The sequence below is a fragment of the Planococcus sp. APC 3906 genome, assembly GCF_030407685.1.
Classification (GTDB): Bacteria; Bacillota; Bacilli; order Bacillales_A; family Planococcaceae; genus Planococcus; species Planococcus koreensis.
On sequence record NZ_JASDCW010000023.1, the window covers coordinates 1 to 57,671 of the forward strand.

Genomic DNA, 57,671 nt, shown 5'->3' on the forward strand with positions numbered 1-57,671 from the left:
ATAAGGCTCACCGTAACGTTGGATAGGGTAAACTAATTATTATTGAAAGCCACCCCAAGAGTACAGGGGGACATTTCCTTCTGTACTTCTACTACTTGTACCTTTAGCTCATTTACCTTTTTTCAATAATGTCTTAGCGGCTAATGCCCCAACAGCACCTACACCTGTAAGAGCAACTGCACCACCATTTTTCATTCCTTTTCCAACACACTCTTTACAAATCAACCCTATTTTTGTCATATTATCGCATTCTTTATTTTTACACCTTTTAAATGCAGTCTGACATGAATCGCACTTATATTTATTTTCCTTGGTTGCGTTAAACTTTCTTCTACGATTACAAATAGGACAATTTGATTCAATCATCATTATCACTTCCCCAAATAATTTTCGGATCAACTAGATAAGAAACTTTCACATTTTTAAATTGAGTATCTGACAGTCTGTTATGCATTTTATTGGCACTTTCAATAATGGCTTCATTTTCCTTAACGCTATCTATTAAAGTTAATTTTCTTGTTTCTAATTTTTCATGTATATCAGATATTGTTATTTTTTCATCTATGCTTATGTCCTTGATATTAAATATATATACCAGCTTGTTCGCTAATTCCAAGGAATATAAGTCCACTTTCTCACTTAGCCTGATATAATATTTTTTTGAATTTTGATATTCACCAATTACTTGATAACATGTTCCGATTAATCCCAAAGTTTGAAAATAAATTTCTATTAAAAACCCATATTCATCAATTAGTTCTTTTGACTTTTTAATATAATTGCTATTATATTCCGTTCTATTTTTATTGAATATATCCCATATTTTCAGTCCTTCGATAAAATCCGCTTTAAAGCTGTGTTGAATTTTACGTTTTAAAATATCTTCAATAGTCGTTTCGAAAAAATTTGATAAAATTATTAGTTCTGCAATACAAGTATTAACTCTTTCAATAGCTCTCTGATTAGGGAGTGAATCTATCGCTTCTTCAATTACAGATTTTATTCCATTTAAAGTTGAAACCTTTTCTCGCCATAAAAACTCACTTATATGCTCTACCTTTTCATCAATAGCTTCTAGTCTCTTTGAAATTTCTGCAGCCTGCATTTGACCTGATAAAGTGCATATACTTCTAGAAATGTTTGAAAGAGCGGTTGTTTGTCTAGCTTTTTCTATATGTCTTTCAGCTTCTTGAAGCTTTGCTTTCCCTACAAATCTGCCTGTTGCAGCGTTTTTTATTTCAATTGATCCTTTTTTTATTATCAAATCTCCATTTTCAATACCTTCTTGAAATTCGGGTGTTACTATTACTTCCCACAAACTCTGAGCTGTTTCTCCAGTTGATTGGATTTCTTGTTTGAATTTTGGTTGGCTTTGCATTGCCTTCGCTACAGCATCCATTATTTCTGGTGGTAATTCAAGATCATGCTTATATTTCTTTTCTGTAGTATCATTTCTAAGGCTTATTTCCCCATTTTTATATTCGACTATGTCTTTTTTCTCCTCCCTCAAAATGCACTCCTCCTCTTTTATTCTATACACACAATATGATAGTAAATAAAAGAGCAGCCAAAACTAAGCTGTTTACTGGCTGCCCTTTTGTTGAAGTTAATTTAAATATAATTCTTCATTCAAATATTCTTCTATTTTCTTTTTCACTTTCGCTCGCAGTTTCTCATTGCCCTACTCTACTTTGAATAAGGTTTCTATACCAATCCTCATTTACCGAGCCAACTCTTTCTGTCTTAGCCCTTCGGCTTTCTGCTTGCAGTAAAGGTTCATCGCGAGCCAGGAAGATGATTCGTGATCAATGCTGGCATTACCCAAACCTAATTTCCAATCATCATTCCCTTTATCAAATTCCATTTTCAAGTATTTCTTAATATCCACTAACTCCCTTAGTTCTTTACTATTTCATACAAGAAACCATCGCATACATTTGTTTTCGTAGCAATCCGCACTTTTTTATCTAGTTACAAACAGAAAGGTTTAGTTCACATTCCATTTGTTATTTTGATTTCTCCCATGAGGGGCTGAAAAGCAGGAGGAAATTATTAATTTATTATACTTCTGATTTAAACTTTTCATAACTGTTAGCAAGTTTATACGTAACACCGTTCTCCAACGCAGCAAAATGTTTCCGTCCACAAGTGATTTTTCCGTCTTCCTTTAGACGAAGATCTTCTTCATCCGTACTGCCTTTTGTTTCCACTATGAAGAATAAGGTCTCGACTCCATCCTTGTCGATTAATACAGCCCAGTCAGGATTATAGTTCCCAAGTGGTGTATCGATAACAAAGGCTGAAGGGAGCTTTACAAACAACTTTACATCTTCGTCATTATTAAGCTTCTCTGCGAATGTCCGCTCAACGTCGGAATCATAACGAATGTAGTTGTAGACGGATTTATCATTGGATACTTCCACTGCATTCGCTTTCATATAGCCGACAAGTTCTTGCTGCTCAAATAACGATTGCTGATAAAAGGCATGGTCCCCAATACGTTCATACTTAATGCCATCTATAATCAGCTTTTTCTTCTCACGGTTAATAACTTTCATTACCGCTTCCATGAATGCTTGTGGATTCTTCTCAAAATCACTTAAACGTTTGGAGCCGATCAAAATATCAACAAGCGTCCGTCTTTTAAGGTTGGTTTGTTCTTGTAAATAGCGAAGGATATCTGGCAGACGTCGTTTCTCTTCCAGTGCTTCATATACACGCATAGTTTGGCCTTCACCTGACACACCAGATTGATCCACTTTCAGTAAGGCATTTTCTCTTTTGATTTTTCTGGCCTTAAATGCATCCAGCTTTTGGATCGCATGTATACAACGGTTCTTAAGTGTGTCCGAGTCCAAGTCTACTGAATAAGTTGTTTTGTATTTTATCTGGCTCCACATCTGATTAAACTCATCACTTAATAATACTTCCTTATTCATAGTAATATTTACTTCGTCTTTTTTATTGAATATCGGTAGCTTCTTAATAGAACGTTTTATAACTTGTTCAATATCGTACTTTATCGCTTTGAACTCTTCTGGAACATCAAATGTTTCCTCTGCAATTGCTTCCTTCAGCTTGTTTTCAACTTTACCTTTTTTATCAAGGAAGTTTTCTTTTACTAAGAAGGAATACACTTTTGCAGAATACTCAGGACCAATTTCCTTGGACTCCCCAGTGATTTCATCCGTCAGAGTAATAGGAGAGAAGGACTGTTCTTCAAGGTATCCAAACTTAACGCCTGTCTCGTCTTCCATCTCCTTCTGAAGCGACTCGGCAAACTGTTGGTAGGATTCATTTGCTATTACTGTCAGGACATTTATATTTTCATCATACTGCCTTTGTCCATCTTGGTTCACGGACAGGCGCAATCCACGACCAATTTTTTGCCGCTTCGTAAAAGGATCTTTCGTTTCTACAAGAGTACATATTTGGAATACGTTTGGATTATCCCAGCCTTCTTTTAAGGCAGAGTGGGAAAAGATAAACCGCAGCGGCGTACCGAAACTTAATAATTTTTCCTTTTCCTTCATGATAAGTTCAAATGCCGACTCATCATCTTTATTTGAACGAAGGCTGCCATCTTTCGCAAGTGTACTATTTTTGAAGTTTCCGCTCTTATCCTGTGAAAAATATCCATTATGAACTTCTTCAGCACTCTGGTTTGAAATATATTGGTCTTCTTCAAACAGTGATCGATATTTAGGTAATTTGATAAGGGAAGCATACTCTTCTTCAAACATCTTGGCATACTTACCTTTTTGCCATGGTTGGCCTTTGGGATATATTCGATAATTCTCTACTTTGTCTATGAAAAAAAGAGTAAGTACCTTAATTCCTTGATGAACAAGTCTCTTTTCTTTGTCTAAATGCGTGCGGATTGTCTCTCTTATCTGGTATCTCTTGAGCAGGTCGTCATCGACTCCACCCATCGATTCGCCTAATCTCAGTACTTTTCCATTTTCGAATTCAATCATTTCGTTTCCTGGATAGCAGTCAATACCTTCAGCGACGTAGCCCTGATACAGGTCCCGCTCTCCTGATAATAAATATAAATTATTCTTATTGTTAGGATTGATTTCTTTTTTCACTCTGGAAACTGTACCATTTTTCTTCTTCTCATCTAGTTCAACGGTAGCCTTATACCCGTTCTTATTGGAAACACTCACAAGCTTAATGTAGGGGTCGTTAAAATCATCATCAGAATTGACGGATAGTACTTCAATTTTCTTTACTAATTTTTGCTCATAGGCATCGACAGAGTCTAACCTGTACATAAGATTATATGTGTCTCTATGTGTAGCAGAGTATCGTAATTTACAAAGTGGATTTAACGAAGCAATGGCTTCTTTTGCTTTATCCGTGTTATCAACACTTTGCGGCTCGTCGATAATAACAATAGGATTTGTTTCTTGTATAAATTGAATAGGCTTTTTGCCGTTCATTGTGTCTCTTTCACGGTGAATAAGATTCGCCTTGTTTTCCTTTTCTGGATCGTCGAAGCTTTTCTTAAAGGCATCAACGTTAATAATCATTACTTCAATATTGGTGCTTGTTGCATATTCTCGAACTTGTTCCAGTTTTGAAGAGTCATATTTAAAGTAATGACAATGCTGCCCAGGATACTCGTTTGCAAAATGCTCTTCAGTCATCTGAAACGATTTGAATACTCCTTCACGAATGGCAACGCTTGGTACAACTATAATAAACTTAGAAAAACCATACCTTTTGTTCAATTCAAATATGCTTCTTGTATAAACATATGTTTTTCCAGTACCTGTTTCCATTTCGACAGTGAAATTCCAGTCTTGAATACTTTGACTCTTTTTGAGATGATTTTTCATCTGTACATTTTGTACATTTTCAAGAACTTCTGCTTCGGATAACTCCAACTTATTACCGATTCCTAGCTCCGTTATTTCTTGCCCTACAATATCTCCCATACTTACTGTAAAGTTAGATACTTTTACTGTCTGGCCTTCAAAGATGCCTGTGATGGATTGGATAGCGTCAAGTTGATATTGTTGTTTATCAAATTTTATGATCATTTTTGAACAACTCCATTTAATACATTTTGCCTTCAATAAGATTCTTTAACTTATAAAAATCTTTATTTAAAGCTCCCCATTGAAATTCGTGGTTAGGAGTTAAATATCCATATTTTGCAAAACTATTCTCTTTCACTACTGAAAAACTAGATATTTGATTTCCTCTAATCCACCCATAAAATCCAACTTCTTCATTGTAAAAATCTACCCATCCTACAACAACGAAATCCTTTTTACTAGGATTTTGTTGTTCAGGATAACCATACGTCCATCTATCAGAGGGCAAATTAGGCGTGCTTTTTTTAGCAACTTTTATATCAACTTTCTTTCCGTTAATTAGAAAGTCGAATTCATCTGAGTTTCTTTCACTAAAATCACCTTCATCAACTTGATAAGGAATGCCACAATCTTGTAATATTCTTTGGAAAGCAATTTCACCAAGACATCCTATTCTCGCTTTATCTATTCTCTTTTCTTTGCTTAAATTAAATCGCGAATACAATCCATCTTCAACCATTTGTTTAGCACGTTCTGTTGCCGAGATGTACATTTCTTTAAATTCAGTTTTCACAAATAACATTTAAGTCCCCCCTAATTAATTTAATTTCAAAAACTATAGAACTCTTATATCAGAGACTGCATAACGATTTAAGATTTGCTGTGCATTAGTTCTCACCGTATCATTTCCAAAACTTTCATCTAGAAAAACTACACGGGTCGGAGAAATTTTAGCTATTTCTTCCACAGCTTCTAACGAAACATCAAATTCTAAACAAACTATTAAATACCCCATTCCGACACTGTAAAATGTAGTGTCTTCAATTACTTTCTTCTCGATAGAAATATTTAAATCTATGCCATACTTTAATAACACTTCATAAAGGATGTCCTCTTGTATACGATCATCCTTTATCGGATTTATCATATTTATTAAATCCTGTTCTAATTGTTGAGTTTTCTCATCCCAAGTTGTAAGATTCGTATCATCCAATTTAAATACTTTAAACCCAAGGTCGATTTCATTTATAGGCTTTAAAGATTTACTGTTATGAATCTTATTAATAACTCTCCGTATTCTCTCTTTACCGATATCTGTCATTAGAGTATAACCCTGCTCATAAACTTGAGATTTTAGGTTAGTTGGTTCGGGTAACTGAATCATTATATAATTTCTCTGTTCATTTTCTTCATTATTTAATTCTAAGACTGCGTGAGCCGTAGTACCTGAGCCCGAGAAGAAGTCTACTATTAAATCCCCATCTTCTGTAGCCATTTTTATTAAATATTTAATCAAGGAAACTGGCTTTGGATATAATCCGTCTGAAAAGTTAGCACCCATTAACTGATCAAGTTCACTTGATGCATTTTCGTTTGTTCCTACTCCAAATGTCGTATCAATAATATTCCAAGGTTTTTCTGGGTTATACTCTTCTTTTTCATATGAAGGAGAAAAAGCTTTGGACTTTATATAAATCTTAACTTTATTTCGAATTTGATCATCCAAGTATTCTTGGCTCCATTTAAATTTACCATTTAATATCACATCTTCTGTAAAGACACCATTTGTAACATAGGTGTCTTCTAGTAGCTCTATTCGATACGCCTCAGTCCCATAGATACCTTTTTCGTATCTTCCGTCCACTAAAGAAGTCTCAGTTAAGTTTTTGGGAAAGGTAAGTGTTTTTGCAGAATTAGTTTGGTTCATTAAACCATTTGTACTTTTACTAAATTTTCTTAAGCCTTTTAAATCAGGAGTCTTCGATTTTGTATACAATAAAATATATTCAACTGATTTTTTTGTCATTTTCGATAAGTTTGCAGGAGTTCCAGTCTTCTTCCAACTAAACATATCAATAAAGTTAGTCTCTCCAAAAACTTCGTCGCATATTTTCTTAAGATTAAAAACTTCGTTGTCATCAATACTTATAAATATTACACCATCATCTTTTAATAAATTCTTTGCTAGTTTTAACCTCGGATACATCATATTTAGCCAATTAGTATGATATCTTCCTTCTGTCTCAAAATTTGATTTTTGATTTTCTTTTAGATTTTCCTTATAATTTTTTACATTATCGTGAAAGTTGTCTTTATAAACAAAATCTTTCCCAGTATTGTAAGGCGGATCGATATAAATCATCTTCACTTTGTTTCGATATGAATTTTGAAGAATACGAAGCACCTCTAAATTATCACCTTCAATGTAAAGATTTTGAGTTTTATCCCAATTTATACTTTCCTCTTTACTCGGACGCAAAGTACCTGTAGTTTGCTTCTGCGAAATTTGAATTGCTTCTGTTTTACCATGCCAGTTAAATTCATATCTTTCATTTTCTTGTTCGATATTTTCACCAAGAACCAAACGTAATTTATTAATATCAATCTTATTTTCCGTCAGCACTTCAGGAAATAATTCCTTTAGCTTTTCAATATTATCTTGCACTACATTGAATGTTTTTCCTTCTAACTTCTGCAATTAACACAACTCCCTTATTTTCTGTAATTCAGTACTAATTTGCTGTTCTAGTCGCTTTAACTTTATATGCAGATCCATCTTTGCACCAAAATCAATTTGCCCTTTTTGTTCCAGCTTCAATTGTTCAACTTCCTTAAGCTGTATCTGAACATCACTTAATATACTTATCGTTTCATTTCGCTTATCTTTAGCAGAAGGTAATGTTCCTATCATTTGAATTACTTCTCCGCTCTTTATCCATTGATGAATATCTTCATAAGTACTATGAAGGTTTTCAAAAGATAAATTTGAAACCGCCAATGAGTTCAGTAATTTGAAGTATTCAATATCATCTTCCGCAGGATTAAACCATTCAGTAACAGTGGGTTGATCAGCCACAACTTTGGTCTTGTCATTTTTATTGAGCCTTTTGTGGCTGGTGCTCAACAGAATCTGACCATCTGAAGAACCCATAATTAACACAACTGGATTAGGTATCGACTTATGAACAGCACCAATAATCTTTTTTAGATCTTTCGCCGTTCGAAGTTCGACATATACCCAAACCACTTCTGCATAGTGGAATTCGTCATCTTTGTAGATTGGAATATTTGTGCTTTGCTGATTCATAACACTTAATAAATAAATCCCTTCTACCTGTGCAGCGAACAATTCTTTTTCAGATGGGGAGAGATCCGCTTGTGTAAAAAAAGCTTTCTTAGGTATTTTACGATTCAATACAGTACGGGGAGGCATCTCCAACCGATTAATCAACCATTCCCTCATTCCATCACCTACTTTATCACTAAAAATGAAATCAATTCAAAGTCATCTGAGGTTGTAGCTGTGTCCTTTAAAAGACTAGAGTTTCCGAGACTGAACAATGATTCCATGCCTTGCTCTTCAACAATCCCGAGTACAAATTCAACGGCCTTGTCCAACAGATTCTTGTAAGAAGACATGTCTGCCATATTTTCTGTTTCCAAGTTGAACTGTTGAATCAATTCATTGAACACGTTTATTTGGCCATTAGCAACTTTACGGAAGAGATCCAGTATTTGCTTCGTCTTTAAATGCCCTAATCGAACCTCTCCATCCATACTCATATATACAAGGTAATAGGGATACAAGGCACTTGTTTCTTTTACTTTTGCTTCTGCATTGCGTTGTTTGACGCAGAATATCACCCCTGGTTCCGTGTTAAAAGAAGCAGCAAGCTGTACCGAGGTCACTGCGTGCAATCCTAGTGGAGCGGTCTCGATTTTCTTCTTATTGGTTTCCATATAATTAAGCAAATCCATCCTAAAATCATTCAAGGTTAAGTCTGTAATCGAAATACTCCCAGAGATATCCTCTAAATCGACCACTTCTTCTTGTAGCTGCTTCAATTGCTTTTTCCGATATTCCAAATCGTTCATTTGCTTCTTCTCGTCGTATTCGATTACGTTCTCTTCTCCTGTTGCTGAAATATCAAGCAGCACCATCCTGCCACTAACACGAGCTTCCAAGTTAATATACTCATCCAGGTCCATATTTGGCCAAAAGTTCACCAGTTGGATCACATCATTATTAGAACCTAAACGATCGATTCGACCAAAACGTTGTATGATTCGAACTGGATTCCAATGGATATCGTAGTTAATTAAATAATCGCAGTCCTGCAGGTTCTGACCTTCAGAAATGCAATCGGTCGCGATCAATATATCAATTTCATCCCGTGTAATCGAATCAATTTTACTTCTCTCTTTGGCTACTGGTGAAAAGTTGGTCAAAATGGAATTTAAATCTTTTTGAATTCCCTTTAATGTAGTCTGATTTCCTCCAGAGCCTGTGACTAGCGCTGAATGGATACCATGCTTTTTCGACACCCATTGTGATATTTCTTTATATAAATAGTTTGCTGTGTCTGCAAATGCGGTAAAGATAATGATTTTCTTATTTTCACCATTAATTGGATTAAGGAGCTTATGATCAATTTTAGATTTAATTATATTCAACTTGGCATCACGTGGAGCTTGAACTTTCCCCGCTTCTATTAATAACTGCTCAAGTTTTTCTCGATCATCCTGTAAATCCTGCTTCCACTTGATACGGTCGATATCTTGAAGAAGCACTTTTACTTTCGAGCCTATCAGCATGATTTCAACATCTTCATCGTCAATATCGATTTCATTGATACTAATATCGGCATTGGAATATTGCTGAATATTGTCAAGCCTAACTAACAAGTCATCAATTTTTCCCAAGAGAGAGGCCAGTGTCATACCAAACGAATAAATAGAACTTTCCAGCCGTTTTAGCAAATTAACTCTCATTAAGTGAACAAGGCTGCGTTCGCGGTCAATTTGTTTAAATACGGAACCGCCCTTTACTTTCATATCATATTTACGACTATACTCTTCCTGTTTTTCAGGCATTACATACGTCAATGGAGAATAAGCGCTTAAATTCAATCGATTGATGAGCTTGTTGACTTCCTTTATCTCAGGAAAATCATTGAATTCATCAATATCAGCATACACATTACTTGGCTTTAAGCGCTGCGGGAACTTACCGATTTCAGACATATCGTAGTATTTTTCAATATGTTTTCTGGAACGAGCGATGGTCACTGCATCGAGTAATTTAAAATAGTCAAAGTTCAACATTTCAAGGAGATTATCTGACTTCCGCTCTTCCTCATCTAATTTGAGCCATTTATTGAATGAAAGCTGGGCTTTCCGCAGCGTTTGTTCGATACTTTCAATGCCAGCTGATTCCAGCGCTTCATCTTTGCCTTCCGTAATAAAAGCAACCTGGTTTTTCAAATCATTCATTTTATTATTTACAGGCGTCGCTGATAGCATCAGAACTTTTGTCTTAACACCAGCCTTAATAATTTGATTCATTAATCGGGAATAGCGCGTTTCTCTGTCATTTCGAGCCTGGTTATTTCTGAAATTATGTGATTCATCAATAACAATCAAATCGTAGTTACCCCAGTTCACAGTAGATAAATTAATATCTCCTGACACCCCACCTGTACGACTCAAGTCGGTATGATTTAACACGTCATAGTTGAACCGATCGGCAGAGAGGACATTTCGCTTATCATTTTGAGTGTAAATCAACCAGTTCTCTCTTAATTTTTTCGGGGACAAAACCAGTACTCGGTCGTTTCTTAACTCGTAATATTTAATAACTGCAAGAGCTTCGAACGTTTTCCCCAAACCTACACTATCAGCAATAATGCATCCATTGTGTTTTTCCAGCTTATCGATAGCACCGAGCACGCCATCTTTTTGGAATTTATAAAGCTTATTCCATATGGCCGTATCTTTAAAACCAGTTTTGGATTTTACTATCGCATCTTCATCGAATTCTTCCAGATAGTCACTGAAAATATTATATAGCGTGACATAGTAGAGAAACTCTGGAGAATGGTTTTCGTAAATTGCCGCGATTCTTTCCAACACCTCATCCTGCACTTCTTCAACGATAGCCTCGTTTTTCCAAACATCATTGAACCACTGAATATACTGTCTTGTTAATAGAGGCTCATCCATTAGCGAATTCATATGAAGACTTGGTGAATATGTATAGCCTAAACCGCTGCTAGTAAAATCGGAACTTCCTTGAATAGCCACTGATGAACCGTCTTTATTTTCAATATGGAACAGACGATTCTGTGTTAATGGTGACGTTAAAGACTTCATCTTTACCTTTGAACTAATCCATTCAGCACATTCTTTGGCTATTTTCACCTGCGTAAGTTCATTCCGCATCTTAATCTCAAGCTCTGATCCAGATAACCTTCTCTCTCGACTTGACTTATCAATTTCGGTAGTACCTTTTGTAAGTTTTTCTGAAGTGAAAGTAGGATCAATAAATAAAAATCGTACCTCATCCACCTTCATTAATTCCTTTTTTAAGGCCTCGAACGCATATATCGTAAAGTAGGATGACATGATCGCCACCTTAGCATTTTTTTTAAAATATGGCTTTAATGCATCCCCTACCATTCCAGATTTTTTATTGTCTAACATTTTACCTATCATCCTTACACCTCCAAAAGAGAAACTCTAACTATCCAGTTGCCTTTATTCTACAAGACTTCACTTCTTTATTAAATCTATTTTACAAAAATAGTAAGGTCCTATGTCTATATATTATGTGTAAAAATATGTAAATCCTCTACAACTGAAAATATTGCTATTTTATGAACCCACATAATGTTTACATCAAAAACCTTTTTTGTTCTTTTGGTGCCCACCCGTTCCCCCTATTAATGAAAGGAGGTGACTCTTATGAAAGAAGAAAAGCTATCTGAAGGCATGGAAAAGCTTGTGCGCCAGCTCGTCTGTAACGGCTCTGTAACGATGGCTGGAAGAGTGTTGCAGCTTTACGCCTGTCGATGCCTAAAACTGGACAGGGAGAGTGCTAGCGCTTTTGTGCTGCAGTATTTTGAAGATGTATTTCCGAAAGAACTAAAGCACCACCGCAACAAACAAAAACGGCCAAAGAGACAGTTCAACCAGTAATGGGAGAGCTGTTTTTTTAATGTTCATTGAATCGAAAGGAGGTGATAAACATGCAAAAACGAGAAGAGCGGGAACAGAGCAGATTGTCCATCCTGCAAACAGGATTGCAGGAATTTGTGCTTACGGAGTTAATAGAAGGAACTGATTATGGAAAGATCAGTGGCTACAGCAAACCAACGCTTCTGAAGCCTGGAGCCGAAAAGATTTGCCGCTACCTGGAGCTGTCGATTGAGTATACGGTCGAACACCGATATGAAGATTGGGAAAAAGGTTTTTTCCTGTATGAAGTGAAAGTAAGTCTGCGTCAGCTGGATAACGGAACAGTCGCTGCGGCAGGAATCGGATCTGCAAATACAAAAGAGGCTGCCTTTGCCCAGCCTAGTGGATATTCGCACCTCAATACAATCATCAAAATGGCGAAAAAGCGGGCACTTGTCGATGCTGCATTGAATGTGTCAGCGACGAGCGGACATTTCACGCAGGACGTGGAAGACTTTCCGACAACAGCCAAGGCCTATACAGAACATCCTGTCACCAAAAAGCAGCTGACAAAGATCTATCAGTTAGTGCACGAGCTACAGATTGATTATGAAGTAGCCAGAACTATGATCCACACCACTTTCCAAGTCAATCACAGCACAAAGCTGAGCAAATCCCAGGCATCCCGTTTTATTCAACAGCTTCAGCGAATACTCGAAGGCCAGACACATCAAACTTTATAAAAGATACACACCGAACTCATCCGCCTTATGGATGGGTTATTTTTTTGCCTATGGAGCGGAACAACTCGTTCCGAATACTTTCTATTTATTACTTAGGAATACATTTATCGATTACAGGAGGGGCTGCGGCCTCTCCTCATTCTATTTTGAGGAGGAAATTATATGACTACAGCAATGAACAAAAACGAATTCAAGGGGTTACTTGCAGGCAGCATCAAAGAGAAAGAAGACGGGTATGTGGTAAGCGAACTGTTTTCCCGCTATCCATCTGTGCAGGAAATGCTGGATGTGACAGAGGACGAGTTGCTGTCGATCAAAGGCATTGGACAAGTAAAAGCCAAGCAAATCATTTCAGCGCTTATGCTGGCACGCATGAATCTAAGTTTTGTCCAAGAGCGTTTTACGATACGCAGTCCGAAAGATGCTTATGATTATTTGCGCGATATGGAATATCTAACCCAAGAACACTTCGTGGTGCTTGGCCTTAATATAAAGAATCAAGTCCTTTTCAGACAAACTGTATTTATTGGTTCTTTGAATGCTTGTATCGTTCACCCCTCACCGATTTTCCAGCTGTTAATTAAGCGTAATTGTGCTTCTGCGATAGTAGCTCACAATCACCCGTCGGGAAATCCTGCTCCGTCCCAGGAAGATATACAAGTCACCAAGCGGCTTATGGAAGCAGGCAACTTGATGGGGGTGGAAATACTCGACCATATAATAGTAGGAACCGACACATACATCAGTTTGAATGAGAAGGGCTATATGTAAGTCATTAAGGGGGATTTGAAATGAGAGTCCCCTTTCTTTTCATACAACCGAGTTCTCTCACTATTACACCTCATAGTACGAAATTTCTTTAAAAAAAGTAAAAAACCCCTGTTTAAAGGGGTTTCTTTCTTGTTCGTGCTTTATTCTCAGAGTTGTTCTTTTATGCTGGCTGGGAGAGAGTGGCTATATAACAAATGTAAAACGAAGAGTTTAGCAGCATTAATCGTCCTCGTCAAAGGGTAATGCCATTTCTACTGCCTTCCTTAATCGTTCCTTCTGTTCTTCTGTAGATGGTCTCCATTGCGTTTCCCTTCGCAACGCTAGAACTTTCATTGCTTGACGTTCAGTCTCAATATCTTCCTTCGAGAGCTTCTCCACGTCATCAGTCATTTCTTGGACTTTCTTATTTAGCTCTTTTTTTGTTTTATGTGATACTTGGCGACCAGCTAGTTCTTTTTTCACCAGAGTAAGATTCTGAGTTTCCAAGAATAAATGACGAACAAAAGCAATATCACTAGTTAGCTCCCCAGAGATGTGGGTCTTTCTTGCAACACGGTAATAAGCTACTCCTAACTGCTCCTTCATTCCAAAACTATACAGCTCTCTTAACTCTTTGCCAATTATACGTAGCGGTATAGCGGTAGCAGTAGAGTTGATTTCTTGATACATAGAAAGCTTTTCTCGAAAAAAGTTGTACCATATTGAACGTGCACGTTCGTCATACTCAATCGCAACTTGTCCCACGGCCCAACCATCGTCTTGATGCTGTTTTACCCTATGGGTTTTATCGTAGTGAGGTTGATCAGTTTGGATATACCCGTATTCAATCAAATAAGCACGAATTCTCTTACACGTAGCTTTTACTGCTTCTAACTTAGCCTCATAGTCTCTAGCCAGTTCTTCATAAATTTCAGTGGCGAACCTTACAATCGCAGCATCATCCATATGCAGTTTGTCTTTACCCTTAACTAGAATGTCGATGTATGCAGCACCAATGTCGGAATACCTCACAGTAGGAATTAACAGCATACTCCAAAACTCAGAGGGAATTTCGATTTCATAACTAGCTTTTTTTCCTCTTCCTGTAGCTGTAACTACGTGCACACCCATGCTAACCAGTTTAGCTTTTCTCTCATTTTGTGTCCGCTTTTCACAGTGCCTCTCACTCCATTCAACAAATGAAAGGTAGCTTTTATAATCCAAAGTCACCTTATCCATATACCAACCTCCTTAACTATTAAATTCCCCCTCCGATTGCACCTTACTAGTAATCTATCAAACAGCAGTCAGTACATATAATAAAGTGCAAATTGAGGGGGATATATTATTGTAAGTCTTTGTTTTCATATGCTGCTTTTTTTGGATCACAATACTAAATCACGTCTGGCTTTCTAACACTACGCCGTTCACGTAAGCTTCAGCAAAACTGCCGACCCGATAAACAAACAATATCACGAAAAATCCCACACTGCAATTAATAATCACTATAATTGCATTTTCGCTTTTACGTTGGTATTCTTATATAAAATCACAATTGGAAGGAAGATGATGGTGGAAATGAACATGTATACAGTTGAGAATAATGATTTAAAAATTCTTCAAAACAAAGATTTGGGTGGGCGTATCAAGTGGATTAGAGAAAAAGCAAATGAATATAATAGCCCCTTATTTACAGCATATCGACTTGCAGAAAATATTTCGGTCGCTCAATCCACAATCTCTCGTATTGAAACTGGAACGCAACCAAGAGTCGATCTTCTTGAAAAAGTGGCCGAACAATTTGGTGTCTCCATAGCTGTTTTCACTGATGCTTATTACCAGGATGGGGGCAAACCTTTTACGATCTGTAAAAGTAGTGGAACTACCTCACCAAATTCGCAGGAAAAGATATTTAACCTGATTGACACACAATATGAAGCAACTCTTTCCTTATCAATAAAAACGCATGAGGGAATTGACTATACAAGTATTGAAGAAACCGTTTTTTTGTCACCCTTGGAGCATGAGGAGTTTGTGGATGAGGTAAATGCACTTGTTTCAAAAGTGAGAAGCAGACGTAAGAATTGGAAGATCCAACAGGCCTCCTTGAATAAATTGACTGGCAGAAAGGAGAATGAAGTATGATCGGTATTCAATCATCCAACCAACATAGTGAGCTGGATTCCAGCAATCTTGAACCTGATCGTTTTCAAGAAGAAGTCTTCCTGAACGCATTCCTAGAGATTGCCAAAAAAGGCATTATGGACTGGGAGAAAACAAAGGACTTGAAGACAATGGATAGTTAGCTATTCGTTTGAATTATTTTGATTGTTCTATTAGAAGAGGTGGACAAAATTCTATTAAATTTGGATTGGAGGAATGAGATATGACACAAACGCTGAGAGCAGCAATGTACACGCGTGTCAGTACAGAAGAACAAGTTAATGAAGGTTTTAGTTTAAGAGACCAAAAAGAGTCAATCGATGCATATGCTGAGAGGCATGGATTAACAATCGTATCAGAGTATACAGATGCTGGAAAAAGTGGAAAAAGTATAGATGGTCGTCCTCAAATGATCCGTTTACTGGAGGATGCCAGACGAAAAAAGTTTGACGTAGTTATTGTCACAAGGCTGGATCGGTTAGGCAGGAACACAGGTGATTCTATTAAAATTAGTGAACTTTTCGACAAAAACAATGTAAAACTAATCAGCTTATCAGAAAGCATCGATACCACAACTCCGACAGGAAAAGCTTTCTTTAATTTTCTTAGCACTATGAATCAATTGGAAAGAGACACAATAGCAGCCCGTGTAAAGTCAGGAATGACACAACGAGCTAAAGAAGGAAAATGGAATGGCGGCATTTGCTTTGGATATGAAGTGAGTAACAAAAAATTGGAAGTAAATACTGAAGAGGCAAGAATCGTTGAAGAAATATTTGATTATGCTGATCAAGGATTTGGTTATAAGAAAATTGCGGGGATCTTGAATAGAAAAGGCTATACAACCAAAAGAGGACATGCCTTTTCAATTGGGACGTTGAAAGGCATTTTGGACAATCCCATTTATATTGGGAAGATTCGCTTTAACCAACACGTTGACTGGGCTAACAGAAGACGAGCAGGCAAAAATCCTGATGTTCTAATTGTTGATGGAGAACATGAACCTATCATTTCTGATGATTTGTGGAAAAGAGTACAGCACAAACGCTCGACTCGATCCTTCAAAGCTGTACAATCATTGAAGCCCTATATTCTAACAAAGCTTATTCGCTGTCCTCAATGCGGTGCTGGCATGGTTTCTGGAAAAGCTACAGGCGCAAAGAAAACGTATCGTTACTACAAATGTGGTACATTTCACAATAAAGGGTCATCTGAATGCTCTTCAAATACCATTAATGCAGATCTGGCAGAACAGCAAGTTTTTGAAGAGTTCAAGCGCATTGTTACCGACACACATTTTCTACAGCGGCTTGTTCAAAAAATGAACTCCGAACGAGAACATTCAACAGAGCCTTTATTAAAAGAAAAGCGTCGCCTAACTGCTGCTTTCAATAAATCTGAAAAATACATTGCTAACCTCACAGAAAAATTAATGAAAGACCCTGATTTATTGCCGTTGTTCGAAGAGAAACTAAAAGAACAGCAAGCATCAAAACAAGCACTTCGACTTCAACTAGAAAATCTAGAAGAAGAGCTGGCCACTACAACGAATGAACCGATCGATCTGATGGCATTTCATTACCTGGTTAAAAATATAGACACGATCATCGAAAAAGCCGACAGCAACGAAAAGAAAGACCTCCTTCGGATGATCATCAAAGAAATCGAGATCACGCCTACCGCTCCAGTACCAAGAAAAGGCCGCCAAATCTCTAAAATTCAGCTTCACTTTGATTTCACACCCACTGGCGTAAAAAAAAAGTCCAAAGACCTGATAAGGATACTGGGCACCTCAGTGTTCGATCAACCAGTTGACTTATCAGCTTTAGACAAACAAAATCCCACAGATAAAGAGATAAGGGACACATTGGAGTCCCTCTCTATTTTACCCTCACTTATGATACGGTTCGCCCTTCATTATCCGAAAAGCCCGGTAAACCTGCTCGACCAAGATCAATTTCATCAATTGATGGGGAAATGTCATTTTCGAGAACGATAATTTCTCATCAGCACGTTTTAATACTTCATCGTGGAGACCCAGCGAGCCACCGATGACGAAGACGATTTTGCTGCGGCCGTAAGTCATGAGTGATTCGATGTCTTTTGCCAGCGCTTCTGACGTTTTCATCTTGCCGTCGATCGCCAGCGCGATAACGTAGGCGTCTGGGGAAATTTTCGCCAGGATCCGGTCGGCTTCCTTCCTCTTTACAATCTCCATATCGGCCTCGCTCAATTGCTCAGGCGCTTTTTCGTCCGCTACTTCGATTTCATTGATCTTTGTGTAGCTTCCCAACCTTTTTGTGTATTCTTCGATGCCAGCTTTCAGGTATTTCTCTTTTAGTTTGCCGACGCTGATAATTGAGATATTCACAACTTATCCCCCTTTACTTAAAATTTACAAACAAGTTACCCCCAGATGTTATGCACATATCCACAGGCATTTCTACATATTGTGTTCCCTCAAGCATTTGCCACAAGATACATCGCGGGCTCTTCACAGTATTCGCACTTTGTGGATAACTTTTCTTCGTCTGGCAATTCTGTAAGAATCGGATAACTTTCTGTCTTGGCAACAAACACGTCTAACGCATGCTCCACATGGGTTTTACAGCAAAAAATCTTCATTTTATCAAATCCTTTCGATTTCCGAATATTCTACATAGTTATACACATTTCGTTCACGTTTATCCACACCCTATTTTAACAGAAGTGAAAGCCCGGGAATAGCAAAGCTTCGAAAGCCCTGTGGATAGTTATTTCCTTCGATGATAGAAATAAGTTATCCACATGACGTTTTTTTGCTTTCACGAACATTGGGCTCGAAAATGGAGCAGCTCGTTTACAAAACTTACAATAACAATACACAGGAAAAGAGGACGAAAAAGTCCCCGATGCGAGGCTTCGCATCGGGGACTTGCTTTTCATATTTCCGGGTGCTCTGCTCCCATTGCCGCCCATTCTTCTTTTGCCGGGCCATAAATGCCGGGAACTTTCAAACCGGCTTGGCGCATGAGCACTGTCATTTGTCCGCGGTGATGGATCTGGTGCGTCATCAGCACTTTCAAAATGGTTGCGACGCTCCACATTTCACCGTACATATTGTGCTCTTCCGACAAGGTCTCATCCGTCCAATTGTCCCGCATCGCCGTCACCATCGACTGGTTGGAAAACCGGTACGCTTCGGCAATTTCCTGCGCCGTGTCCGGCACCGGATTGCCGAATCGCGCCGCTGAGAACTGCAAGCCTGTGTGTCCGACCATTTCATCGAGCGCCGTTGCAATATGCCAAGCCAAACGGCCGAGCGTGCGGTAGCCGTCAGCAACCGGCTGGCTCAATGATTCATCTGTCAGCGCATCCAGCACTTTCTGCGTCGCTTGCTCTTCGGCTTTCCATTCTTTGAAAAAATCTTCCAAGGTTCTGAACATCGAATCCCTCCAGATCATTTACTGTCTTTTCTTTTATTCGCCACTGTTCCGCCATTTCCTGCCCTTAAAAAAGATCCGGAAGCGAGGGCTCCCGGATCTTTTTCGAATGCTATAACGCGGAATTGTCGACAAGCTCCAGTTCAAAGTCCATCAATTCGCCATTGCGGTAAGCTTTGACGGCCATCGTATCGCCGATTTCCTTCGTGTTGTACAAATGCTTGCGAAGCTCAATCAAATCGCCCACAGCTTCGCCGTCCAATTCAATGATGACGTCAAACTGCTGCATGCCCGCTTTAGCGGCCGCAGAATCATCCAGCACCGAATTGACGACAACACCTTCCTTGACGTCTGCAGGCAGGCTCAGTGTCTCTTCACGCTCTGCTTGCGGCACCTGCGCCAGATCAATCAAGGTTACGCCCATTGCCGGGCGGATCATTTCGCCGTTTTCTTCAATCGACTCAATAACCGGGATTGCTGAATTGATCGGAATCGCAAACCCGATCCCTTCGACATTCGATGTGGCGATTTTCATCGAATTGATGCCGATCAGCTGCCCGCTAAGATTGACCAGCGCGCCGCCGCTATTGCCTGGATTGATTGCTGCGTCCGTCTGCAGCACTTCCGCCTGCCAGTCTTCCGTGCCATCGCCATCCAAGTCGACAGGAATGGCCCGGTCCTTGCCGGATACTACTCCCGTCGTCACCGAACCGGAAAAATCAAGGCCCAGCGGATTGCCGATCGCGATCACCGGTTCGCCGCGCTTCAACGCATCCGAATCGCCGAATTCGGCTACGTCCTGGACAGCCGCGCCGTCCATTTCAATAACGGCGAGATCGGTCCATATATCGGTCCCGACAACTTCAGCTGCTACTTTCGTGCCGTCAGCAAGCGTCACTTCAATGCTGTTCGCGCCATCGATCACGTGGTGGTTCGTCACCACAAACGCCCGCCCGTTGTCATTTTTGTAAATGACGCCAGAGCCGGTCCCGGCTTCCTGCTGCTCGGGCTGCGACCAGAAATCCGACGATCCCTGTAGATTCGTCACCCCGACCACCGCATCCGCCACACTGTCCACCGCTCCGGTCACGTCCATCGTCACATCTACCGACACCGATTCCTCCGGCCGCTCCTGTTGGCCGGCATCGTCATTGTTTCCAGTACCATTTCCTGCATTATTATTTCCAGATCCCGGCATCAATTGCGGCACCGACTGAAACAAAAACCACACCAGCAATGCCCCGACCGCCACTCCGGCAAGCCCTGCCAAAAACGAACTCGTGCGCCGCGGCCGTCGACGGCTCTCTGGCGGCTGATTGTAATATCCCACTGCACCCCATCCTCTCCTGCTCTTTACTGTTGTATACCCTTAGTGTAAGAATCCGAAACAGCCTTGGCAAGCCACAGCAACTGTGTCCATTAGGAAAATTAAAATTTGGTTAAACGCCGCTTCGGACGCTTTGGGCATGACTCCCGCAATGAGCCGAGAAGAACACTCGTCTCATTGCAAAGAACTTTCTGCTTCTGCATCGCTGCGCTAGCTTCGAAGCAAAGGAAATGGCCCAAATTCCATTTGGCCATTTCCTTGCCTAGCCCCTTGCCGCGCCGGCGCTCAAAGATCTCTCGATATGGAGCCAAAAAGCGGAGACGCCTGCAAAAGAACTCTGCTCCTGCAGCGCTATGCGCTTCGTCGCAAAGAATTGCCCTCGCAGGCTTCGGTCAACTCTTGCCCGCGGCAAGCGTAGCTTTTTGGCGGAATATCAGCTATAAAAAAAAGGCTGCACCGGTTTTCGGTACAGCCTTTTGGTTCCTTTATACAATAACCAGCTCAGTCGCAATATTGGCATCTGTGTCCAAGAGATCGACATACTCGCCGACGATGATGCCTTTTGTCTGCAAAGTCTGCTCGACGCTCATGCGCGCCAGGTCTTTCATGTTATTATCCGCGCTCAAGTGGGACAGATAAATCCGCGTCGGCTTTTCAGCCATCACTTCGCTCATCGCCACCGCCGCATCTTCATTCGACACGTGGCCCACGTCGCTTAAAATACGCCGTTTGACCGACCACGGGTAGCGCCCCATCTGCAGCATGCCGACGTCATGGTTGCTTTCGAAGACGAACGCGTCCGATGCCTGGATGATGCCTTTCATGCGATCGCTGACATAGCCCGTGTCCGTAATGAGCGCAAGCTTGCGGCCATTTTCATGGAACACGTAAAACATCGGGTCGGCGGCGTCATGCGACACCCCGAACGACTCGATATCGAGCCCGCCGAACGTTTTCACCGTCTCCATGTCAAAATGGAATCGCTGCTCAATTGGAATCGCGCCGACAAGCCCGTCCATCGCCGTCCACGTCTTGGCATTGGCGTAGACCGGCACCTTGTGCTTGCGTGCGACAATGCCGAGGCCTTTGATGTGGTCGCTGTGCTCGTGCGTCACCAGGATGCCGTCCAGGTCGCTCATGCTTTTGCCGATCGACGCGAAAAGGCCTTCCAGCTTGCGGCCGCTCAGTCCGGCATCGACCAAAAATGATTGATTGCCGCTTTCTATATAAATAGCGTTGCCCTTAGAGCCGCTTGCTAATACACTAAAACGCATCATAAAAACTCCTTATTGTGCAGGTTCTTCCTCTTCCTTCTCCTTCAGCTCGATGACGCCATCTTTCACAGCATTGACAAAAAACTCTTGCTGCGTGCCGTCTTCGAGCGTCGCTTTGACGTGCCATGTCGGCAGGAACATTTGCGTTTCTTCCGATACGGTCACATATTCCGAGTAGCCGATTGCCACCGAATCGATTTCCGTATTCGTCGGCAGCAGGCGTTTCTGGTAAAGCGTATGGATGGCTTGGATAGCCGGAATCAAGGTTTTCTGCTGTTCGCTTTCTTCCATGTTCTCGAAAATGGTCTGCTCATAGTTTACCACTTCTGCGTCATCGTTCCAGTAAATCGTCAACTTGCCGCTGTCGCTGTAATACAGCGGACGGCCGTTGATTTCCTGGAAGAAGACCGCTTGGCGATTTTTTTCATCTATGCGCCACAACACATAATTATCGCCTTTGTAGACCGTCTCATCAACGAATTCCTGCAGCACTTCTGTGCTGACATTGTCGCCGAGCGGCATCGGTTCGTTGAATGTGACCGCCAAGGATTTGTCATCTGTGACGTTGCCTGTGGAACCGGAACCCGGGACATCCGCTTCGACGAAAGATTTCATCTTACCGGTGACGTAAGGCAAACTTTCCACTTCTTCCGGCAGATCGGAATAGCTGATTTGATCCGCTTCCAGCTTTTCCTCGTTCGAAGACTCGACGAGAAAAACCACATTCTGCGATTCGTTGTAGCGCTCAAGGTACAGCCAGTACAGGAAGATGTTCAGTATGGCAAAAACAATGATGAATATGGACTTGGTTTTATTCCAATCCAAAGAGATCGCCTCCTAACACGTCTTCCGGCAGCTGCGTCCAAATGCCGTTCGTTTTGTAATACCAGGCTGGCTGCAGGCTGATCAGCCGCTCCGGTTCTTTTTCATCACGGGCCATTGTATAGCCCTGTACGATTTCCGAAACATTTTTTGGTTCGATGTCCATATGCTCGATGGCGTGCAAAACGGCTGCGCCGGAAGGCAATTCCTGCGAACCCGATGCCCCCAACGACTCCAGTACATAATATGGGCGTTTGTAGCGGAAAACCTTTTCCGTCTCATCTTCTATGCCCCATACCACTTCCAGATCGGTTTCGAATGTCTGGCTGAAGACCGGAAGATTGTCCTGATACAGGCGGTAATCGATTTTCTGATTCAGCGGTTCCATGCCGAAATAGCGGTAATCATTCGTCCAGCCGCTATGGGTATTGATAAAATCCGCCGTCTTAAAAATCAATTCGGACGGGATGGCTGGATCGTTCGTTTCTGCCTGCGGCTGCACGTAATTGACGCTTTTGGAGCTTTCATCGAAGTTCATCAGCGCATCTGATTCATCGCTGTACTCCCGGTTCACCAAATCGCCTGTCGTTGTCACGCTGCTCGGATTTTCAAACAAGCCGTCAACCAGCTTCTGCTCCGGAATGTCTTCCTGCAGATAGCGATAGGTGTTCAGCTTTTCCGCACTTTCCGGAATGTAAATCGGCAGCACGCCGACTTCTTTGCTGGTGATATATGTTGAATAATTTGCGAAAGCCGGTTCTACGACTTGGTTCTTCAAGTTCTCCAGTTCCGTTGTTGAGACATTGCCCTGATGCACGCGGCCGGATTTGGAATTGATGAAATACAACATGAAATCCGTTTCACTCGCTTCTCCCCATGCAACAACCATGCGGTCGAATGACGCCTCCGGCATGCTGTCATCGGTGATATTCATAATGCTGTCGATGACTGGGAATGGCACAGGTCCAGGAAAGTAAATCGCCGCGCGGTCAGGACCGTGCATGAAAGATGTCAATTTCTTAACCGGCGTATCTTCTGAAATCGTTGTAATATCATGGATTTGCCATAGTTTCATGACACCCAGCAGCAAATCGATCTGCTCCTGGTTCGTTGTGCCTTTAGCTTCTTCTTCCGAATGGTAAAGCACTTTCGTCGGCTGCACCACTTCGTCAACCGCCTTACTCGCACCTAATGCCACTTCGGTGGCCGGAGTGCTTTCAATTTGCGGAAATGTCGGCGTAAAGGTCCAGATTGTGAATGTCAGCGCCAAGCTGAGGAAAATCAGCAGGAATAAAAAGATCGTTTTTACTTGTTCAACGTATTTCATTCCCACTCACCTCCGTCATCCTCTTCGAATGGCAGCGTGAAGAAAATGGATGTGCCTTTTCCAAATTCACTTTCCGCCCAAATGGCACCGCCATGTGTATTGATCATTTCTTTGGAAATCGCCAAGCCGAGCCCTGTCCCGCCCATTGCACGCGAACGGGCACGATCGACACGGTAGAACCGGTCGAAAATGCGGTCGACGTTTTCTTTCGGAATCCCCATGCCTTGGTCACTGATGCGAATCAGCAAGAAGCCGTCTTCAACGGTCATGTCAAAGCGTACTTTCCCGCCTTCCGGTGAGTATTTCAAGGCATTGGAGACAATGTTATCGATAACTTGCGTCAATTTATCCGGATCGATTTCCACGAAATACTGTTCTTTCGGCAAATAGCGCTCGAAACGCACTTTCTGCGATTTCGACATTTCGAACCGGTCGATGATGCGGTTGAAGAAACGGCCGAATTCAACCATTTCTTTATTGAGTTCCGTTTCAGCGGCATCCATCTTGGACAGTTTCAACAAATCGTTGACCAGGCGGATCATCCGCTCCGTCTCCGTCTGCGTGACGTTCAGGAAATTCGGTGCCAAGTTCGGATCTTCCCACGCACCGTCTGCCAGCGCCTCGAGATAGCTTCTCATCGTCGTCAGCGGCGTCCGCAGCTCATGCGATACATTGGCAACGAATTCGCGCCGCTCGACATCGATTTTCTCCTGCTCGGTATTGTCATGCAGCACGGCGATAACTCCGTTGACAAAGCCGGTCTCTTTTTGGTTGACCGAGAAACTCGTGCGCAGCAGCGTGCTTTCGTCGTATTTGCTGAAATCGAGCGTAATCGCTTCTTTCAGGTGGATCAAGTCTTCGAATGTATACTCCATATCCAATTTCAGGACGGATGTGATCGGGCGGTTGATAACCGTTTCACGTGAAACATTGAGCAGGCGCAGCGCCGGGTCGTTGATGAGGATGACACGGCCGCGCCGATCGGTCGACAAAACGCCGTCTGTCATATTCGATAGCACCGACGCCAATTTACGGCGTTCACTTTCCGTGGACTGCTGGGATTCCTGCAGCCGGTTGGTCAAGTTATTGAACGACTTCGCCAATTGGCCGATTTCATCGTCCCCATAGACGCGTACTTTGCGGGAGAAATTCCCTTTGGCCATTGCCTGAGCCTGCCTCCGCATATCTGAAATCGGTTTGGAGATCGTCTGCGCGACCAGCACTCCGAGAATCGCAGTGACTGCGAGAGCAATCGCTGTTCCGCCTGCCAGGATCGAGTTGATGTCGTCCATCTGGTTATAGACATTTTCAATATCCGCTTCCATATACAAAGTGCCGAGCACTTCGCCGCCTTCAGCCATGATCGGCTGCGTGCGGACCCAAATGCGTTCGGCTTGGCCGTTGACGTAATTCCGGTCATAAGGTGTTTCACCGACAATCGACTGCATGACAACATCGCTTGTCGAACGCTGGCCAACAAGCGACTGATTTTCCACAGCAGAAGACGCCAAAATCCGGTAGCGTGAGTCAATTACGCGAATTTCGTCGATATCGTCCGATTTAAAGCCATTAAGGACCGACCGCAAGCTTTGCTCAGCGGTCAAGTCCTCATCCGTCCGCTCTTTGATCAATTCTTCCCGCACACTGAACTCTACGATGTTCATGCGGTCCTCGATCGAGCTTTTGAAATTATCGATCAGCGTTTCTTCAAGCTGCTGGGCAAAGTAAAGGCCGATGATCTGCATCGCCAATAAAATCAGCAGGATATAAATAAGCACAAACTTAACGTGAATCGATTTAAAAAAACTTACTTTATGCATTCAACCTACTCCTGTTCAGGATTCCGCAAGTAATAGCCTACTCCTCTGCGGGTTACGATCCAGGCCGGGTGGCTCGGATTATCTTCGATTTTTTCGCGCAGGCGGCGGATGGTGACATCCACTGTGCGGACATCTCCGAAATAATCATATCCCCATACCGTCTGCAGCAAATGTTCACGCGTCATCACTTGGCCGATGTGCTTGCCAAGGTAATGCAGCAATTCAAATTCACGGTGCGTCAACTCGATCGTCTCATCGCGTTTCTGGACCAGATAAGCGTCCGGTTGAATCGTCAGCACGCCGACTTCGATGTCGTTCGAGTTAGGTCCGGTTTCATCGGGCGGTACGACGTTCTGGCGGCGCAAATTCGCTTTGACCCGCGCAATCAATTCGCGCGTCGAGAACGGTTTCGTGACGTAATCATCCGCTCCGAGCTCAAGGCCTAAGACTTTATCGATCTCCGAATCCTTAGCCGTCAGCATGATGATCGGGAAATCGAACTTCTTGCGGATCTCACGGCATACTTCCATGCCGTCGCGGTTCGGCAGCATGATATCCAATAACATCAAATCCGGCTGCAATTCTTCCGCCAGTTTGACCGCTTCGTCGCCATCGTACGCACACACGACATTAAAACCTTCTTTTTTTAAATTAAACTGCAGAATATCCGCAATCGGCTTTTCATCATCTACAACCAAAATCGTCTTATTCATCATTCTCTCCCCTTCGTATTCCTACTTTTGTGTATGGAATTCCCTCCGCTATGCATTCTTTTCTACCCTTACTTTATCACTGTTTTAAAGGTTTCGCATCTCTCATTCCCCGGCGGTTATTTCCCGGGAAATAATGCGTGTGAAATTATAAAATATGATTGGCGCTGTTCACTCTTTTCATTGCGCTTCAGGCAGACGCTTTCCGCGGGCCTAGCTTCAGTCTCCTCGTCGCTGCGCTCCTGCGGGGCCTTCAGCTTAGGCTATTCCCGCTGGAGTCGCTGCCTTCCACTCCATTCAAAGGGGATTGCCTAATAGCGAATCAGTTCCTTGTTCAAAACCTTGAAGACCAATTCTGCAGTTTTCCGGAAATCTTGTCTGGATTCTGTCAGGAGCCTCTTCAGTTAACAGTCGTTATTTCCACGTTATCAGGCACGAGCTTGAATTTAACATGCACTATTAGAGAATCATAAGGCATTGCTCGAATTTAACCGGCACTAGCTAACTAGTGCCATCCATATTCTAAGTTCAAAGGCGGAATATGAAAAGCCGTTCACCTCGGTGAACGGCTCCTTAAAGCGAAAGAGCTGAAACGATGCCGTTTCAGCTCTTTTGGTTATATATGTTAAACAAAAAATTTGAGACGTATATTTCGCTTAAGACATGGCTCTCATTAAAAGACGGGTAGAACACCTTCCCTACTTTATTTTGGCCATTTTCTTGCCTATTCCCTTAACACGCCGTCATTGAAATATCCCACGATATGGAGCAAAACAGCGGAGACTCCTGCGGGCTAAGCGAAGTGTCGAAATCCACTCGGGCCAGAGCCCGAGTTAGTTCGGCGCGAGCCCCGCGGACGCGCAGCTGTTTTGCGGAATATCGAGTCTTATAAAATCCAAACTCAACTCTTACTAATTAACGCCACACGCTTGTGACGATGTTTGTTTGGTTGCGGTCAGGCCCGACGGAGAAGATGGAAATCTGGACGCCTGTCAATTGTGCGATGCGCTCAAGGTAATGGCGCGCGTTGGCAGGAAGTTCATCCAATGATTTGCAGCTTGTTACGTCTTCAGACCAGCCCGGAAGCTCTTCGTAGACCGGTTCGCATTCAGCGAGCATGCGCAGGTTCGCCGGGTATTCTGTGATCAATTCGCCGTTGTGGCGGTAAGCTGTACAGATTTTCACCGTGTCCAGTCCGCTCAATACGTCGATCGAGTTGACTGTCAGGTCCGTCAATCCGCTGACGCGTCTCGCGTGGCGGACGACAACGCTGTCGAACCAGCCGATGCGGCGCGGGCGGCCTGTTGTCGTGCCGTATTCTTTGCCGACTTCGCGGATGCGGTTGCCGACTTCGTCGAACAATTCGGTCGGGAACGGTCCGTCGCCGACACGCGATGTGTATGCTTTGCAGACGCCGATGACGTGCTGGATCGTTGTCGGCCCTACGCCGGCTCCGATTGTCACGCCGCCCGCTACCGGGTTCGAAGAGGTAACGAATGGGTATGTACCTTGATCGATATCGAGCATGACGCCTTGTGCGCCTTCAAACAACACACGGCGGCCGTGGTCGATGGCGTCGTTGAGCACTTTTGATGTGTCGGTTACGTATTTCGCAATTTCCTGGCCGTATGCAAAATACTCTTCCATGATTTCTTCAACCGTGAATCCTTCTGTTTCGTAGAATTTCTCGAACAGGCGGTTTTTCTCGATCAAGTTCATGCGCAGTTTTTCTTCGAACACCACATGGTCCAGCAAATCCGCCATGCGAATTCCGACACGCGCTGCTTTGTCCATATAAGCAGGGCCGATGCCTTTGCCCGTTGTTCCGATTTTATTTGCTCCACGGCGTGCTTCTTCCACTTCGTCCTGCTTGATGTGGTATGGCAATAAAACGTGTGCGCGGTTTGAAATGCGCAAGTTTTCCGTTGTGACGCCACGCTCGTGAAGGCCTTTTAATTCTTTGACAAGCGCTTTCGGGTCAACGACCATGCCGTTGCCGATAACGGAAATCTTGTCTTTATAGAAAATCCCGGATGGAATCAAATGCAATTTATATGTGTCTCCGCCGAAAATGATGGTATGCCCTGCGTTATTTCCGCCTTGGTAACGCGCAATCACTTCTGCGTGTTCAGATAGAAAATCAGTGATTTTCCCTTTTCCTTCGTCTCCCCATTGCGTTCCTACTACTACGACTGATGTCATCGTCCGCACCTCCGTTAGGCTTATGCCCTTGTTTCAAACAGTCTTCATTGTACCAACGAAATCGCCCTTCGTCAATCCTAAACAGAAGAAAACACGAACATATTAATGTGTCTTCACATTAATCGTTCGTGTTTAAAAGTCTCCGCCGGATTCGTGCTGGCTCCAGTCGATGGTGACGAATTTATTGTATTCTTTGACGAAAGCCAATTTCACCGTACCGGTCGGGCCGTTACGCTGTTTGGCGATGATGATTTCAATCATGTTCTGGTCTTCGGTTTCCTTGTCGTAATAATCTTCCCGGTACAGGAAGGAAACGATATCGGCATCCTGCTCAATCGATCCCGATTCACGCAAATCCGACATCATCGGCCGCTTGTCCTGCCGCTGCTCCACTCCACGGGACAGCTGCGACAATGCGATGACCGGCACTTCAAGTTCACGCGCCAGCCCTTTCAAGGAACGGGAAATATCGGATACTTCCTGCTGGCGGTTTTCGCCGGAGCGTCCAGGCCCTTGGATCAACTGCAAGTAATCGATCATGATCATGCCAAGGCCATACTCCTGTTTCAAGCGGCGGCATTTGGCACGGATGTCGTTGACCCGGATGCCCGGCGTGTCATCAATGAAGATGCCGGCATTCGATAAACTGCCCATGGCCATCGTCAGTTTGCGCCAGTCTTCCGTCTGCAAAGCCCCTGTACGGAGCACTTGCGCATCGATATTGCCTTCTGCGCACAGCATACGCATGACAAGCTGTTCAGCGCCCATCTCCAAACTGAAGATGGCGACGTTCTCGTCGGTCTTTGTTGCGACGTTCTGTGCGACATTCAGCGCGAATGCCGTCTTACCGACAGATGGACGTGCAGCCACGATGATCAAGTCGTTGCGCTGGAAACCGGCAGTGACTTTGTCGAGGTCGCGGAAGCCGGTCGGGATTCCGGTGACATCGCCTTTGCGGGTATGCAGCAATTCAATATTGTCATACGTGCTGACCAAAACGTCCTTGATGTGGGTAAAGTCACCGGCATTTTTGCGGCTCGATACTTCCATCATCTTTTTTTCCGCTTCTGCGAGAAGTGTTTCCACTTCGTCTTCGCGCGTGAAACCGTCTTCGACAATCGTTGTCGCCACACGGATCAAGCGGCGGAGCAGCGCTTTTTCTTCGACGATGCGCGCATAATGCACGACGTTCGCCGCGGTCGGTACCGCATTGGCGATTTCCGCCAAATACGACAAGCCGCCGACGTCTTCCAGTTCTTTTTTGACCGACAATTCCTCTGTCACCGTCACCACGTCAATCGCTTTGCCGTGATCGGACAAATTGATCATCGTGTCGAAGATTTTCTGGTGTGCAATGCGATAGAAATCCTCAGGATTCACGATCTCCGCTACCGTAATCAGCGCCTGCGGTTCCAGGAAAATGGCGCCGATGACCGATTGCTCGGCTTCGTGGTTATGCGGCGGGACGCGATCTATTGCTTCGTTCATCGGGTTCATCACCTTACGCTTCTTCTGTTACGTGGACTCGAAGCGTAGCGACAACATCTGGATGCACTTTAACCGGAACGTTCGTGTAGCCGAGCGCGCGGATGGCATCGTCCAATTCCATTTTGCGTTTGTCCAATTTGATGCCGTGTGTTTTTTCAAGTTCCTTGGCCACTTGCTTCGTCGTGATCGAACCGAATAAACGGCCGCCTTCGCCTGATTTAGCCGTCAATTCGATCGTCAAGCCTTCTAATGTCGCTTTCAGCTTTTGCGCTTCTTCCAATTCAGCCGCAGCTTCTTTTTGCTCTTTTTTCTTCTGGCCGTCCAATTTGCTGACTGCCGCCGTATTCGCTTCGATGGCGTAATTATTCTTCAATAGGAAGTTGTGTGCGTAGCCGTCCGCCACGTTTTTGACTTCCCCTTTTTTGCCTTTGCCTTTAACGTCTTTTAAAAATATCACTTTCATTCTGTTTGGCCTCCCTCGTATTGTTCCATTATCACTTGTTTTAATTGGGCAATCGCTTTATCCAGCGTCGCATCCGGCATTTGGGTCGCGGCATTCGTCAAATGGCCGCCGCCGCCCATGTTTTCCATAACGATCTGGACGTTGACTTCACCCAGCGAACGGGCTGAAATGCCGATGCCGCCTTCTGCGCGCTCCGCGACGACAAACGATGCATTGACGTCTTTCATCGTCAGCAGAATATCCGCGGTTTGGGCGATCAGCACCGGGCTGTAGATTTTGCCCGCTTCGCCTCTGGCAATCGCGATGCCGTTCGCGACGAATTCCACGGTCTCGACGATTTTCGCGCGTTCCATATACGTTTCCAAATCTTCTTTCAGCAAACGCTGGACCAATACCGTGTCCGCGCCGTTCGAGCGCAAATACGATGCCGCTTCAAAGGTCCGCGAACCGGTCCGCAGCGTAAAGCTCTTGGTATCAACGATGATGCCCGCAAGCATCGCCGTCGCTTCCAGCATCGATAATTTCTCGTGCTTCGGCTGGTATTCCAGCAATTCAGTCACCAGCTCCGCCGTAGACGATGCGTACGGCTCCATGTAAACGAGCAGCGTATTGGTAATGAATTCCTCGCCTCTGCGGTGGTGATCGATCAGCACGACGCGCTCCATGCGCTGGAGCAGCCGCTCATCGATGACCATCGACGGCTTATGCGTATCGACGACGACAAGCAGCGAGTTCTCGGTCATATCCGCCAATGCTTCTTCCGGCGTGATAAAACGTTCGAACAACTCGTCGTCCCCTTCGATTTCTTCCATCAAGCGCATGACGCTGCGGTCGTATTCATTAAAGTCAAGGACGATGCGCCCTTGGACTTTATTCATCGCAGCCATTTTGGCTACGCCGACAGCTGCGCCGATCGCATCCATATCGGGCATTTTATGGCCCATGACAAAAACTTGGTCGCTTTCCTGGATCAAGTCGCGCAGCGCATGCGAAATGACGCGTGCGCGCACACGGGTGCGTTTTTCCACGGGATTCGTCTTGCCGCCGTAAAACTTCACTTTCCCGCTTGGGTGCTTGATCGCCACTTGGTCGCCGCCGCGGCCGAGGACCAGGTCCAGGCCGGACTGCGCCATGCTGCCGAGCTCGACCAGCGAGGCCGAACCGGCGCCGACGCCGATGCTCAAAGTCAAGGCGAGATTGTCTTTCGACGTCACTTCGCGCAGGTCATCGAGAATCGCGAATTTCGACAGCTCAAGGTCTTTCAAAATCGATTCATTGAACACGGCAAGAAAGCGGTCCGACGAAATCCGTTTGACGAAAATGCCGTGGTTCGCGCCCCATTCGTTGACCAGCGACGTGACCAGGCTATTCAAATTGCTCCGCGTCTGATCATCCATGCCTTGCGACAACTCATCGTAATTATCGATGAACAAGATGCCGATAACGGTGCGGTCTGCGTAATACAGCGTCTCGATTTCCACTTGCTCGGTAATGTCGAACAAATAGAACAACCGATCATCCGCACGGTAATAAACCCGGTACTTCCGTTCGCCAAGCGTGATGGTCATGTCTTTTATTTCATCCGATTTCACCAAAGTATGGAATTCATCGGACAAGCTGTAAAGCGATTCGCCGATCAGCGTATCGTATTCCAAAGTCGAGGTCATATACGGATTCGCCCATTCAATGTCGAAACTCTCATTGACCAGCAAAATCCCGATCGGCATCTCGAGGAGCGCTTCTTCTCCGACCTTTTTCATCCGGTAGGACAAGGTCTCTATGTGTTTTTCAGTTTCTTCATATACCCGTTTTTCGGTCACCCAGGCAGCAGTGAAAGCCAGGCCGAACAATAACGTAAAAATGCCGGCGGCCCATTCGGACCAGAGGGTGATCAAAACGATTGCGGCCGCTCCTAAAAGGAGCAGCGCCAAGAGCGGATACCGAAGTTTTCTTTGTCTAAAAAAAGCCGACATTCGTTTCAGCTCCTCATTTTCCTTTAAACTCGTGTGCCCGTTTCACCCAGCCCCGGATATCGAATCCAAGATCGACGATCCCGACGATGCTCGTAAACGACAGCAGCGGAAAAGCCAGAATGCTCACGAGGACCGTCACCCATTTCGGCCATCCTTCTTGATGGATGTAGAAATGGTAGAACGAAACGCCCTGAAGGAACATCAGGAATTGCAGCACGACAGATGCGTTGATGAATATCATATAGGGCATGCTCCCCGGCTGCAAATCAGACAGCAGCGGGACGAGCAAAACGATTAAATAATACCATAATACACTTTTCGGCAATTTCATATCCCGAAAAGGCGGAAATCTTGGAACGTCCGTGCCCAGCCGCTTCAATATCGGCAGGAGGATCAACAACAAGATCCATGTGACAAGGAATACCGACAGCACAAGCAGCGCCGGCAATAAAGTCTCGAACGAGAACATGATCTGGCTGATAAACTCATCGTAATCTTCATTCGGCGCGCCGAACCGTTCCATCATCGCGCTCGTCTGTGCATACGACGTCTCGATCGCCGTCATCATTTCTTCAATCAAATTAATGCCAAATAGCCAAATCGACGCCAAATACTGCAGCATCACGGACATTAACAGCACAATGCCCGAACCCATGAACATGAAAAGCTTGCTCTTGCCGTAATAAATCGACAAGCCGATCACCAAACCGAGCGGCACATGAATCAACGCCAGCGGCAACGACAGCAAGCCGCCGATGATGAATGCCAAAAACAGGCACACCGCAGCAAAAAGTGCAGAAGCCTTCCAATCATACTTCGCGCTGTACCAGGCAATCGGCAGCGCCAAAAAGAGCGTCGTAACGACATTTAAAAGAGGCACATAAACCGAGATCGCCAACAGCACTGTAAACACTGCGGCCATCATCGCGCCATTTGTAAGTTTTCTTGTTTGTTGATTTTGCATTCGTGTGAGTGTCCCCTTCTTTCGGGTTTATTTCATCCTTGTAATTGTATCATGATTAAGGAACCTGAACAAAAGAACGGGATGCTGGCAACTGGGCACAGCCACTTACAGCGTCATGAAAACAAATGACGATATTCCGCAAAACAGCTGCGCTTGCCACGGGCGAGCGCCAAGCCTCCTCAGTCGCTCACGCTCCTTCCGGGGTCTCGGCTGTCTCGCTTTCCCGCAGGCGTCTCCGCTGTTTTGCTCCATATCTGGAGTAGTTGAAGAAACAGAAGAAAGTGTACCTTTCCATCTCTTAATCATAGAAGTAGTTCTCTATTAAGAAAGGTCCTTGATAGCATTTCGCCAATGGCGGAATGCGCCCTTTCAATTAAAGGAGCCGTTCGCCGAAGCGAACGGCTTTTCATATTGGGCTATTGAACTTGGAACAAAGTGATGCCATTTAACTACTGCCGGTTAAAATTCGGACAACGCTTGTTGATTCTCTGCCAGTGCATGTTAAATTCAAGATAATGCCTGTTAACAAAGAAATAGCGCTTGTTAATGGAAGAACCTTCTCTCAAAAACCAAATAGAATCACAGAGAAACCGCAGTTATCACTGTCTTGAAGTTCTTTGATCAAAGAACTGGTTTACTAATAAAAATCCCCTTTGAATGAAGCGGAAGGCAGCGACTCCAGCGGGAGCAGCGAAGCGACCTAAGCTGAAGGCCCCGCAGGAGCGCAGCGACGAGGAGACTGAAGCTAGGCCCGCGGAAAGCGTCTGCCTGAAGCGCAATGAAAAGGAGTTTGAAAAATTTCTCACAAACAAAAAAAAGACCGGTTTCCCGGTCTTTTCGAAAATTATCTTTCTTCAGCTACGAATGGTAGAAGTGCCATGATACGTGAGCGTTTGATAGCGATTGTCAACTTACGTTGCCATTTAGCGCTAGTGCCTGTAACACGACGTGGCAAGATTTTTCCTCTTTCAGAAATAAATTTCTTCAATAGGTCAGTATCTTTATAATCGATGTGCGTGATGTTGTTTGACGTAAAATAACAAACCTTTTTACGCTTTTTGCCTCCGCGACGTGGTGCCATATCGAATTACCTCCTTTTTTGTTGGATTTTAGCCGCTAGTTCCAGCGTTCATTAGAAGGGCAGATCGTCGTCCGATACTTCGATCGGGCCGCTGCCGCTTGAGAACGGATCCTGGTCTACGCGTGTATAGTTTTGTTGGCTTGGGTTTTGCTGACTTGGGCTTGGCGATTGGTTCTGTTGATAGGACGGCTGTTGTCCTTGTGAACGGTCTGCACCAGCTCCAGAACTTTTCGGTTCCAGGAATTGGACGCTGTCTGCAACGACTTCCGTCGTATAAACGCGCTTTCCGTCCTGCCCCTCGTAGCTTCCAGTTTGAATGCGGCCTTCTACGCCAGCCAAGCTTCCTTTTTTCAGGAAATTCGCTGTGTTTTCAGCTTGTTTGCGCCAAACAGTACAATTGATAAAATCAGTTTCCTTCTCACCCTGCGCATTGGAGAATGTCCGGTTTACAGCAAGTGTAAAACGGGCAACTGCCGCACCGCTTGGAGTGTAGCGAAGGTCTGGATCTTTTGTCAGTCTTCCGACTAAAACAACTCGGTTAATCATCAGAATTCAACCTCCTTTTAAGTCAATATTTTTAAGGCTGCCGTCTTTTGCTTATACGTCTTTGCGTACAGCGATATGACGGATAATGTCTTCGTTAATGTTCGCAAGACGTGTGTATTCGTTGATAGCTTCAGAACCAGCGTTTACTTTTACGATCTGGTAGAAACCTTCACGCAAATCGTTGATTTCGTAAGCTAAACGACGTTTACCCCACTCTTTCGACTCGATGATTTCAGCGCCGTTTGAAGTTAGGATGTCGTTAAAACGCTCAACTAGAGCTTTTTTAGCTTCCTCTTCAATTGCAGGCTGAATGATATACATTAATTCATATTCTCTCATCGTGTTGTCACCTCCTCATGGACTTGGGCCCTGCTGTTTCCAGCGGGCAAGGAGCAAGCAATTCATATTATTACTCACATCAATGTATTGTACCACGTTTGGATAGCCGCCGCAAGCATGTTTTTCACTGCCGCTTGCGCTATACTTTAGGCAAATGCCCAAAGGAAGTGATGGAGTGGAACCAGTCCGCATCATTGAATTGGATATCAGGGAAATCGCACCGAAAGCGCTGTGGGCGAACGTCCTGCTCGTGGTGATTTTTGCCGCTGCCTATCATTTCTTCGCAGAGCCGCTGTCGTTCGGTTTTTCCTGGTGGGCAGTCTTGTTCTTCACGGCAGGCTACGCTGCACTGATCGTGCTGCATGAATTATTCCATTTGATCGGCTTCGTTGTATTCGGCAAAACGCCGATCTCATCGCTCGATTACGGATTCGACTTGGATATGGGCATCGCGTACGCCACCACAAGCCGAGCGATTCCAATCAAAGCCATGAAAAAGGCTCTTTTGCTGCCATTTTGGATGACCGCAGCCATACCGGCAGCGTTCGGCTTTTGGCTCGAAAGCCAGACACTCATGCTATTGGGCGCCATGCTCGCTGCGGGTGCCTATGGCGATTTCCATATGTACCGGGCGCTGCTGCAAGAGCGCGCTGACAGCTGGGTCCTTGACGACCCCAAGCTGCCGCGCCTACGGGTCTACGCCGACAACCCGAACGAAAAAAGCACCGGAGAATAAATCCTCCGGTGCTTTTACAGGCTGTCGAAAAATTTATATTTGTTTTGTATTTCGCTTCAACGCACTTGCACATCTCCAAACTAGCGGAGCGATGCAGATACATGCAAGTGCGTTACTCGGGGACCTGGCTTCACTTTCATTCAAAGGTATTTCTTATTAGCGAGGTATTTCTTTTACTGAAGAACACGAAAGATACACTTTCTGCAGTTTCTTTCGCGTTCTCCAGATATGGAGCAAAACAGTTCCGACTCCCGCGGGGTAGCGCAGTGCCGAAATCCACTCGGGCGCTAGCACGAGTTAGTTCGGCGCAAGCCCGCAGGAAAGCGGGGCTGTTTTGCGGAATATCAGCTTCATCAGAAAAATGATTTACCTTTCTCAACAAGCTCAAAAAAAGCACCGGAGAATAAATCCTCCGGTGCTTTTCTGATTTACATTTGTTCCTGTGCAACCCGGACATCCCAGATGCCCGACTCGACTTTTTCTTTCAATAAGCCTTTTGCATTCGCCACGTACACGATGGTTTCCATCACTTCACCGTTCACGAATACCTCAGCCGTCTGTTTATCGAAAAGGTCCGTTTCTGCTTGTGCAGCATACCCTTCGAGATCGTCTATGGCCGGCCATAGCTCTTCCGGAATGTCATAAACCTGCCCCTGGATTTCTCCTTGCTCCGTTTTGACCATTGCCGGATAGCCCATCCCAGTATCATAAAGCGTCCCTTTTGCCATGGCGTGTTCTGCGACTAAAGCGGCTTCACCCAAATAGCAATGATATTTCCCGCCTTCTTTCAATGTTCCATATACGAACAAAAGCATTTCTGATCCTCCTAATTTAAAAAGACCGAGCGCTAAGGCATTCGGTCCCTTTCATAATGTTCCGTGGCGTGATGCATTGTCTTGTATGATAGCTCTGAAATGTTAATTGCCGTTCAGGGCGGTTTCTAAACCTGGTACCTGAAAAATTTTTTAAAGTTTAAAGCTTTTGGCTTAAACGTTAAAACGGAAAAGCATGACGTCGCCGTCTTTAACGATGTATTCTTTGCCTTCTTGGCGCACTTTGCCGGCTTCTTTTGCAGCCGCCATCGAACCTGCTTCAACAAGGTCTTCATAAGCTACGGTCTCGGCGCGGATAAAGCCGCGTTCGAAATCGGAATGGATGACGCCGGCACATTGTGGTGCTTTCATACCTTTTTTAAATGTCCATGCACGCACTTCCTGCACACCGGCAGTAAAGTAAGTAGCAAGCCCGAGCAAGCTGTAAGATGCTTTGACCAATTGATCCAGACCGGATTCTTTGATGCCCAGTTCTTCAAGGAACATCGCTTTCTCCTCTTCGTCCAATTCAGCCATTTCTTCCTCGATCTTCGCACAGATCACGATTACTTCTGCATTCTGTTGTGCCGCGTAATCGCGTACTTGCTGCACATATTCATTGTTGTCCGCTTCCGCGATTTCATCTTCCGCTACGTTCGCTACATAAAGCATCGGCTTAAGCGTCAGCAAGTTCAGGTTTTTCGCGATGCGCAGCTCGTCTTCCGTAAAGTCGATCGAACGGGCCATTTGGCCATCCTCGAATGCTTCGCGCAACTTCATCAGAACCGGCTCTTCGGCAACTGCATCTTTGTCTCTTTGCTTTACAAGTTTGGCAGCGCGCGCAATGCGTTTTTCGATGCTTTCCATGTCCGCAAGGATCAATTCCAAGTTGATGACTTCGATATCGGAAATCGGATCCACTTTGCCGGATACGTGCGTGACGTTGTCGTCGGCGAAGCAACGGACAACCTGGCAGATTGCATCCACTTCACGGATATGAGAAAGGAATTTATTTCCAAGACCTTCCCCTTTGCTTGCGCCTTTCACGATGCCCGCAATATCTGTGAATTCGAAAGCGGTAGGAACCGTTTTCTTCGGATCAACCAATTCCGTCAATTTGTCTAAGCGCTCGTCCGGAACTTCTACAATCCCGACGTTCGGATCTATCGTACAGAACGGGTAATTGGCTGCTTCAGCCCCCGCTTTTGTAATAGCGTTAAATAATGTGGATTTCCCCACGTTTGGTAATCCTACAATCCCTGCAGTCAATGCCATAGGATTCACAACCTCTCTTCTTTTAAAAACGAATTATTTTTTTGCAACCATTCTATTATAGGAATGAAAATCAAATCTGTCCATTTTTCCAAACTTATACAAATATACTATTTAAGTATAATTCTATTCCTGCTCAGCCTTGACCAGCACCCGTTTCATCTTTTTATTGAATTCAACGCGCGGAATCATGACACTGTGCTGGCAGCCTTCGCATTTGATGCGGATGTCCGCACCCATCCGGATGATTTTCCAGGCATTCGCCCCGCACGGATGCCCTTTTTTCATTTCAACGACGTCGTTCAAACCAAATTCTTTCATTTCCATGACTTGGCCTCCCTCTTACTTTTTGGCAATGACCGACGGATTGGTGTCTTCTGGCGAACGCTGCACCATGACCATCCGCGGGTAGGGAATTTCCACGCCTTGTTTGTCGAGGTATTCCTTCAAGTCGCGGCGCAGTCCACGCGAGACGGCGAAATGCTGCATCGGCAAGGTTTCCGCAATGATGCGCATGACCACTTCCGTCGTCGTTAAGTTCTGCACGCCCAGCAATTCGGGCGGCTTGATGATTTGTTCGTATTTATCCTGAACGTCCTCAAGGAATTCCTGGATCAGCTGTTCGACTTTCGCCATATCCGACTCGTACGAAATGTTGATGTCGACCACCGCAATGGAATTGTGGATGGAGAAATTCACGACATCCGTTACATTGCCATTCGGGAAAATGAACAACTCCCCAGTAAAGCCTTTGACTTTCGTCGTCCGGAGCCCGATTTCTTCGACGGTCCCTTCGGCCTGGCCGATGCGGACATAATCGCCGACCGAAAACTGGTCTTCGAAAATGATGAAAAACCCGGTGATGATGTCGCGCACCAAATTCTGTGCGCCAAAACCGATGGCCAGCCCGAGCACCCCGGCCCCGGCGATCAAACCGGTAATGTCAATGGTGAACGCCGACAGCACCGCAATGATGGCCATAAAGTACACCACATAAGCGACGACATTTTCCAGCAATTTCGACATCGTCTGTTGGCGCCGTTCGTTGTATTTCAGCGGCCCTTTGATGCGCACCGCAAATGTTTTCCGGATTAACGCCTTGGCAACCTTTACGACAATCCATGCCAAGAGGATGATCAAAACCACTTTCACACCGACAAAAGCGATGCTCAGCCACATTTCTTCATCCAATAATAATTTCTTTCCTTGTTCTGCTACCTGTTCTACATCTGCCATTGCTTTTGCACTCATTATTACACCTTCCTAACTTACATTTAACCCAAATTCAGCTTAAACATGACCGTGACAATGATCGCAACAACCAATACCCCTGGCAATAAATTAGCAACGCGCATTTTTGTGACGCCCATCAAATTCAAGCCGATGGCGACAATCATGACGCCGCCGGTCGCCGACATTTCCGTGATGAACATGTCGAGCGCTGCTTCCGGAATCAGCAAGCTGATCTGTGTAGCGAATAGCGCAATCAGCCCCTGGTAAACAAATACCGGAATCGCAGCCAGCAATACACCGATGCCAAGCGTCGAAGCCAGGATGATGGAAGTGAATCCATCAATCAACCCTTTCGAGATCAGCACGCCATGTTCATTCGCCAAGCCGCTTTCAAGCGCACCGATAATGCCCATTGCGCCAATGACGAATATCAGCGTTGCCGTCACAAACCCTTGCGCAATGCTGCCTTTGCTTTCTTTTGCGCCCATCTTCACTTCGATCCAATAGCCGAAACTATTCAATTTCTTATCCAAATCGATCCATTCACCGATCACTGCACCGAATACGAGGCTGATGATGACCACCACGAAATTCTCGCTTTGGATCCCCATCTGCAAACCCAGTACGACAACCGCTAAACCGATCACGTACAATACCGTTTCCTTCATCTTTTCAGGAATATTGCGAAGTGCCCGCCCGATTAACGTACCGGCTACAATGAGCACAGCATTAATCAATGTCCCTAAGAGAACCATCTGTTCATTTCCCCTTCCGCCTGCGCTTTCCTGTTCTTTGCATAGCAGAGCCTATTCCCTTTTGAGGAATAGGCGCGTCTTAGTTTAGGAGTTCAAGGATGCGTTCCAGGTCTTCTTCAGAGAAAAATTCGATTTCGATTTTCCCTTTATTTTTTGTTTTTTTGATTTGGACACTCGTCCCGAAGCGGTCTCTCAATTCAGATTGCTTTTCTTCGATGAACAGATCTTTCTTCTTCTCAATTGTTTCACGTGGAACATCTTCGTTCAAACGCTGCACAAGATTTTCCAATTGGCGGACGTTCAAACCTTCCTTCACCACTTTTTCCGCAGTATCCGGAATCAGCTTCTTGGAACGGAGACCGAGCAGTGTGCGGCCATGGCCCATTGTCAGCTTCTTGTCCGAGATCATCTCACGAACTTTTTCCGGCAAAGCCAATAAGCGGACATGGTTGGCGATGTGCGGACGGCTTTTTCCGAGGCGGAACGCAAGCTGTTCCTGCGTCAAGCTCAATGCCTCCATCAGCTTCTGGTAAGCTTCCGCTTCTTCGATCGGCGTCAAATCCTCACGCTGAAGGTTTTCCAGAATAGCAAGTTCCATCATTTGCTGGTCATTCAACTCTTTGATGATCGCTGGAATTTCTTCCAATTTCGCGAGTTTAGCCGCACGGAAACGCCTCTCCCCTACTACCAACTCAAAGTTATTGCCTTTTTTGCGGACCACCACAGGCTGAAGGATGCCGTGTTCTTTGATCGATTCCGACAATTCCTGCAACGCCGTGTCATCAAAAACTTTGCGCGGCTGGTAAGGGTTCGTGCGCAATTGGCCGATGCTCAGCTGGGTAATCTTTTCTGTCTCGCTCAATGATTCGCCCGGGAATAACGCGTTAATCCCTTTTCCTAATCCTTTAGCCATTACGAATCACTTCCCTTGCTAGATCTAAGTAGACTTCTGCGCCCCTGGATTTTGGATCATAAATAATAATCGGTTCGCCGTGGCTCGGTGCTTCGCTCAAACGGATGTTCCGCGGAATGATCGTCCGGTATACTTTATCCTGGAAATATTTTTTCACTTCTTCAATCACCTGCAGCCCCAAATTCGTACGGGCGTCGAGCATTGTCAATAACACACCGTCGATTTCCAAGTCGTGATTTAAATGCTTTTGCACCAAACGCACTGTGCTCAGCAGCTGGCTCAATCCTTCTAATGCATAATACTCGCATTGAACCGGAATCACGATCGCATCAGAAGCTGTCAACGAGTTGATCGTCAATAAGCCCAAAGATGGCGGACAGTCGATAATGATATAATCGTACATTTCTTTGACTTCCTGCAAAGCGGTCTTCAGCCGGACTTCGCGCGACATCGTCGAAACCAGTTCAATTTCCGCTCCTGCCAGTGAAATGGTGGCAGGCACAACATGGAGGTTTTCCACTTTCGTCTCCATGATCGTGTCTTTCACGTCCACATCATCGATGAGCACTTCGTAAATACATTGATCTACATCACCTTTGTTGACACCTACTCCGCTGGTGGCGTTCCCTTGCGGATCAATATCTATTAAAAGGACCTTTTTGCCCAAATAAGCAAGGCAGGCACTCAAATTCACTGAAGATGTCGTTTTTCCTACGCCGCCTTTTTGATTGGCGATCGCAATAATTCTACCCACACTTGCACCAACTTTCTTTCATACTTCTCTCATTTTACTGCGCACTCCGTGTTAATACCATCTATAACACATAAAATAATGATATATCTTTATCTATTGTAGCAAATCCATGTACAAATTATGGTTACATTCACATTAAAAAAGCTCTTTCCGCCTAGGGAAAGAGCTTTTCGTCATTTTTTCTTCGGGATTTTCACCGTAATCTGGTAATATTCATCGTGCTCTTCTTCTTCCGTGGATACATCGATGCCGCTTTTTGACACCATCGTCAACGATTGCTTGATGGTGTTGACGGCAATGCGCACATCACGGCTGAACGCTTTGCGCCTCGGCTTTGCCTTTTTCGGCTCGGTCGACAAGAGCTTCTCCACTTTCAGTTCAAGCTGCTTCACATTCAAGTTCTCTTCCAATGTTTCATCAAAGAGCTTTTTCTGCATGTCAGCATCTTTCACTTTCAGCAGCGCACGCGCATGGCGTTCCATCAGCTTGCGGTCCAGCAAGGCCTGCTGGATGTCCGCCGGCAACTTCAGCAGCCTTAATTTATTAGCGACAGTCGACTGCCCTTTGCCAAGGCGCTGGGCAAGCGCTTCTTGTGTGATGCCGTGGAGTTCCAGCAGGTTTTGATAAGCATTCGCCTCTTCGATCGACGTCAGCTCTTCCCGCTGCAAATTTTCGATCAACGCAATAGAAGCTGTTTCCTTGTCGCTCAAATTGCGGACAATGGCCGGCACTTCGTCCCAGCCAAGCGAAGACATGGCGCGGAAACGCCGCTCCCCTGCGATGATTTCATAATGCGGATCGCCCGTTTCCCCTGTTTCAGCAAGGCGTACGACAATCGGCTGGATGACGCCGTGCATATGGATGGTGCGGGCCAGCTCTTCGATTTTTGCTTCATCAAAGACGGTCCGCGGCTGGAATTTATTGGCGCTAATTTTATCCCGAGGAAGTTTAACAACTTCCTCGGAACTTTCTGCCGCCTCTTGGACTTCCGCTTGTTCATTCACTTGTTCTGTTGGTTCATTTGCTTTATCGCTGCCCCCGAAGAAACGGGAGAAAGGACTTTTCATCCTCAAGCACCACCTTTTAAAAAGCTCACTTGCATAGTATTCGCTATTCCGTGACTCGAACCCTTTATGTCAATGTTCCACGTGAAACAATAACGTTCTCTGGCCTCTGTTGCTTAAGCAATGGGTGATTTGTTCGGCATTCCCGGTTTGCGCGGATATTTCTTCGGTGTTGCTTTGAATTTGCGGAACACTTGGATATAGCGTTCACTTTCTTCAACCGGCAATTTAAACGAATATACGTTCTCGTTTTTGACGCCTAGCTTTTCCAACGCATTTTTTGCGTCTGCCAGTTCATCCGGTGCCGAGGCAGCTTTCATTGCTGCGAATAATCCGCCGTTTTTCACAAGCGGCACGCATAATTCTGCCAGCACCGACAAGCGGGCAACCGCTCGAGCAGTCACCAAATCGTATTTTTCCCGGTGTTCCGACTGGCCAAAATCCTCCGCTCGGGCATGGACAAAGCGCACGCCGGACAAATTCAGCTTGTCGCTCAAATGCGTCAGGAATTGAATCCGTTTATTCAATGAATCGACAATTGTCACTTCAATATGCGGGAAACAAATTTTCAGTGGAATGCTCGGGAATCCGGCACCCGCTCCGACGTCACATAATTTCATCGACTTCGTGAAATCCAAGTAGAAAGCGGCCGTAATCGAATCGTAGAAATGCTTCAAGTAAACAGAAGGCTGATCCGTGATTGCGGTCAAGTTCATCTTTTCGTTCCACTCGACCAATTCTTTGAAATATGTTTGGAATTGAGCCAATTGTCCGTCCGTGAGTTGAATTCCTTTTTCGCTGAGGGCGTCTTTGAATTGTTGTTCGTTCATGCGCTCTTCCCTCCCTCTTCCGTTCTATTTTCTATGTAAAAATGGGCTGGCGCAAACCAGCCCACATTTTATCGGTTTAACTTAACTGGGTATTTTCGCAATTCTTCCTTGTTCAATATACACCAAAAGGATCGAAATGTCAGCAGGGTTCACGCCGGAGATGCGGGAAGCCTGTGCAATCGACAGCGGCCGTACTTCCGTCAGCTTGCCGCGGGCCTCGGTCGCAATCCCGGAAATCGCGTGGTAATCGATGTTTTCCGGAATTTTTTTGTTTTCCATTTTCTTCAGCTTATCCACTTGCTGCAGCGATTTTTCGATGTAGCCTTCGTATTTGATGTGGATTTCGACCTGTTCTTTCACTTCGTCTTCCAGCTCCACTTCGGAAGCAGTCAATTGTGAAATCATATCATAGGTCATTTCCGGGCGTTTCAACAGATCTGCTCCACGGATGCCGTCTTTCAGCTCACTGCCGCCTGCATCCCGTATTGCTTGCTGGGTGGCTTCGGTCGGTTTGATCATGATCGCTCGTAAACGCTTGATTTCTTCTTCAATGCGCTCTTTTTTCGCGATGAAACGCGCGTAGCGTTCCGCTGAGACCATGCCGATGTTGAAACCGAGTTCCGTCAAACGCATATCCGCATTGTCATGACGCAGCAATAAGCGGTATTCCGCACGCGATGTCAATAAACGATACGGTTCGTTCGTGCCTTTTGTCACCAGATCGTCGATCAGGACGCCGATATAAGCGTCTGAACGGCTCAAGATGACTTCTTCTTTGCCCAACACTTTCGCTGCCGCGTTGATGCCGGCCATCAAGCCTTGCCCTGCTGCTTCTTCGTAGCCTGACGTGCCGTTGATCTGCCCTGCCGTGTAAAGATTTTCAAGCTGTTTTGACTCGAGCGTCGGCCATAATTGCGTCGGTACGATGGAATCATATTCAATCGCATAGCCAGCACGCATCATTTCGGCCTTCTCAAGCCCTGGGATCGATTCCAGCAATTGGCGCTGGACGTGTTCAGGCAAACTTGTCGAAAGCCCTTGTACGTAAACCTCGCGCGTATTGCGGCCTTCCGGCTCCAAGAAAATCTGGTGGCGCGGTTTGTCGTTGAAACGCACCACTTTGTCTTCGATGGACGGGCAATAACGCGGTCCCGTCCCTTTGATCATACCGGAATACATCGGCGATAAATGCAGATTGTCATCGATGATCTGATGGGTTTTTTCATTGGTATACGTCAGCCAGCAAGGCAGCTGGTCCATGATGAATTCCGTCGTTTCATAGCTGAATGCACGCGGCACATCATCGCCCGGCTGGATTTCCGTCTTGCTGTAGTCGATCGAATTGCTGTTGACGCGCGGCGGCGTCCCTGTTTTGAAACGGACGGTTTCAAAACCGAGCGCTTCCAGGTTTTCCGCCAGCTTGATCGACGGCTGCTGGTTGTTCGGTCCACTTGAATAACGCAGATCCCCGATGATGATTTCTCCGCGCAGGAACGTCCCGGTCGTAATGACCACGGATTTGGCGCGGTAAATGCCGCCTACCTGTGTGATCAAGCCTTGGACTTTGCCGTCTTCAACGATCAATTCTTCCGCAATGCCCTGGTGGAGCGACAAATTCGGCTCTTCTTCCATCAACCGCTTCATTTCCTGCTGGTAAAGCACTTTATCGGCTTGTGCACGCAAAGCGCGCACTGCCGGCCCTTTTGCGGTATTCAACATTCTCATTTGAATGTGTGTTTTATCGATAACGCGCCCCATGGCTCCGCCAAGTGCGTCAATTTCGCGTACTACGATGCCTTTTGCTGGTCCGCCGATTGACGGGTTGCAAGGCATGAATGCGATCATATCCAGATTCATCGTCAAAACGAGCGTTTTTGCGCCCATCCGTGCTGATGCAAGAGCAGCTTCTGCTCCTGCGTGGCCAGCGCCTACGACGATGACATCGAACGTGCCTGCTTCGTATTGTGGCATGTCCGTTCATTCCCTTCGAGTTTTATTTCCCTAGACAGAACTGCGAGAACAATTGGTTCAATAATCCATCATCTGCGGTATCGCCGATGATTTCCCCCAAAAGTTCCCACGTTCGCGTAACATCAATTTGGATCATGTCCACCGGAACGTCCATTTCGGCCGCCTCAATGGCATCTGAAATGGTTGCGTGCGCTTGGTGGAGCAACGCAATATGGCGTGCATTGGAAACGTACGTCATATCCCCTGATTCGATCGATCCTTCAAAAAACAGTTTTGCAATGGCTTCTTCCAGCTGGTCGATGCCTTCTTCTTCTATTAAAGAAGTGGTGATCAGCTGTTTGTCGCCAGCGAGCTTTTGCACTTCAGCCAAATCGATTTTCTGCGGCAAATCGGTCTTGTTGATGACGACAATATAATCCATGCCTTTCACCGCTTCAAATAACAACACATCTTCGGGCGTCAATGCCTCCGAATAATTGAGTACATAAAGGATGAGATCCGCTTCTTTCAGCACTTTGCGGGAGCGTTCGACGCCGATGCGTTCAACGATGTCCTCGGTTTCCCGGATTCCGGCAGTGTCCACCAAACGCAGCGGCACTCCACGGACATTGACATATTCCTCTATTATATCACGGGTTGTGCCCGCTATTTCTGTGACAATTGCTTTGTTTTCCTGCACAAGGCTATTCAGCAGTGACGATTTTCCAACATTCGGGCGGCCGACAATGACTGTAGAAAGACCTTCTCTCAGAATTTTACCTTGCGACGAGGTCTGGAGCAGCTTGTCGATTTCGGCACGCACCCATTTCGCTTTTTCCAGCATAATTGGGCGCGTCATTTCTTCCACGTCATCGTATTCCGGATAATCGATGTTCACTTCCATTTGAGCGATCGATTCCAGCAGCGCCTGGCGCAAGGTGCCAATCAGTTTCGACAAGCGCCCTTCCATCTGGTTGAGCGCCACGTCCATTGCCCGGTCCGTTTTGGCACGAATCAAATCCATCACCGCTTCCGCTTGCGACAAATCGATGCGCCCGTTGAGGAATGCACGCTTCGTGAATTCCCCTGGCTCCGCCAAGCGCGCGCCTGCCCGCAAAACGAGTGACAGCACGCGATTGACTGAAACAATGCCGCCGTGGCAATTGATTTCGATGACATCTTCGCGAGTAAACGTTTTTGGGCCTTTCATGAACGATACCATGACTTCTTCCACGATTTCCTCTGTCCACGGATCGCCCAGATGGCCATAATGGATCGTATGGGTGGCTTGTGAAGCCAAACTTTTGCCGCTTGGCGCCCGGAATATGCGATCCGCAATTCCAATCGCTTCCGGTCCGCTCAATCGAACGATTGCTATGGCCCCTTCACCGCTTGGCGTAGAGATCGCGGCTATTGTATCGAATTCCATGTAATTGTATCCTCCTTAGTATCGAAAAAAAACGCAAACAGCATTTGCAACACAGCAAAGCCCTAACATGCACAAACTGAAAATTATCCCCAAGGGTTCTCTAGCCCGGGATTTATTGCCGCTTATCAAAAGTTGTCCACATGTGGACAACCGATAATTGCCCGTGACTTTCTAACATATTACATTAGCATAAATGGCCTTATTCCGAAAGGCTGAGCGCTTCGTTTCTTTTCTTTTCACCCTTTTTCTGTCACATCAAAAGAGCCGCCAGGAAATTCCCGGCGGCTCTTTTGCTATTCCTTATCTTAGAGGTTCAATGACCAGATAGCGGTTCGGTTCTTTTCCTTCTGAATACGTATCGATATCAAGCCGCCTTGACAGCGCCTGGTGAATCACTTTCCGTTCATAGGAAGGCATCGGCTCAAATTGGACGCGGCCGCCTGTGCGGATCGCTTTATCAGCCATCCGATCAGCCAGCTGCTCCAATGTTTCCTGGCGCCGCTCCCGGTAATTCTCAGCATCAAGCTCAACGATCATGAATTGGTCCGAATGCTTATTGGCGACAAGCTGTGCTAATTGCTGAAGGGAATTCAGCGTATTGCCGCGCTTTCCAATCAACATCGCCACTTTTTCACTTTCCAGATAGAAATTGACTTGCTTGCCTTTTCGCTTATGCGTGATTTTCAGGTCTTCGATGTTCATGCCTTTTGAAATCGATTGGATGTACGCTTTGGTTTCTTCAATCGCCCGCTCGTTCAACTCGCCGGTCGCTTCTTCCACCAATTCCTCTAAAATTTCTTTCGGTTCACTGAAAACAACCTCAGCTGCTGCCTCTTCTTCCTCCATTGCTGGAGGATTTTCAGCAGGCACCGATTCGTTTACAGTCACTTGAACTTCAGCTTGCTTTGATCCGAAGCCTAAAAATCCCTTTTTTTCGGTTTGAATTACATGAACTGTGACTTCTTCACGAGTTACTTGGAGTTTTTCCAATGCTGCAGATATCGCGTTTTCAACAGTAAGACCCGTTTGCGTAATCTGTTTCACTTTTTAGCCCCTCCTGCTTTCGTTTTAACAGGCTGTTTCGTTTGTTTCACTTGTTTCGTCTGCTTTTTGCCTGCAGGTTGCTTTTCAAGCTCAACAGCCGCCGAAGCAACTTTCTTTTTCTTTTCCCACGGACGATAAATGACCAAGTTCTGAATAAGGGAAATAATATTCCCGATTACCCAATACAATGTCAATGCAGATGGCAAGATGATACCAAATCCAATAATCATGATCGGCATGAAATACATCATGATTTTCATCTGCGGATTGTCCATCGCCGGCCCCGTCAACAGAACCACAAACTGCATCAATCCGGCAATGATTGCCAAAATGATACTTGGTTCAGCGAGCGGGAAAATCAAGAACGAGCCCAAATCGATTGTCGGCGTATTGTTCATCCGGCTGATCGCGTGGTAGAAGCCGATCAATACCGGCATCTGGACCAACACCGGCAAGCAGCCAGCCATTGGATTGACGCCGCGCTCTGAAAACATCGCCATCATTTCCTGCTGGTATTTCTGCTGCGTTACCGCATCTTTCGATTTGTACTTTTCTTTTAGTTTCGCCAACTCCGGCTGAAGTTCCTGCATGCGCTTCGAGCTGCGCGTCTGTTTGACCATCAGCGGCAATAAAGCCACCCGGATGATGATGGTTACAGCAATAATTCCCAATCCGTACGTTCCAAGCAGATCTTTAAAATACGTTATCGCTGAAACCAGCGGCCAAACGATAAACTTGTTCCAAAATCCTTCGCTGTCGGCACTGATCGGCTGTTCGAACTCAGTACAACCGGCTAGCAGCAATGAAACCGCTATCAGTGAAATAAGCAGTACGATGCGTTTATTCAAGCTTGTTCCCCCAAACTACTTTTCAGTTGCTTCTATAATAACATTCCATTTGCGGTGTTTTCTAGTTCTTTGGCAAAGCGCGCGCGATTTTCAGCACATGCTCCAGGCTCTTTTTGCTTTCATGATAATCCAAATCGGCCGATTGTGGCCGCGCGATGATGACATAATCAGCGTTCTGCATCAAAAGGGTTTGATTTTCAAGAAATGCCTGCCGTATAAAACGCTTGATGCGGTTCCGCGTAACTGCGTTCCCCACTTTTTTGCTGACGGACAATCCCAGGCGAAACTCCGGCTGATCGTTTTTCAATACATAGACGATAAACTGGCGATTTGCGAAAGATTTCCCTTTTTTGAAAATCCGCTGAAATTCTTTATTCTTCTTGATCCGTTGGTGCTTATTCATTTTTTCACCTGCTTATTGTGGTTCATTTCTGCTGAAAAATCGGCAGAAAAGAAAAAAAAGACCACTGATGCGGTCAGTGGACTTAAGCTGATAGTACTTTTCTTCCTTTACGACGGCGTGCTGCGATTACTCTACGTCCGTTTTTTGTGCTCATACGTGCTCTGAAGCCGTGTACTTTGCTGTGTTTACGTTTATTTGGTTGGTATGTGCGTAATGTCATTGGTGACACCTCCTGAATATAAGTTAACTATTTCTCAAAGACAGTCTTGACTATTATATAGTCGCTGTGCATCAAATGTCAATGTCTTATTGAAAAAGAAGCCATTGTCCAATTCCTGACTAAGGAAATGAAATAGTTTTACTCCCTCCCTAATAACTCCAGGATCTACTCTCTTATAAAAGTGGAAGCAAAAAAGAAACCTTATAACAACGCTTCGGCCGCTTTAGGCTGAGCAAAGACGATTGTTTCTGTTTCTGTCTCTGCATCGCTGCGCTAGCTTCGAAGCAAAGGAAATAATCCTAATTCCATTTAGCCATTTCCTTGCCCAGCCCTTGGGCGCGCCTTCACTGGATAAGCATTTAACAAAAGAACTATGACACAATTATTTCCTTCATAAATCAGCAGTTAGTATAGAGAGTGCATCTTTCATTTTCTTTGATAAAAAGTGATCATCTGCTAAGAACTAACTTTGAATGAAGCGCAAGGCGGCGACTCCTGCGGGATAAGTGGGTCAATGGAGACCCCGCAAGCATGCGAAGCGGGCTGAGGAGGCTCCATGCCCACCCCGCGGAAAGCGTCCGCCTGAAGCGAAATGAAAAACGACTCCGAAAGTTTCCTTCTTCCCTCTTTCTCTCACCATAAAGTTATCCACATACCCTCCAGAAAAATTATATTTCCCTGTGCGCCGTTTTTTTGGTAAACTATTTTATCCACACCCCTTATCTACAACTTCCTCACATACAAACCCCCTGTGGATAGAATTTTTGTGTGTAATAATTGTAATGTGGATAACTTAATTAATCGCTTGTAATGTCTCAATTATTTTGATAACATTAACTTGTTTTCACTTGTTGATAATTTTTCGTCCAAAAAACTTATCCACAAACTGTGGGTAAGGTGTGGACAGTTAATAAACGGTCTGTTTGCAAGTGTTATCCACAGGCTGTGATTTTGTGTATGGTATACTAAAAAAATATTTACATATAAAGGAGAAACGCTATTGGAACACTTAGACGAAATATGGTCAAGTGTCTTAGCCCAAGTTGAAACAAAAATCTCCAAACCCAGTTTTGAAACGTGGTTAAAGTCAACCAAACTTTTGTCTTATCAGAGCGATACAGTCACAATATCAGCGCCAAATTCGTTTGCACGTGATTGGTTGGAAAACCATTACGTGCATTTAATTACTGGAATCCTTTCAGATTTGACGGGCGATGATCTGCTGATAAAGTTTGTTGTGCCCAAAAATCAGGATATGGATGATTTTCAACTACCAGCCCCACGTGTAAAGCCTGGCCAGAATGAGCTGCAGGAATTTCTTCCTGGGATGTTGAACCCGAAATATACATTCGATACGTTTGTAATCGGGTCCGGCAACCGTTTTGCCCATGCTGCCTCGCTAGCGGTCGCCGAAGCGCCAGCTAAAGCGTATAATCCGTTGTTTATCTACGGTGGAGTTGGACTTGGCAAGACACATTTAATGCACGCAATCGGACATTATGTCCTTGAACACAACCCGAACGCCAAGGTGGTTTATTTGTCTTCGGAAAAATTCACCAATGAGTTCATCAACTCGATCCGCGACAACCAAACCGTCGATTTCCGCAATAAATACCGCAGCGTCGACATTTTATTGATTGATGATATTCAGTTTTTGGCTGGAAAAGAGCAGACGCAAGAAGAATTCTTCCATACATTCAATACGCTGCACGAAGAATCCAAACAGATTATCATCTCCAGCGACCGGCCGCCAAAAGAGATTCCAACGCTGGAAGATCGCTTGAGATCACGCTTTGAATGGGGCCTTATCACCGATATCACGCCGCCGGACCTTGAAACGCGCATTGCGATTCTGCGCAAAAAAGCGAAAGCGGACGGCCTGGATATTCCGAATGACGTCATGACGTATATCGCCAATTCAATCGATTCGAATATTCGTGAACTTGAAGGGGCTCTGATCCGGGTGGTGGCATATTCTTCGCTGATCAACCGTGATATGAGCGCTGAACTGGCCGCTGAAGCCTTAAAAGACATCATGCCGAACTCAAAACCGAAAGTGATCACGATTTTAGACATTCAGCATGCTGTAGGCGATCAATATAATGTGAAATTAGAAGATTTCAAGACCAAGCGCCGGACAAAGGACATTGCCTATCCGCGCCAAGTTGCGATGTATTTATCCCGGGAAATGACGGATTTTTCGCTGCCTAAAATTGGGGAAGAATTCGGAGGGCGGGACCATACGACGGTCATCCATGCCCACGAGAAGATTTCGAGGATGCTGAAAGACAACCAGCAGCTCCAGCAAGAAGTCAAAGATATTCGGAGTACGCTCGGCAAAGGGTGAAATAGCTTGTGGATAACCCACAAAATGCCCAACGGGTTTGTACACAGCCTATCTACATGTGGATAACCTGCTGTGATTCGGAATTTTGGGCTTATCCACATATTCACAGGCCCTACTACTATTATTACTTTAAAAGCATTAAATAAAATATATATATAAGCGAGGTTCGAGAATGAAATTCGAGATAATGCGTGAACGGTTAGTCGAAGGTTTAAACGATGTAATGAAAGCAGTCAGTTCAAAAACAACGATTCCAATTTTGACTGGTATTAAAATGGACGTTTCTTCTGAAGGAATGAGATTGACAGGAAGTGATTCAGATATCACAATCCAGACATTCATCCCGGCTGAAGAAGATGGAGAACAGATCATCCGCGTATCCCAAGGAGGAAGCATTGTCCTTCAGGCAAAAGTATTCGGGGAAATTATCCGCAAATTGCCGACAAACGATGTTGAAATCGAAATTACGGGGAACTTCCAGACGCATATTCGTTCAGGGAAATCGGAATTCCATTTAATTGGACTGGATGCGATGGATTATCCACAGCTTCCTGAAATCCAGGATGACCGTTTATTCTCAATCCCGGCAGATCTTTTGAAAACAATCAACCGCGAAACGATCTTTGCAGTATCAAGTTCTGAAACTCGACCTGTTTTGACTGGCGTTCATTGGGAAGTGAAAGACGGGGAATTGGTTTGTGTCGCAACTGACAGCCACCGTTTGGCGCGCCGTAAGACGAAATTGGAAACTTTGCCGGAAGATGAATACAGCGTAGTTATCCCAGGCAAGAGCTTGAACGAACTGAACAAAATTTTGGATGACAATTCCGATCCGGTTGAAATCGTCATGACCAACCAGCAGGTTTTGTTCAAAACAAAGCACATCCTATTTTTCTCCCGTTTGCTGGAAGGCAATTATCCGGATACATCCCGCTTGATTCCTGCTGAATACAAAACGGAAGTGACAGTCAATGGACGTTCTTTGCTGCAGGCTATTGACCGTGCGTCATTATTGGCACGTGAAGAACGCAATAATGTGGTGCGTTTCTCGACAAATTCAGGCAATGAAATCGAAGTTTCTTCTAATTCACCGGAAGTCGGGAAAGTTGAAGAGCAGCTTCAAGCACAAAGCATTGAAGGCGAAGATTTGAAAATTTCGTTCAGCGCGAAATTCATGATGGACGCTCTTAAAGCAATTGATGGCCAAGACGTGCTGATTCAATTCACAGGACCTATGCGCCCATTCATTTTGAAGTCGGCTTTGGACGATTCGATTTTACAGTTGATTCTTCCTGTCCGAACGTATTAAAAAACAAAAAGACCCTCGAGGATAGCCTATACGGCTATCCTTTTTACTTTTTACCCTAAATAGGGTAAAATAGAGGGATAGACTACGAAGCGAAGGATGAGTGCATTTTGAAAGAAATCGGTATTGAGACAGAATTTATTACACTTGGCCAATTACTTAAGATGACTGACACGATCAGTTCAGGAGGAATGGCGAAATGGTTCCTAAGCGAACATGAAGTTTTCGTCAATGGCGAAGCTGAAAATCGCAGAGGCAAAAAACTCCGTCCGGAAGATACCGTATCGATCCCAGAAGTCGGGGAGTTTCGTATTGTGGTAGCTGAAGGCTTGAGCTTCGATGTGGATTGAGCATCTCGAGCTTTCGAATTATCGGAACTACGAAAAGCTTGAACTGACATTTTCGCCGGGCATCAATGTTTTTATAGGAGAGAATGCACAAGGGAAGACCAATATCATGGAATCTCTGTATGTATTGTCAATGGCAAAATCACATCGGACGGCTAATGATAAAGAATTGATACGCTGGGAATCTGAATATGGTAAAATAAAGGGTGATGTGCACCGTAAATACGGTAAATTGCCTCTTGAAATCATCTTGTCGAAAAAAGGCAAAAAAGCGAAAGTCAACCATCTTGAACAACGGCGTCTTAGCGATTATATCGGGCAATTGAATGTGGTCATGTTTGCGCCCGAAGATCTTCATCTCGTAAAAGGCAGTCCGCAAGTGCGCAGGCGCTTTATCGATATGGAAATCGGCCAGATTTCTCCGGTTTATTTGCATGATTTATTGATGTACCAAAAACTTTTAAAACAGCGCAATCATATACTTAAGCAGCATTACGGAAAACAGACAATCAATGATGTCATGTTCGACGTTTATACAGAACAGTTTATCGAAGCAGCGGTGAAAATCATCCGCAAACGCTACCAGTTTATGGAGCTGTTGCAAAAATGGGCTGAACCGATCCATTCCGGGATTTCCCGGGGGCTGGAACAACTTCAAATCCGCTATCAGCCGATCAGTGGACTAAAGCCTGAGTGGACGCCCGAAGAAATGGCGTCTTTTTTAGAGCAAAAACTTATAGAGTCAAGGAAACGGGAAATTGAGCGGGGAGTGACGCTTATTGGCCCACACCGCGATGATCTTCAATTTTTCGTCAATGGCTACGATATTCAGACTTACGGTTCTCAAGGCCAGCAGCGAACAACGGCTTTATCGCTGAAACTGGCTGAGATCGAATTGATCAAACAGGAAGTCGGAGAAGCACCTGTGCTGTTGCTGGATGATGTGCTATCGGAATTGGATGATTACAGGCAATCGCATTTATTGAATACGATTCATGGCTCGGTCCAGACGTTTGTCACTACGACCAGCGTGGAAGGGATACAGCACGAAACCATTCAAAATGCGCGCCTTTTTGAAGTTGTGAAAGGCGAAGTCAAGGAGTGATTTCCCATTTATGTCTCAATAAGCACCGAGCAGACCATTCAGGCCAGCGGGATTATCGCCGTCATTTCAACCCCAAATTATGCGCCGTCCGCTTTTACGCGGCTGCTCGTACCGATAGATAAAGTGAAATCATTCGTAATCACGGATGATTTCATTTATGGATCGCCCTTAAAGGCGCAGGCCATTATTAAACAACTCATGGACATTGGGCCATTAGCAAAAAAAGTGCAAAAAAGAATGCAGTAAGGAAGAGCAGGTGAACGGGAATGGCAATGGAAGAAAAAAATCTTCAACCATCTTATGAAGCTAGTCAAATCCAAGTTCTTGAAGGCTTGGAAGCTGTCCGCAAAAGACCCGGAATGTATATTGGTTCTACAAGTGCGAAAGGGCTTCACCACTTGGTTTGGGAAATTGTTGATAACAGCATCGATGAGGCGCTTGCAGGCTATTGTGATGAAATCCAAGTCACGATCGAATCCGACAATTGGATTCGCGTCGTTGATAACGGACGCGGAATTCCAGTCGGCATGCAGGAAAAAATGGGGCGCCCAGCTGTCGAAGTCATTATGACTGTACTCCACGCCGGCGGTAAATTCGGCGGCGGAGGCTATAAAGTTTCCGGCGGTTTGCACGGCGTTGGCGCATCAGTGGTCAATGCTTTGTCCGAAGTTACAGAAGTTTATGTGAACCGGGACGGCAAACGCCATTACATTAAATTTGAACGCGGAGCGGTGACTGAAGAATTGCACGTCATCGGCGACGCTGAAAATACAGGCACGACGATCCGTTTTAAAGCGGATTCCGATATCTTCAAGGAAACGACGGTTTATGAATTTGATATCCTGGACCATCGTCTGCGCGAACTTGCGTACTTGAACCGCGGGTTGAGAATTGTGGCCAGTGATGAACGCGAAGGCGAAGAAAAAGAGAAAATCTACCACTTCGAAGGCGGCATCAAATCTTACGTCGAACATCTCAATAAATCCAAAGATCCTCTTTACGAGGAAGCGATTTTTGTCGAGTCTGAAAAAGATGGCATTACTGTCGAGGTCGCAATGCAATACAATGCGGGCTATGCAGCCAATATTTTCTCATTTGCCAATAATATCAATACACATGAAGGCGGGACGCATGAATCCGGCTTTAAAACGGCCTTGACGCGCGTCATCAATGATTACGCACGCAAAAACGGCATGTTGAAAGAACAAGATCCGAACCTGACAGGCGACGACGTTAGGGAAGGGTTGACTGCGATTATTTCCGTCAAGCATCCGGATCCGCAGTTTGAAGGCCAAACCAAGACGAAACTCGGCAACACCGAAGTAAGCCCTATCGTCAATAATTTATTCTCAGCAGGTTTTGAACGTTTCCTTTTGGAAAATCCATCCATTTCACGCAAGATTGTTGAAAAAGGGATCATGGCTTCCCACGCCCGAATGGCTGCCAAAAAAGCCCGTGAATTCACACGCCGCAAGTCGGTTCTCGAAGTATCGAGCCTGCCCGGCAAATTGGCGGATTGTTCTTCACGCGATCCGAAAGTCAGTGAAATTTACATTGTTGAGGGTGATTCTGCCGGAGGTTCGGCCAAATCGGGCCGTGACCGCCATTTCCAGGCAATTTTGCCGCTGCGCGGTAAAATCCTGAACGTTGAAAAAGCGCGTCTCGACAAAATCTTGTCGAATGCGGAGATCCGCAACATCATTACGGCGCTTGGCACAGGAATCGGAGAAGAGTTCAACTTGGAAAAAGCGCGCTACCACAAAGTCGTCATCATGACCGATGCTGACGTCGACGGCGCCCATATCCGCACATTGCTGCTGACATTCTTTTTCCGTTACATGCGCCCATTGATTGAAGCAGGCTATATCTACATTGCCCAGCCGCCATTGTTCCAGATCAAGCAAGGCAAGCATGTGGATTATGTATACACCGATGCACAGCTGAAAGAAGCGCTTGGCAAACTGCCGAGTACGCCTAAACCGAATATCCAGCGCTATAAAGGGCTCGGCGAGATGAACGCTACACAATTATGGGATACCACAATGGACCCGGATGTACGGACATTGCTGCAAGTTACGCTGAACGACGCCATGACCGCGGATGAAACTTTCCACATCCTGATGGGTGACGACGTGGAACCGCGCCGGAACTTCATTGAGGAAAACGCACGTTACGTTAAAAACTTGGATATTTAATTTGGATCGAGTAGTTGAGAGGAGGCTGCGGTTATGGCTGAACGGCCAAGCAGTGGTGTTGAAGAAATAAATATAAGCACGGAGATGCGTACATCCTTTTTGGATTATGCAATGAGTGTTATCGTTTCCCGTGCCTTGCCGGATGTACGCGATGGGCTGAAGCCTGTTCATCGCCGCATCCTTTATGCGATGCATGATTTAGGAATCACTTCAGATAAAGCCTATAAAAAATCAGCGCGTATCGTCGGGGATGTAATTGGTAAATACCATCCACACGGTGACAGCGCGGTTTACGAAACGATGGTCCGGATGGCACAGGATTTCAGCTACCGTTATATGCTCGTTGACGGTCACGGCAACTTCGGTTCGGTTGATGGCGATGCAGCAGCTGCAATGCGTTACACCGAATCCAGAATGTCGAAAATCGCCATGGAAATGCTGCGCGATCTGAACAAAAACACGATTGATTACAAAGAAAACTATGACGGCCAGGAAAAAGAACCGATTGTCTTGCCTAGCCGATTCCCGAACTTGCTGGTTAACGGTACGTCAGGGATTGCAGTAGGAATGGCAACGAACATTCCACCCCATCATTTGGGCGAAACGATTGACGCAGTTTTAGCATTGGCTGAAAACTCGGCGATTAGCACAGAAGAATTGATGGAATTCCTGCCAGGCCCTGATTTCCCGAC

At 45.0% G+C, this 57,671-nt stretch carries 53 protein-coding genes (1 of these 53 running past the window's edge); 13 read left to right on the forward strand and 40 right to left on the reverse strand.

The window, feature by feature from the left end:
* Positions 1 to 108 precede the first annotated feature (108 nt).
* From QMA09_RS12860 to QMA09_RS12890, 7 genes are all read right to left on the reverse strand, one after another.
* Positions 109 to 369, reverse strand: coding sequence for a hypothetical protein (locus tag QMA09_RS12860; protein WP_290213387.1), 261 nt, complete (start codon positions 367 to 369; stop codon positions 109 to 111).
* Complete coding sequence (locus tag QMA09_RS12865; RefSeq protein ID WP_290213388.1) at positions 359 to 1,510, reverse strand: hypothetical protein; 1,152 nt, start codon at positions 1,508 to 1,510, stop codon at positions 359 to 361. The genes QMA09_RS12860 and QMA09_RS12865 overlap by 11 nt, the downstream gene beginning before the upstream one ends.
* A 550-nt stretch (positions 1,511 to 2,060) precedes the next feature.
* Entirely contained in the window at positions 2,061 to 5,048 is a 2,988-nt protein-coding gene (locus QMA09_RS12870; RefSeq protein ID WP_290213389.1) for a type III restriction-modification system endonuclease, read from the reverse strand.
* Between the two features lie 16 nt (positions 5,049 to 5,064).
* Positions 5,065 to 5,628: a hypothetical protein gene (locus QMA09_RS12875; RefSeq protein ID WP_290213390.1), complete on the reverse strand. Its 564-nt coding sequence runs from the start codon at positions 5,626 to 5,628 to the stop codon at positions 5,065 to 5,067.
* Positions 5,629 to 5,661: 33 nt separating this feature from the next.
* Positions 5,662 to 7,524 carry a site-specific DNA-methyltransferase gene (locus QMA09_RS12880; protein ID WP_290213391.1) on the reverse strand — a complete coding sequence of 621 codons (1,863 nt, stop codon included), beginning with the start codon at positions 7,522 to 7,524 and terminating at the stop codon, positions 5,662 to 5,664.
* A complete protein-coding gene (locus QMA09_RS12885) occupies positions 7,525 to 8,289 on the reverse strand; it encodes a DUF4391 domain-containing protein (RefSeq protein ID WP_290213392.1) in 765 nt (254 codons plus the stop codon).
* An 8-nt stretch (positions 8,290 to 8,297) separates the two neighbouring features.
* Positions 8,298 to 11,540, reverse strand: a complete 3,243-nt coding sequence (locus QMA09_RS12890) for a helicase-related protein (RefSeq protein ID WP_290213393.1) — start codon at positions 11,538 to 11,540, stop codon at positions 8,298 to 8,300.
* Between the two features lie 249 nt (positions 11,541 to 11,789).
* On the opposite strand from QMA09_RS12890, the gene QMA09_RS12895 reads away from it, so the two are divergent.
* The 3 genes from QMA09_RS12895 to radC all read left to right on the forward strand — a co-directional run bounded on the left by QMA09_RS12895 (position 11,790) and on the right by radC (position 13,516).
* On the forward strand, positions 11,790 to 12,023 hold the full coding sequence (locus tag QMA09_RS12895; RefSeq protein WP_290213394.1) for a hypothetical protein: 234 nt from the start codon (positions 11,790 to 11,792) through the stop codon (positions 12,021 to 12,023).
* 50 nt (positions 12,024 to 12,073) lie between these two features.
* On the forward strand, positions 12,074 to 12,745 hold the full coding sequence (locus QMA09_RS12900; RefSeq protein WP_290213395.1) for a hypothetical protein: 672 nt from the start codon (positions 12,074 to 12,076) through the stop codon (positions 12,743 to 12,745).
* 162 nt (positions 12,746 to 12,907) lie between these two features.
* Positions 12,908 to 13,516: a RadC family protein gene (gene radC, locus QMA09_RS12905; protein WP_290213396.1), complete on the forward strand. Its 609-nt coding sequence runs from the start codon at positions 12,908 to 12,910 to the stop codon at positions 13,514 to 13,516.
* A gap of 219 nt (positions 13,517 to 13,735) precedes the next feature.
* Here the strand turns inward: radC and QMA09_RS12910 are convergent, their stop codons facing one another.
* Complete coding sequence (locus QMA09_RS12910; RefSeq protein ID WP_290213397.1) at positions 13,736 to 14,734, reverse strand: hypothetical protein; 999 nt, start codon at positions 14,732 to 14,734, stop codon at positions 13,736 to 13,738.
* A 327-nt stretch (positions 14,735 to 15,061) separates the two neighbouring features.
* On the opposite strand from QMA09_RS12910, the gene QMA09_RS12915 reads away from it, so the two are divergent.
* From QMA09_RS12915 to QMA09_RS12925, 3 genes are all read left to right on the forward strand, one after another.
* Positions 15,062 to 15,640 (forward strand): helix-turn-helix domain-containing protein, encoded by a 579-nt coding sequence (locus tag QMA09_RS12915; protein ID WP_290213398.1) that lies wholly within the window; start codon positions 15,062 to 15,064, stop codon positions 15,638 to 15,640.
* A complete protein-coding gene (locus QMA09_RS12920; RefSeq protein WP_290213399.1) occupies positions 15,637 to 15,801 on the forward strand; it encodes a hypothetical protein in 165 nt (54 codons plus the stop codon). Before QMA09_RS12915 ends, QMA09_RS12920 begins: the two co-directional genes overlap by 4 nt.
* 80 nt (positions 15,802 to 15,881) lie before the next feature.
* Entirely contained in the window at positions 15,882 to 17,657 is a 1,776-nt protein-coding gene (locus tag QMA09_RS12925; RefSeq protein ID WP_290213400.1) for a recombinase family protein, read from the forward strand.
* On the opposite strand, the gene rlmH is transcribed toward QMA09_RS12925, so the two are convergent.
* The 17 genes from rlmH to rpsF all read right to left on the reverse strand — a co-directional run bounded on the left by rlmH (position 17,550) and on the right by rpsF (position 35,416).
* Positions 17,550 to 18,029: a 23S rRNA (pseudouridine(1915)-N(3))-methyltransferase RlmH gene (rlmH, locus tag QMA09_RS12930; protein ID WP_290213402.1), complete on the reverse strand. Its 480-nt coding sequence runs from the start codon at positions 18,027 to 18,029 to the stop codon at positions 17,550 to 17,552. The two genes, QMA09_RS12925 and rlmH, sit on opposite strands and share 108 nt — an antisense overlap.
* Positions 18,030 to 18,118: 89 nt before the next feature.
* On the reverse strand, positions 18,119 to 18,283 hold the full coding sequence (locus QMA09_RS12935) for a CxxH/CxxC protein (protein WP_135500527.1): 165 nt from the start codon (positions 18,281 to 18,283) through the stop codon (positions 18,119 to 18,121).
* Between the two features lie 296 nt (positions 18,284 to 18,579).
* Positions 18,580 to 19,083, reverse strand: coding sequence for a DinB family protein (locus tag QMA09_RS12940; RefSeq protein WP_290213403.1), 504 nt, complete (start codon positions 19,081 to 19,083; stop codon positions 18,580 to 18,582).
* Between the two features lie 109 nt (positions 19,084 to 19,192).
* The gene (locus QMA09_RS12945) at positions 19,193 to 20,410 is read right to left on the reverse strand and encodes a S1C family serine protease (protein WP_290213404.1); all 1,218 of its coding nucleotides are present in this window, start codon (positions 20,408 to 20,410) and stop codon (positions 19,193 to 19,195) included.
* 482 nt (positions 20,411 to 20,892) lie between these two features.
* Positions 20,893 to 21,681, reverse strand: a complete 789-nt coding sequence (locus tag QMA09_RS12950; RefSeq protein ID WP_290213405.1) for an MBL fold metallo-hydrolase — start codon at positions 21,679 to 21,681, stop codon at positions 20,893 to 20,895.
* A 12-nt stretch (positions 21,682 to 21,693) separates the two neighbouring features.
* Positions 21,694 to 22,506, reverse strand: a complete 813-nt coding sequence (locus QMA09_RS12955; protein ID WP_290213406.1) for a two-component system regulatory protein YycI — start codon at positions 22,504 to 22,506, stop codon at positions 21,694 to 21,696.
* A complete protein-coding gene (locus QMA09_RS12960) occupies positions 22,493 to 23,830 on the reverse strand; it encodes a YycH family regulatory protein (RefSeq protein ID WP_290213407.1) in 1,338 nt (445 codons plus the stop codon). Before QMA09_RS12960 ends, QMA09_RS12955 begins: the two co-directional genes overlap by 14 nt.
* Positions 23,827 to 25,650: a cell wall metabolism sensor histidine kinase WalK gene (gene walK / locus QMA09_RS12965; protein ID WP_290213408.1), complete on the reverse strand. Its 1,824-nt coding sequence runs from the start codon at positions 25,648 to 25,650 to the stop codon at positions 23,827 to 23,829. Before walK ends, QMA09_RS12960 begins: the two co-directional genes overlap by 4 nt.
* Positions 25,651 to 25,655: 5 nt before the next feature.
* Entirely contained in the window at positions 25,656 to 26,363 is a 708-nt protein-coding gene (gene yycF / locus QMA09_RS12970) for a response regulator YycF (protein WP_135500520.1), read from the reverse strand.
* A gap of 912 nt (positions 26,364 to 27,275) precedes the next feature.
* Positions 27,276 to 28,562, reverse strand: a complete 1,287-nt coding sequence (locus QMA09_RS12975) for an adenylosuccinate synthase (RefSeq protein WP_290213409.1) — start codon at positions 28,560 to 28,562, stop codon at positions 27,276 to 27,278.
* A 132-nt stretch (positions 28,563 to 28,694) separates the two neighbouring features.
* Positions 28,695 to 30,050, reverse strand: a complete 1,356-nt coding sequence (gene dnaB, locus QMA09_RS12980; protein WP_135500517.1) for a replicative DNA helicase — start codon at positions 30,048 to 30,050, stop codon at positions 28,695 to 28,697.
* Positions 30,051 to 30,063: 13 nt separating this feature from the next.
* Positions 30,064 to 30,513, reverse strand: coding sequence for a 50S ribosomal protein L9 (gene rplI / locus QMA09_RS12985; protein WP_135500516.1), 450 nt, complete (start codon positions 30,511 to 30,513; stop codon positions 30,064 to 30,066).
* Complete coding sequence (locus QMA09_RS12990) at positions 30,510 to 32,486, reverse strand: DHH family phosphoesterase (RefSeq protein ID WP_290213410.1); 1,977 nt, start codon at positions 32,484 to 32,486, stop codon at positions 30,510 to 30,512. Before QMA09_RS12990 ends, rplI begins: the two co-directional genes overlap by 4 nt.
* A 13-nt stretch (positions 32,487 to 32,499) precedes the next feature.
* Positions 32,500 to 33,450, reverse strand: coding sequence for a YybS family protein (locus tag QMA09_RS12995; protein WP_290213411.1), 951 nt, complete (start codon positions 33,448 to 33,450; stop codon positions 32,500 to 32,502).
* A gap of 844 nt (positions 33,451 to 34,294) precedes the next feature.
* The gene (gene rpsR, locus QMA09_RS13000; protein WP_006830564.1) at positions 34,295 to 34,531 is read right to left on the reverse strand and encodes a 30S ribosomal protein S18; all 237 of its coding nucleotides are present in this window, start codon (positions 34,529 to 34,531) and stop codon (positions 34,295 to 34,297) included.
* A gap of 51 nt (positions 34,532 to 34,582) precedes the next feature.
* Positions 34,583 to 35,077: a single-stranded DNA-binding protein gene (gene ssb / locus QMA09_RS13005; protein WP_135500513.1), complete on the reverse strand. Its 495-nt coding sequence runs from the start codon at positions 35,075 to 35,077 to the stop codon at positions 34,583 to 34,585.
* Positions 35,078 to 35,128: 51 nt separating this feature from the next.
* On the reverse strand, positions 35,129 to 35,416 hold the full coding sequence (gene rpsF / locus QMA09_RS13010) for a 30S ribosomal protein S6 (RefSeq protein WP_290213412.1): 288 nt from the start codon (positions 35,414 to 35,416) through the stop codon (positions 35,129 to 35,131).
* A gap of 175 nt (positions 35,417 to 35,591) precedes the next feature.
* Between rpsF and QMA09_RS13015 the strand changes: the two genes are divergently transcribed.
* Positions 35,592 to 36,152 carry a DUF3267 domain-containing protein gene (locus QMA09_RS13015; protein WP_290213413.1) on the forward strand — a complete coding sequence of 187 codons (561 nt, stop codon included), beginning with the start codon at positions 35,592 to 35,594 and terminating at the stop codon, positions 36,150 to 36,152.
* Positions 36,153 to 36,580: 428 nt separating this feature from the next.
* On the opposite strand, the gene QMA09_RS13020 is transcribed toward QMA09_RS13015, so the two are convergent.
* From QMA09_RS13020 to rpmH, 15 genes are all read right to left on the reverse strand, one after another.
* Positions 36,581 to 36,967 (reverse strand): gamma-glutamylcyclotransferase family protein, encoded by a 387-nt coding sequence (locus tag QMA09_RS13020; protein ID WP_290213414.1) that lies wholly within the window; start codon positions 36,965 to 36,967, stop codon positions 36,581 to 36,583.
* A gap of 171 nt (positions 36,968 to 37,138) precedes the next feature.
* Entirely contained in the window at positions 37,139 to 38,239 is a 1,101-nt protein-coding gene (ychF, locus tag QMA09_RS13025) for a redox-regulated ATPase YchF (RefSeq protein ID WP_290213427.1), read from the reverse strand.
* Positions 38,240 to 38,362: 123 nt separating this feature from the next.
* On the reverse strand, positions 38,363 to 38,563 hold the full coding sequence (locus QMA09_RS13030; protein WP_290213415.1) for a DUF951 domain-containing protein: 201 nt from the start codon (positions 38,561 to 38,563) through the stop codon (positions 38,363 to 38,365).
* A 15-nt stretch (positions 38,564 to 38,578) separates the two neighbouring features.
* Positions 38,579 to 39,487, reverse strand: coding sequence for a mechanosensitive ion channel family protein (locus tag QMA09_RS13035; RefSeq protein WP_290213416.1), 909 nt, complete (start codon positions 39,485 to 39,487; stop codon positions 38,579 to 38,581).
* A 23-nt stretch (positions 39,488 to 39,510) separates the two neighbouring features.
* On the reverse strand, positions 39,511 to 40,224 hold the full coding sequence (locus QMA09_RS13040; RefSeq protein ID WP_290213417.1) for a DUF554 domain-containing protein: 714 nt from the start codon (positions 40,222 to 40,224) through the stop codon (positions 39,511 to 39,513).
* Positions 40,225 to 40,303: 79 nt separating this feature from the next.
* Positions 40,304 to 41,137, reverse strand: a complete 834-nt coding sequence (locus QMA09_RS13045) for a ParB/RepB/Spo0J family partition protein (RefSeq protein ID WP_290213418.1) — start codon at positions 41,135 to 41,137, stop codon at positions 40,304 to 40,306.
* Positions 41,130 to 41,891 carry a ParA family protein gene (locus QMA09_RS13050; protein WP_135500506.1) on the reverse strand — a complete coding sequence of 254 codons (762 nt, stop codon included), beginning with the start codon at positions 41,889 to 41,891 and terminating at the stop codon, positions 41,130 to 41,132. The genes QMA09_RS13045 and QMA09_RS13050 overlap by 8 nt, the downstream gene beginning before the upstream one ends.
* 173 nt (positions 41,892 to 42,064) lie before the next feature.
* Complete coding sequence (gene noc, locus QMA09_RS13055; protein WP_290213419.1) at positions 42,065 to 42,958, reverse strand: nucleoid occlusion protein; 894 nt, start codon at positions 42,956 to 42,958, stop codon at positions 42,065 to 42,067.
* 113 nt (positions 42,959 to 43,071) lie between these two features.
* Positions 43,072 to 43,785, reverse strand: a complete 714-nt coding sequence (gene rsmG / locus QMA09_RS13060) for a 16S rRNA (guanine(527)-N(7))-methyltransferase RsmG (RefSeq protein ID WP_290213420.1) — start codon at positions 43,783 to 43,785, stop codon at positions 43,072 to 43,074.
* Positions 43,786 to 43,866: 81 nt separating this feature from the next.
* Entirely contained in the window at positions 43,867 to 45,756 is a 1,890-nt protein-coding gene (gene mnmG, locus QMA09_RS13065; RefSeq protein WP_135500503.1) for a tRNA uridine-5-carboxymethylaminomethyl(34) synthesis enzyme MnmG, read from the reverse strand.
* Positions 45,757 to 45,778: 22 nt separating this feature from the next.
* Positions 45,779 to 47,164, reverse strand: coding sequence for a tRNA uridine-5-carboxymethylaminomethyl(34) synthesis GTPase MnmE (gene mnmE / locus QMA09_RS13070; protein ID WP_290213421.1), 1,386 nt, complete (start codon positions 47,162 to 47,164; stop codon positions 45,779 to 45,781).
* 300 nt (positions 47,165 to 47,464) lie between these two features.
* The gene (gene jag / locus QMA09_RS13075) at positions 47,465 to 48,208 is read right to left on the reverse strand and encodes an RNA-binding cell elongation regulator Jag/EloR (RefSeq protein ID WP_290213422.1); all 744 of its coding nucleotides are present in this window, start codon (positions 48,206 to 48,208) and stop codon (positions 47,465 to 47,467) included.
* Entirely contained in the window at positions 48,205 to 49,056 is an 852-nt protein-coding gene (gene yidC / locus QMA09_RS13080; RefSeq protein WP_290213423.1) for a membrane protein insertase YidC, read from the reverse strand. Before yidC ends, jag begins: the two co-directional genes overlap by 4 nt.
* A 61-nt stretch (positions 49,057 to 49,117) precedes the next feature.
* Entirely contained in the window at positions 49,118 to 49,459 is a 342-nt protein-coding gene (gene rnpA / locus QMA09_RS13085) for a ribonuclease P protein component (RefSeq protein WP_290213424.1), read from the reverse strand.
* 82 nt (positions 49,460 to 49,541) lie between these two features.
* Positions 49,542 to 49,679, reverse strand: a complete 138-nt coding sequence (gene rpmH, locus QMA09_RS13090) for a 50S ribosomal protein L34 (protein ID WP_033544046.1) — start codon at positions 49,677 to 49,679, stop codon at positions 49,542 to 49,544.
* Positions 49,680 to 50,679: 1,000 nt separating this feature from the next.
* On the opposite strand from rpmH, the gene dnaA reads away from it, so the two are divergent.
* The 6 genes from dnaA to gyrA all read left to right on the forward strand — a co-directional run.
* Positions 50,680 to 52,026 (forward strand): chromosomal replication initiator protein DnaA, encoded by a 1,347-nt coding sequence (gene dnaA / locus QMA09_RS13095; protein WP_183736484.1) that lies wholly within the window; start codon positions 50,680 to 50,682, stop codon positions 52,024 to 52,026.
* Between the two features lie 172 nt (positions 52,027 to 52,198).
* Positions 52,199 to 53,335, forward strand: a complete 1,137-nt coding sequence (gene dnaN, locus QMA09_RS13100; RefSeq protein WP_135500497.1) for a DNA polymerase III subunit beta — start codon at positions 52,199 to 52,201, stop codon at positions 53,333 to 53,335.
* 107 nt (positions 53,336 to 53,442) lie between these two features.
* On the forward strand, positions 53,443 to 53,682 hold the full coding sequence (yaaA, locus tag QMA09_RS13105) for a S4 domain-containing protein YaaA (protein ID WP_135500496.1): 240 nt from the start codon (positions 53,443 to 53,445) through the stop codon (positions 53,680 to 53,682).
* Complete coding sequence (gene recF, locus QMA09_RS13110) at positions 53,672 to 54,784, forward strand: DNA replication/repair protein RecF (protein WP_290213425.1); 1,113 nt, start codon at positions 53,672 to 53,674, stop codon at positions 54,782 to 54,784. Before yaaA ends, recF begins: the two co-directional genes overlap by 11 nt.
* A gap of 266 nt (positions 54,785 to 55,050) precedes the next feature.
* Complete coding sequence (gene gyrB / locus QMA09_RS13115) at positions 55,051 to 56,979, forward strand: DNA topoisomerase (ATP-hydrolyzing) subunit B (RefSeq protein ID WP_135500494.1); 1,929 nt, start codon at positions 55,051 to 55,053, stop codon at positions 56,977 to 56,979.
* 33 nt (positions 56,980 to 57,012) lie between these two features.
* Positions 57,013 to 57,671: the start of a DNA gyrase subunit A gene (gene gyrA / locus QMA09_RS13120; protein ID WP_290213426.1), read on the forward strand. Its footprint extends 1,921 nt past the window's final position; only the first 659 of its 2,580 coding nucleotides appear in the window; it begins with the start codon at positions 57,013 to 57,015; the stop codon falls past the right edge of the window.

What these genes read in the sequence shown, in the direction of transcription:
- dnaN (WP_135500497.1), top strand. Translation starts at nt 52,199, where the DNA reads ATGAAATTCGAGATAATGCGTGAACGGTTAGTCGAAGGTTTAAACGAT.
- dnaB (WP_135500517.1), bottom strand. Translation starts at nt 30,050, where the DNA reads ATGAACGAAGCAATAGATCGCGTCCCGCCGCATAACCACGAAGCCGAG.
- QMA09_RS12915 (WP_290213398.1), top strand. Translation starts at nt 15,062, where the DNA reads ATGATGGTGGAAATGAACATGTATACAGTTGAGAATAATGATTTAAAA.
- walK (WP_290213408.1), bottom strand. Translation starts at nt 25,650, where the DNA reads ATGCATAAAGTAAGTTTTTTTAAATCGATTCACGTTAAGTTTGTGCTT.
- QMA09_RS12975 (WP_290213409.1), bottom strand. Translation starts at nt 28,562, where the DNA reads ATGACATCAGTCGTAGTAGTAGGAACGCAATGGGGAGACGAAGGAAAA.
- QMA09_RS12885 (WP_290213392.1), bottom strand. Translation starts at nt 8,289, where the DNA reads ATGAGGGAATGGTTGATTAATCGGTTGGAGATGCCTCCCCGTACTGTA.
- QMA09_RS13045 (WP_290213418.1), bottom strand. Translation starts at nt 41,137, where the DNA reads ATGGCTAAAGGATTAGGAAAAGGGATTAACGCGTTATTCCCGGGCGAA.
- mnmG (WP_135500503.1), bottom strand. Translation starts at nt 45,756, where the DNA reads ATGCCACAATACGAAGCAGGCACGTTCGATGTCATCGTCGTAGGCGCT.
- QMA09_RS12935 (WP_135500527.1), bottom strand. Translation starts at nt 18,283, where the DNA reads ATGAAGATTTTTTGCTGTAAAACCCATGTGGAGCATGCGTTAGACGTG.
- QMA09_RS13035 (WP_290213416.1), bottom strand. Translation starts at nt 39,487, where the DNA reads ATGAGTGCAAAAGCAATGGCAGATGTAGAACAGGTAGCAGAACAAGGA.
- mnmE (WP_290213421.1), bottom strand. Translation starts at nt 47,164, where the DNA reads ATGGAATTCGATACAATAGCCGCGATCTCTACGCCAAGCGGTGAAGGG.
- QMA09_RS12895 (WP_290213394.1), top strand. Translation starts at nt 11,790, where the DNA reads ATGAAAGAAGAAAAGCTATCTGAAGGCATGGAAAAGCTTGTGCGCCAG.
- QMA09_RS12900 (WP_290213395.1), top strand. Translation starts at nt 12,074, where the DNA reads ATGCAAAAACGAGAAGAGCGGGAACAGAGCAGATTGTCCATCCTGCAA.
- gyrB (WP_135500494.1), top strand. Translation starts at nt 55,051, where the DNA reads ATGGCAATGGAAGAAAAAAATCTTCAACCATCTTATGAAGCTAGTCAA.
- QMA09_RS12995 (WP_290213411.1), bottom strand. Translation starts at nt 33,450, where the DNA reads ATGCAAAATCAACAAACAAGAAAACTTACAAATGGCGCGATGATGGCC.
- rpsF (WP_290213412.1), bottom strand. Translation starts at nt 35,416, where the DNA reads ATGAGAGAATATGAATTAATGTATATCATTCAGCCTGCAATTGAAGAG.
- rsmG (WP_290213420.1), bottom strand. Translation starts at nt 43,785, where the DNA reads ATGAACGAACAACAATTCAAAGACGCCCTCAGCGAAAAAGGAATTCAA.
- QMA09_RS12890 (WP_290213393.1), bottom strand. Translation starts at nt 11,540, where the DNA reads ATGATAGGTAAAATGTTAGACAATAAAAAATCTGGAATGGTAGGGGAT.
- QMA09_RS13030 (WP_290213415.1), bottom strand. Translation starts at nt 38,563, where the DNA reads ATGGAAATGAAAGAATTTGGTTTGAACGACGTCGTTGAAATGAAAAAA.
- QMA09_RS12875 (WP_290213390.1), bottom strand. Translation starts at nt 5,628, where the DNA reads ATGTTATTTGTGAAAACTGAATTTAAAGAAATGTACATCTCGGCAACA.
- yycF (WP_135500520.1), bottom strand. Translation starts at nt 26,363, where the DNA reads ATGAATAAGACGATTTTGGTTGTAGATGATGAAAAGCCGATTGCGGAT.
- noc (WP_290213419.1), bottom strand. Translation starts at nt 42,958, where the DNA reads ATGAAAAGTCCTTTCTCCCGTTTCTTCGGGGGCAGCGATAAAGCAAAT.
- rplI (WP_135500516.1), bottom strand. Translation starts at nt 30,513, where the DNA reads ATGAAAGTGATATTTTTAAAAGACGTTAAAGGCAAAGGCAAAAAAGGG.
- QMA09_RS12925 (WP_290213400.1), top strand. Translation starts at nt 15,882, where the DNA reads ATGACACAAACGCTGAGAGCAGCAATGTACACGCGTGTCAGTACAGAA.
- rnpA (WP_290213424.1), bottom strand. Translation starts at nt 49,459, where the DNA reads ATGAATAAGCACCAACGGATCAAGAAGAATAAAGAATTTCAGCGGATT.
- ssb (WP_135500513.1), bottom strand. Translation starts at nt 35,077, where the DNA reads ATGATTAACCGAGTTGTTTTAGTCGGAAGACTGACAAAAGATCCAGAC.
- rpsR (WP_006830564.1), bottom strand. Translation starts at nt 34,531, where the DNA reads ATGGCACCACGTCGCGGAGGCAAAAAGCGTAAAAAGGTTTGTTATTTT.
- QMA09_RS12910 (WP_290213397.1), bottom strand. Translation starts at nt 14,734, where the DNA reads ATGGATAAGGTGACTTTGGATTATAAAAGCTACCTTTCATTTGTTGAA.
- recF (WP_290213425.1), top strand. Translation starts at nt 53,672, where the DNA reads ATGTGGATTGAGCATCTCGAGCTTTCGAATTATCGGAACTACGAAAAG.
- QMA09_RS12870 (WP_290213389.1), bottom strand. Translation starts at nt 5,048, where the DNA reads ATGATCATAAAATTTGATAAACAACAATATCAACTTGACGCTATCCAA.
- QMA09_RS12990 (WP_290213410.1), bottom strand. Translation starts at nt 32,486, where the DNA reads ATGTCGGCTTTTTTTAGACAAAGAAAACTTCGGTATCCGCTCTTGGCG.
- QMA09_RS12860 (WP_290213387.1), bottom strand. Translation starts at nt 369, where the DNA reads ATGATGATTGAATCAAATTGTCCTATTTGTAATCGTAGAAGAAAGTTT.
- QMA09_RS12940 (WP_290213403.1), bottom strand. Translation starts at nt 19,083, where the DNA reads ATGTTCAGAACCTTGGAAGATTTTTTCAAAGAATGGAAAGCCGAAGAG.
- ychF (WP_290213427.1), bottom strand. Translation starts at nt 38,239, where the DNA reads ATGGCATTGACTGCAGGGATTGTAGGATTACCAAACGTGGGGAAATCC.
- rpmH (WP_033544046.1), bottom strand. Translation starts at nt 49,679, where the DNA reads ATGACATTACGCACATACCAACCAAATAAACGTAAACACAGCAAAGTA.
- QMA09_RS12960 (WP_290213407.1), bottom strand. Translation starts at nt 23,830, where the DNA reads ATGAAATACGTTGAACAAGTAAAAACGATCTTTTTATTCCTGCTGATT.
- QMA09_RS13040 (WP_290213417.1), bottom strand. Translation starts at nt 40,224, where the DNA reads ATGGTTCTCTTAGGGACATTGATTAATGCTGTGCTCATTGTAGCCGGT.
- QMA09_RS13020 (WP_290213414.1), bottom strand. Translation starts at nt 36,967, where the DNA reads ATGCTTTTGTTCGTATATGGAACATTGAAAGAAGGCGGGAAATATCAT.
- QMA09_RS12920 (WP_290213399.1), top strand. Translation starts at nt 15,637, where the DNA reads ATGATCGGTATTCAATCATCCAACCAACATAGTGAGCTGGATTCCAGC.
- radC (WP_290213396.1), top strand. Translation starts at nt 12,908, where the DNA reads ATGACTACAGCAATGAACAAAAACGAATTCAAGGGGTTACTTGCAGGC.
- QMA09_RS12950 (WP_290213405.1), bottom strand. Translation starts at nt 21,681, where the DNA reads ATGCGTTTTAGTGTATTAGCAAGCGGCTCTAAGGGCAACGCTATTTAT.